The organism is Ferrovibrio terrae (assembly GCF_007197755.1).
Classification (GTDB): Bacteria; Pseudomonadota; Alphaproteobacteria; order Ferrovibrionales; family Ferrovibrionaceae; genus Ferrovibrio; species Ferrovibrio terrae.
On record NZ_CP041636.1, the window covers coordinates 3,703,023 to 3,760,693 of the forward strand.

Genomic DNA, 57,671 nt, shown 5'->3' on the forward strand with positions numbered 1-57,671 from the left:
CAGGAAATCGACCGGATAGGGCAGCACCGGCCATCCCAGTGTCTCGAAGGCATTGACCGCTCGCGGCAGATGCCGGGCCGAGGAGACCAGTATCCAGACCTGACCCTGTCTGGGCTGGGCCAAAGCATGGGACAACCGGGCATTCTCCGCCGTGTTGCGCGACGTCCGCTCGTAGAGCACCCGCTCAGGATCGAGGCCAAGCTTGGCAAAGACGGCGGCGGCAACATCAGCTTCGGTCACCTCGCGATCCAAGTGCGGCACGGCCGCCCCGCCACTGAAAACCAGCTTTGCGGCTGGATACTGCCGGGCCAACGCAACAAAGCCGATCAGCCGGTCGGCATTGCCGTTAAGTTCCGGCCAGCCGCGTACGGCCATGATATCGGGCCGCTCAGCGCCGCCCAGCACAATGATGCCATCGACCTGCGCCGGCAGTTCGGGAACCGGAAAATACTCCTCCAGCGGCCGCATCATCCAGTCATGCAGCGGCAGCAGGCCGATGGCGCCGATAACCAGCAGCATCATCGATCCGAGCACGATTCCGATCCGCCGGGTGAACTGCCACCAGGACAACGGCAGCGCTAACACCAGCAGGAAGAAAATCCAGCTGCTAAGATCGGTCAAAATGGCGAGAAACGGTCCAAGCATGATCAGGGGGGTCTCGGGAGAATCGCGATTCAGGCGAACCGGCGGTGTCACTTTGCGAGGGCTGGTGGTAAATATCAATCGACCATGGTTCGCCCCCTGCAGACAGAGGCCATGACCGCTCTCGCCCCGCTTTCGTTACCGGCCGCTTCCCTCACCTCACGCCTTGCCGCATTGATCGCCGCCAGGCCGATTGGCGTTGAGGATTATCGCGCGGCTGCCCTCTTCACGCTGGATGCACTGGCCAATGCACTGGCCGGCCGCAGGACGACCGCCGGAGAAATCCTGCTCGACTGGGCCGATGCCGAACCGCTGACCACCGGTCGCGAGGCCATGCTGCTCGGCGGGCTGACACATATCCTGGAAGTGGACGACCTGCATCGTGCTTCGGTGGTGCATCCAGGCTGCGTGGTGGTGCCGGCCGCCTATACGCTGGCGCGACGCCGCAACCTGCGCGGCCATGCCTTCCTGGCTGCCGTGCTGCGTGGCTTCGAGGCCTGCTGCCGTGTCGGCATGGCGGTGGGGCCGGCGCATTACCGCATCTGGCATAACACCGCGACCTGTGGCCCCTTCGGGTCCGCCTATGCCGCCGGCGACATTCTCGGCCTCGATCATGCCGCCATGACTGATGCACTTGGGAATGCCGGCACGCAATCTTCAGGTCTGTGGCAGTTCCTTGAGACCGGCGCGATGAGCAAGCATCTGCATGCCGGCCGCGCCGCTGAAGCAGGCTTGCTCGCAGCCGATCTTGCCGCACGCGGTTTTTCTGGCCCGCCGCAGATTCTTGAAGGCGAGAAAGGCTTCTTCAAGGCGACCTGCGCCGACCCGAAGCCGGAACGCCTGCTGGCAGATCCGGATGCACCGTGGCAACTGCGCCTGACCTCGATCAAACCATGGCCGTGCTGCCGTCATACCCATCCGACCATCGATGCCGGCCTTTCACTTGCTGCGAAAATCGGCAACCGGAACATTGAGCGGATCAAGGTCGCCACCTATCAGGCCGCACTGGATGTCTGCGACCGCGTCGCGCCACGCAGCGAATACGAAGCGAAGTTCTCACTGCAGCATACCGCCGCCGCGGCCCTCACGGATGGGCATGTCGATTTCGCCAGCTTCGATCCTGCAGCCCGCGATCGCCTGGCGGCAACGGCGGCGCGCGTCGAGATCATCGCCGCCCCCCCTTATGTGCGGCGCTATCCGGTGGCCTGGGGCGCCGAGGTGACAGTCCAACTGGATGATGGATCGGAATTGAGCGCAAGCCGCGAGCATGCCTATGGCGATCCCGAAAATCCGCTGGATCAAAGCGCCATGCGCGCCAAGGCCACCATGCTGCTGGAATATGCCGGCATTGCAGCGCCGGCCAAATTCATCGATGCCGTGCTGGCGCTGGCCGAGGATGCCGCCCTGCCCGACCTGCCGCCGGTGCAGCCATGATGCGCATCCTGCTTCGCACACTCCTGCTGTCATGCGCGCTGACCACGCTGATCGGCGCTACTGCCTTGGCACAGGGCCAGGCGCCCGGCCGCGAAGGTGCCGCGCGCGCCAACAAGGCCTGCTTCAACCAGAAAGAAGCCGAAGCCGAAGCCGAAGTGCGCACCGGCATCCAGCTGCGTGAAATCCTGCGCCGCTGCGTGCAGATCGACCCCGACGGTCAGGCCTATCTGAATGACTGGTACGCCTTCGACCAGGAAAACGGCGACCGGCTTCGCAATGCCGTTGAGCTGCGCCGCGCCGCGCTCTCGCGGATATTTACCACTCGCAGCCAGGCCCAGCAGTGGGAAACCGATTCCGCGGTCGCAACCACGAAACCGCTCCAGACCAACGAGGCGGTGTGCAAAAGCACTTACGACATCGTCGAGCGGATCAAGAAGGATAAATGGAACGGGTTCAAATACTATGCCCGCCTCCAGGAGCAGATTCTGATCTACGATCTTCCACTTTGCAAAAAGTGAACGGCCAGGGGGCGGCTCGTATCCGATTCCGGCTTTGCCGGGGTGGCGGGTAGCGTCTAGTATCGTCGCGATACTGTGGAGATCATCCTTCAGCCATGAACCCCGACCTGCTGCGCGCCCGCCTGTTGCTGATCGAAGATCACGGGCCAACTGCCGAGACCCTGCAGGCAATCCTGCAGGCGATCGGCTTCAGTCGGATCAGTCATGCCGGCAATACCGACCTGGCCTTCCAGATGCTGGAGCAACAGCCCTTTGACATCGTACTGTGCGACTTCAATCTCGGCGCCACGAACGGCATTACCCTGGTGCGCAACATCCGCAAGCCTGGCGGCATCGGCAATCCGAATGTGCCGCTGGTGATGATCACCGCACATGCCGAAACCGACCGTGTTGCCGAAGCACAGGCCGCCGGCGTCGACGATTTTCTGGTCAAACCCATCGATCCTGAAACGTTGACGCGTTGCCTGGCCACGCTATTTGACCGTTCACGCAGCTTCGTCAAGACCAAGACCTATGCCGGCCCTGATCGCCGACGCCGACACGCCGCCGATAATCCCGAGCGTCGCCAGGCAGATCGCCAAACCGCTTCGTCAGTCCCCCAGAACAAATGGATCGTGCCACCGAAATCCTGAGGTGATCGCCATGTTGCGTCGTTCCGCGTTGCTTGTCGCAATCTTCAGTGTTGCGATCTCATTGGCCCCGGAACGACTGCTGGCGGCCTGCCTTGGGGCCGTGGCGCAGCGCGAACGCGTGATGCCCTCCAGAGTGATGCCGGCAAATTTCCAGCCTGCTGCCGTACCAACCAGCAGCGTGCGGGTTACCTTCGTCGGTCACGCCACTTTCCTGCTCGAAACGCCGCAGGGCGTTGCGGCCGCCACCGATTACAACGATTACATCCGGCCCAGCGTACGGCCTGACATCGTGACAATGAACTATGCGCATACCACGCATTATACCGACCACCCCGAACCTGGCATCCGTCACGTGCTGCGCGGCTGGTCGTACCAGGACAAGCCGGCGCGGCATAACGTGCAGTTCAAGGACATGCGCGTGCGCAATGTGCCGACCAATATCCGCAACTATGGCAATGGCACCGAATTCGACGGCAATTCGATTTTCATCTTCGAGGTGGGAGATCTCTGCCTCGCCCATCTGGGGCACCTGCATCATAAGCTGACGCCGGGCCATCTGGCCGATATCGGCCGGATCGACGTGCTGTTCGTGCCCGTCGATGGCGGCTTCACCCTCAACATCTTCGACATGCAGGAAGTGATTACCCAGCTCGCCGCCCCGCTGGTGGTGCCCATGCATTATTTCAGCGAAAGCACCCTGGAGCGATTCCTCGCCCGGCTGCGGGACAGCCATGAAATCAAGCTGAATGACGGCCCCTCCACACTGATTTCGCGAAATACAATTCCTAAAAAACCATCCGTAATGGTGCTTCCGGGGCCTCATTAACCCTTTGGCGCATATAACCCCACCACTAGTCCTCCAGGACTATGGCGAACCGTGCTTACCTGTCCGACACTACTCTCCATAGGCAGCATCGACCTTCGGATGGATCGCCATGAGTATGTTTCTTCTGGTTCTTGCTTTCTTGCTGATCGGGGTTCCCGGCACCGCCTTCGTCATTTTGCAGCTGATCTCGGCGCATCGGCGGCAGGCGCTGGCCTATCGCTGGAGCGCGTCGGAAATCCAGCGCCGCGGGGCGCGGATCACCGAGATGGAACGCGCCACGGCGAATGACCGGAAATCGATCGGTGAACTGATGATGAAGATTTCGACCCTGCGGATGACTGTCGACAGACTCGAGAAGCTGATCGAACAGTCCGGCAAGCCTGCCACCGCGGCAGCCAAGAAGTAGCCTGCAGCGCTTCTAAAGTATTCGAAATCAAAATTTGGTGTGCATCTGACGCGATTACTTTCGCGTGAGCCACTGTGTCTGCGTTTTTCTTCAAGGTGAATAGCCGGGTGCAATAATGATATCTGAAATACATGAGAGCCAATGGAATATTGCTGACGTCCGATGGTCTAACGAATTATACAGCCGCCGCTGTTTTCCGGGTGGATGTGGCAGAGCAGCAGGGGTGACACATACATGAGTCAGATCACGATCGATCAGCAGTCTCGCCTGCTGGCACATTTGTATTCAGGCACGATCGAATACGGCCGCTGGGCGGATGTGCTTCGCATCCTGACCACGTCATACGATGCCGTGAATTGCTCGCTCGCCACAGTCGACATGCGCACCGGCAAGCCAATCGTGCAGTATACCAGCCAGGCATTCGAGCAAAGCTGGTACGAGGAATATCACAACCACTACGCCAAGGTGAGCCCGCTGCGGCCCGTGCTGCTGAAGCGCGAGAATATCGGCCGCGCGATGACCATCGAACAGGTGATGCCGCCGCAGGAATTTGAAAAAACCGAATTCTACTGCGACTTCTTCAAGCGTTACGGCATCCGCTATGTGATGGGATCGGTGTTCAAACTGGAGCAGGGCCGCGCCGCCTATATCGCGCTGCACCGTTCACCGCGCACTGCGCCATTCGACGACAAGGACATCGATGCGCTGCAATCCTTCCTGCCGCACCTGAACCTCGCTTTCCGCATCCGCTCGCATTGCATGGGGCTGAGCCGCTACGAGGACGTGAGCCAGCAGTATCTCGACTCCAAGGGCAAGGGCTTGCTCTGTCTGGACCGCCACGGCCGCGTGGTGTCAATGAACAAGGAAGCCGAGCGCATACTGCGCCTCAACGACGGCCTGACACTGACGCAGGGCCATCTGCAGGCCGCGGACCTTGGCGACAACCAGCGCCTGCAGCAGTTGCTGTCACGCAGCAGCCAGACCGATATCGTGGCCAATCCCAGCATCGTGGATTCGTCGGCCGGTGGCGCCATCGTGGTTCGTCGTGCCGATGGCCGTCCGCCTTACTCGCTGTGGATTTTCCCCGTCGTGGGCCGCAGCGTGCATTTCGAGGACAACGAGATCGCCGCCGCAGTCGAAGTGTCTGATCCGCTGCAGAGCGCGCTGCCGACGCCGGAAGATGTATTGGCCGGTTATCGCCTGACCAAGGCTGAACTCCGGCTGGCCAGCGCGCTGGTCGAGGGCGGTCAGCTAAAGGACATCGCGCTGCGCTTCTCCGTCAGTGTCAATACCCTGAAAGTCCAACGCCGCTCGCTCTATCGCAAGATCGGCGCAGCCCGTCATTTCGATCTGATGCGCCTCGTGCGGCGCGAGGCATAAACATCATGCGTCCTGCTCTTGCCACCAAACTCGCCGAACCGGCTCTGCCGCAAACCTATGTCACACCGCTCAGCCCGGCCCATCTCGGCCTGGTGCGTGCGACCTTCCAGATCCTGACCGTCGACCGCGACCGGCTGACCGAGATGTTCTACGCCCGCGCCGTGGCGCTGGACCCACATATTCAGCGGCCGCAGCTGATTTCCAACATGGTGACCCAGCGGTTGCAGTTCATGCTGGTGCTCACCGATCTGGTGCAGCAGCTCGATGACCTGCCCCGCCTGGCACAGACCGCCGCCGGCTTTGCGCGCCGACACGGCATCTACGGCGCCAGCGACCCGCGGTTCCGCACCGCCCGCGCCGCCCTGGCCTGGACGGTGGACCGGATCCTGGAGACCGAGCGGAACAGTGCGATCCAGATGGCCTGGAATGCCGCCTTCGACCTGGTGGAGGCGCTGGTGAGCGGAGGCATACCGGCCGAGCGGTAACCTCTCCGCCCCGACCCTCGACGGTGTGCGGCTGGTGCGCTAAAACCCGCCCGCTGGACAGGTGGCCGAGTGGTTTAAGGCAGCGGTCTTGAAAACCGCCGTACCTTTACGGGTACCGTGAGTTCGAATCTCACCCTGTCCGCCAGGGTGTAAATAAAATCAAATACTTAATCATATTTACGACAGAAAACCATCTTTCAGGCCACTTATTGACTGAGGCTCACTGCGAGCGGTGCTCGCACGGCGAAGAACATGCGATCTCATCGATCCACACTGCTCGGGCGGCACAGACGGCTCAAGCTGCACCGGGCGTCCCCGCTCCACCCTAATATCCGGCTTATTCAGTTGGTTTAGCGCGTTCGCCTCCCAGTTTCGGTCAGATCCGTCTTCTCATCCGAAGAGGAAGAAATGTTTCGCGGCGCAGCGCTTTTCTTTGCCTGGTATCACGTGGCATCGGCAGTGATAAATGCCTGAAAGCCCGAAACGATATCAGGCGTCCATTTAGGTCAGTTTGGTGGCGGGCCCCCGGCTGGGGCCCGCCGGTCGGGGGCCGCTCAGTCCAACATAACAAAGCTTGCACTGGTGAATTGACCAACGCCGCCAGCCCCGGCGATAACATCGCCGCCGCTGTCCTGACGCACCCAAATCTCGAAATAGTCAGTTGTCGCAGTCACGGGCACTACCTCTGTGATTGATGCACCCTGTTCTGTTGCCGTGCCCCGCGCAGCTTCGCGCTCGCTTCGATAGATAGAGCCGTTTCTGTAAATCGCGATCCACAGCGGAGTTGCATCGACAATAGTGTCGTAACCGACCTTTGCAGTGATCATCGCCTCGCCGGTCCGGCCAGGCGTCCAGCGATAGTTTGTCGCCGCGTCGAATTTCCCGCCTTTGTCGAAAATCTCGGTGGCCAGCGCGAGCTTGGTCCAGGTGTTGTGCGCGATGGTCTGGTTGGAAGCTAACTCGACGTTTGCACGCGGCACAGGACCCGCATACATGCCGTAATTGTCTTTCGTCGTGCTGTCGTCAGTGACAGGCGTGGTGCAGGCGTTCTTCAGCATCTCGAAGCGGTTGTTTTCCGCTGATGCCCGAAGATGCACGCCGACCGTCGTCCCGCTCTGGGCCTCGATGAAGGCGCGAATCTTGTTGTCCTTGCCGTGGACCTCGATGGCCGTGTTGTCGGTCGCGTTCACGCCTGCGTCGATGAAGTTGGCATTCACGCGCCCGCCCGACGCTGTGCCGACCCGAAGGGAGACGCCGCCAGGCTGCTGATCGTGGATGCCGACAAGCTGCATGATGTTCTGCGTGATGTCGTGGCTGCCGTTTTCCAGCACCACGCCGTCGTCGCCATCGATGACCTCAACCAACTTCCAGAAGCATCTACCAATGCCGCCATTGGTCGGTTTGAAGCGGACGCAGTCTGTCCCTTGAGAGCCGACCGTATGCAGATAGAAGGTACTGTCGACAATAACCGTATTCACATCCAGCGGGACGTCATTGCGCGGCTCGAACAGAACCGCCGACCCGCTTCCGCCATACTGGATCTCGCCAGCAAAGTGGAAGTTGACCCCCATGCAGCTGTCGAAATGGAAGCCCGGATCAGACCCGACGCCAGGCGCGAAATAAACATCGACTCCGCCGAACCAGATGGTCTGGCCCTGCATCGGGGGCCAGTTGATGCCGGTCGTGCAACTGATCGTCGCCGGCATTGAGCCATCGCTGGTGCGGTGGCCGCCGCCGAAAACGAGAAGGTCGTAGCCGTATTCACAGGCGTAATCGATCGCCTCTTGCAGGCCGGCAGTCGTGCTGGCTGAAATGTCGATCTCGGCGCCGGTTTGATCGAAGACCGACCACACGCCGCTATTCGGGCCCCAGCGCATCGTCACGCAGGCTTGCTTGGCGGCCCCAAGATATGCAAGAGCGTCGTTTTCGGCGCCGGCTTGAGACAGCTTTGCAATGATGCGGTTCTTCGCCGGCTTGACGAGTCTGATGGTCCACGCAGTTAAAGTGCCTGACCCATAAAAGATGTCCGATTGAATCACCAGGGCGCCAGTGCTGGCGCTGTAACTCGTAACTACGCCAGTCATGAACTTGCCGGATGGGTCGGCAGTTGCCTCAATCGTCACGGGCTGGCCGGCTGCCCAGTTTAAATCTACCTGGGTGGTCAGGCTCTTTGAGCCGGCACCGATGGCCAGACTAGTCGTGGAAGTGCTGGTGTATTCGGAAGCGCTTGCGTCAGTGGTCAGTGCTTCCAAATCAGTCAGATACGCACGGAAGGCGGCTTTATTGATCGGCATCCCAGTGGGAATGACCTCGGCGACAGTTGCCATTATTTCGGTCTCCTAGAGCGCAGTTGCGCTATCGCCAGTGCTGAAAGCGCTGGAGTTGTTTGAGGGATCAGTTAATTGAATCAGTGAATTTGATTCGTTGCCGGCGGATGGCGGCGCGTAGCTAGGCGGCTTACGTGGGCTTCAAGCCGCCGTCGTGCTGCCTCGTCAACGTCGATGCGCCAGCGTTCACACGCCGCCTGAAATTCCGGCATGTCGAAAAATGAATCCCCAGCCCGTAGTTGCGACACGCATCGCTCAAGTGCTTCAAAGAAGGCAGCGCGGGATTTCTTAAGATCTTCTGTAATGGCATCGCCGGTGGTCATTAAGCGCCCGGCCTCCCATAGTCGCGGCCATCCTTGCCCTTCTTCACTGCGAGCCTAAAATCGGGCCCGGTGCCGGGCTGCTGCGAACTGCTATCGACCTGACAAATCCATAGCGATCCACCGAGCGAAACCGTGTCGCCACGCTCGTAGCGCTCGCCTGGACGATAGAGTCCCTTATCGATGGGGATTGGTAGTTTCAGGTAAACAACTTTGACGTTTGGGCCGCGTGTAAAGCGCAGCGTTAGCCTTCGCTCGCCGTCATAGTCGGCCTGAAGTTCTTCTTCCTCGATGGCTGCAATGCGCTTGTAAAGGGGCGCGATGGAATCAGCAATCAGGTCGACAATGCTCGGCATGATGCCCTTTATAAATGTGCCAATATCGGAGCGTTTCATGGCCGGCCCCCGCCTTTTTCCAGCGCCGCGCGTGTCTCGGACTCAATCCAATCAGCGGTGATGCCTTCATTGATGCCGGCACCTTCCAGCGCGGTGATGCGTGCCTCTAGCTCGTCAGCGCGAACGCGATGGGATTTCAGAGCTTCAAGTGTTTTATCCATGAGTGCGCGGAGCATGCGATCGACTTGGTCGGCGGTAAGATATTTTTCCGGCATGTGCTTAGGCCGTGACCGACGTATAGGCAGCGCCGGTGATGTACTGGACGGCAGCGCTGCGGCGCTTCTTCCAGTTGATCACGCGCTCGGCTTTCAGGCCGATCAGGCCGCGCTGCCACAGGGACACCAGCACGGTCGAGTTGGTCGTCGGCTCGTCCGGCTCGCTGTCCATCTGCAGAGCCGCGACCCCGCTGCTGTCGAGGAACACCTGGCCGTCGTCGGCGATCATGATCTCGCTCGCTTTCGCGAGGATGATCAGGCCGCCGGCCTCGTAGGACTGCGGCGAGGCCGGGTCTTCCGTGGCAACCGCGCTTTCCGAGGTGATGACCGGCAGGCCGAACATGACACCGCCGGCAGCGGAGATACCGGGGAAGTCGTAACTCCCCCCGGTTCGCATCATTGAAAACCGGATCGCTTGTTCCTCGGTCATGATCAGCACAGCGCCAGCCAGTGTCAGATTGGCGGCCAGGAACTGGGCGAAGAGAAATTCCAGATCGGCGCGAGCGTGATTAGCGGTGGTGCCGCTGGCTCGTCGCGGCGTGACGCCGTGGGTGATCGAGGCCGGGGAAACGTTCGACACTTCGGCAACCACCGGATCGACAAACTGCCGATCGACAAACTGCGCCATTGCCGCCAGCAAGTCCGACCGTACGAGAGCTTCCGCCGCCGGGCTGGAGAACAGCGCGAGTTCCTTAGTCAGGGCCACGATTCCGGCAGCTTTGGCCCAACGCAGCGCCACGGTATCGAGATCCATGGCACCGAACGGCGCCGCCCTGCCCTCTCCGACCCAGGCCATCGATACCCCAGCCGACTGCCGCGGCACCGAAATATTGAACGGCACCGTTCGCAGGCCGGGAATGCGGCCAATGATTGTCATCGGCCGCAGTAGCTCGATGAACTCGCCGGACATGGTGTTGTATTCGACCAGGGGCGCAGCCCAGGTCGCATCCGTCGTGGTGCCGGCGGAAATGGCGGACTTGAGCACGTTCCCCACTTCCGGGGTGCTGGCATCCCAGCGCTTGGCGAGAGCGGCGGCTTGCATTAGATCGCCCTTGGCAGCAGCAAGCGCCATGGCGTAGCGGGTGAAGGCCGTACCCTTCGGCAGATAGCTGTAGGTCATGATTTTCCTTTCGGGCGCGCTGAGGCGCCGCCGATGGCCTGCGGCCATCACGGTTGTATGATTTCGAGTTTCTGGGGGTTTGGGGCTTAGGCTTCCGTCGTGGCGCGCATTGCCGCGCCTGCCTGAAGTTGAGCGGTAAGCTCCCCGACAAAGTCAGCCGCGAACTCATCGACCGAGTCATCGGTCAGGCGCGCAATCTTCAGCGCCTCATCGGCCCGCGCGAACGCGGCCTCTAAAACGGCAGCCACGTCGATTTGCACGAAAACCGACGCCGGCTCGATCTCTCGCCTTACCTGTTCGTAGAATTCAGGTGCCGACAAGTTCCGCCACTCTGAATAACTGCGTCGCAGCTCGACCCGCCGCAAACTGGGGGCACCCTCGATTTCGTGACTTACCTGCAGGCGATGATGGCGCCAGGCGGCAACGAGCTGGCCGCCGCGAGCATCTGCCTCACTCGGTGCCGGCCGTGTCGCGCGCATGATGCCGGCAAGCGCCAGGCGGTTTGCATCTGAAACCGACGGGCCGGCTCCGGCAATTGCGGCGGTCAACGCGATGACGGCAACGTTGCGATAGCTGTGGCGCCAGTGTCCGCTATCAGGCGGACCATCCGGTAATTCCAGGCCGGCATCGATCCAATGCCGCAAGCTCTTGGCGGTTACGCCAGCCGCATAGGCAGCCACCGCAAACCGCAGATTGGTGTCTGCCGGTTCGGTCATTTCAGTTCCTGTTGAGGGAGGGTGCTAGAACGCAAAACGCCCGGCACGGGGCCGGGCGCAAAAGCGGTATTATTACGATTTATAGCGCGCCTTGATTTCAGCGTCAAGCCGGAAAATTCCGGCGCTGGAATTTTTACTCTGCAGTGCGCTCCGCTGGCCGCTGTCGATACGCGAGGAATGGATTTTCCTCCTTCGGTGCGGCCGGCAGATTCTGGCGTGACCGGGCACCGAACAGGCCGAACTGTTCCGCCATGCGCCGCGCCTCGGCCAAATGGGCGGCCGGCGGCACTTCGCCTGACTGCCAGCACAAATTGATGCAGCCCTGCAGATTGCAGAAGTTGCCGAAACTTGTGGTGTCGCGCCGGTCGGCAAGCCGGTTGAGGGACACCCTGCCGACTTCATCGATCCAGACGTCTTCGCCGGCAGCGGTCAACCATGCGGGCTTCGCCGGCAGGCCCTGTTGATCGATGAATCCTACCGGCGCAGGCTCGCGGCATGGCCGCAGCGTACCGCGAGCTTTTTTCTCTGCCGAATGCAGTGGTTTACGTCCACCCTTCATGGTCTGCAAATCTCATCTGGTCTGGAAGTTTGAAGTGGATAAGCAACAATTTGACCGACCACACGGCAATTGGGGCATGCGACTCAGACATAATCGCTCCCCCCCCCGGTGGTCTATCGGGATCGATCTCTGTCTGGGGTGATGCGGTTCCCAAAGCCGCCATCGTGCCGAGCTGTCCATGCATCGTGGTGCGGCTTCGACATTGCCTGCCAGTTCTCTGGGTCCCAGAACAATTCTAGGTCGCCCTTGTGTGCCTTCTTGTGGTTCACGACCGTTGCCGCTGTCACCTGCAGCTTTCCGCCTTGGCAGGCGTCGCACTCGCACAGCGGATGATCCGCAAGGAAATGCATGCGGGCAATGCGCCAGCGGCTCGAACTGTACAGCGCTCGGATAGGGTCGCTGGCCCGTTGCTGATCGTGGCGGCGCTTCCGTTCGCGCTCGGCCTCAGCTCGCGGCTTTTGCCAGGGTTGCCGCAGTGTGGGGGGTTTGCTCGGCATGGTGTCTCCAGCGCTAATCGGAGGGAGCCAGCACATTCAGCGCTGCCACAGCAAGCCCAGCCGCATATGGTGCGGTTGCCCAAGGTGCAATGCGGCGGGCAGTCTCGCGCTGGCTGTGTCCGGCGCCTACTAGATACCAGAGGGCAATGCCGGGCTGGCTACTGGCACCGCCGACCGTCTGTAAACATTCCCATACGAAATCCTTGGCGCGCTGGATACGTTCGCTTGTGTTACTGGCCTTGCCGCCAGGCAGCCGGCCTAGATCGGCAGCGCGTAGCGGGTCGAGGTGCGCGAGGTCAAATTCATTGCGAAAACGCTTGGCAATGGCGAGTTGTGCCGCCGTAATCTGGCCTTTGTTAAACATGATATCCAGGTCGCCGATGACAACCTCAGCAGTTCGCGCCTCGTTGCGCGTAGTGCCAGGCACCAGCTCGTAGATGACCGCAGTCGTCGTCGCATGCTTCGCGCGATGCTCCGGCGTCCGCTGCTCTGGCGCGCAGTAAACCGCTGGTTTCGAGCGGCGGCGATGGCTGGGCATGGGGGGATCTCCACCATTTTTAGAGGCAACTTCCACGGACCGGGGGTTGGGTTGCGCGCGTGTGGCGTCAGTTAAAAATCCCAGGATTTTCTATTTCAGCCGTCGCGCTTGCCGTGCGACGTCAATCGAGGCATCGGCATCGCCTGTTGCCGGCGGTTCGGGGTTGCCGATCAAGGCCTCGACTCGCGCTACCTCGACTGCAGCGATGCGCCAGATTTTCGCCCCCAGTTTGAAGGCCTTCAGCTCGCCGCGTGCGATCATGCCGCGCACGTGGCGCGGTGACACACCCCAGCGCTTTGCGAGCTGTTCCGGGCTTAGTGGGGCATCTGTCGAAGTCATGCGAGTCCGGCCTCCTGCATTGCCCGTGCGCGAGCTGCGATGCTTTCGGCGCTGGGGGGCAGCCGTGGGCCTGCTGTGATCGCCGGCGGCTGCAGCAGCCGCTGCAGGCGCTGATATTCTTTGCGTAGCCGCAGCGCTTCCGCGTCGAGCGCGGGCTTCAGCTCGGCGAAAGCCGGGAACCACTGAAACGCACCGGCGACGCGCGCCAAACTGTTTTTCGTGAAAACGCCGGCTGGCTGCTCGATCAGCGCGACATAGGCCGCGACGCGGCGCTCAGCCTCATCTAGCGGCATGCGGCCGGCACACAGCGCCCCGAGTGAGATTAGCCATTTGCGGACGGCTGCCGGCTCCGCTGGTGCCAGGCGTGCAGGGAAGTCAGCCAGGATCGCCCGCGCCTGTGCAAGCATTGCCGGCGATGGCGCGGTGGGTTGCAACCAATTCCCGGCGGTGTCCTCCATGTGCAGAGCCTGGAAGAGTGCCTGCGAACCTTGGATAGCGACCTGATTCATTGGAATTCGCGCTCCATCATTTGGTGGAAGCCACTGCCGCCGCGCTGCCCTGCGGCGCGGTCGTAGCCGCCTTCCATCAGCTTTGTGAAGGACTCCGGCTGCAATAGAAAATCGAAGCTCGCTCGCCAGCCATCCTTGTTGCTGCCCAGCATCCAGCGGTTAGCCCTGACTTTGCCGAGGGCGATCCGCCAACCCTCCAACCCGCCGGCTTCCGCTATTCGCTTCCGCAACTTTGCGCGGCGGCTGTCCGTCAGTTTCTGAACTCGCGCTAAGGACTGTTCATCTGCGAGCTGATTCCATGCGGCAACGGCAGCATCTAAATCTGCGTTACCTTCATTTCCTGTATTTCCTTCTTTCTTCTTTGTCCCGGTGCTGTCCCGGTGCTGTCCCGCTGGCGTCTCGGGTGCTGTCTCGGGTGCTGTCTCGCCTTCCGAACGCGCAGTCTGCATTTCATCGTAATTGCATATGGTTATGATGAGTTGCCCTGTCTCGGTTCGTGTCCTGATAAGTGTCTCGGTTTTTAATCGGCCGATGAATCGCTCAACAACACCCTTTCCCCAGCCGAACCGCTCCGCCATGAACCTTATCGAATGCGAAAGCTCGCCGCGCTGCAGCTCGACAGTCTTGCCAGCAATGCTGATCCGCGTCGGCCTCCAGCGAGCCTCTTCGATCAGCCAAGCCCATGCCTGGGCGCGGCTAAAAGCCTCGCCGCGCCATGCTGGGTGGTCTTGCCAGCCGCGCTGCATCAGGAAGTAGCCCGCCACTGTGGCGCTTACTGCTGACCGCCTGCGCTGGGCTTCAATCGCGGCAGCGCATCCAGCCAGGCGCGCAAATCGTCCGCGAGAACGATGGTGCGGAAGCCGTCTTTGCGGGCGATCAGCGCGCCGCTTTCGATGTGGCGATAGAGTTGACGCCGGCTGCGGCCGGAAAGCTGGGCTGCTTTGTCGAGACTGTACGCGAGTGGCTGATCTAACATTGCGTGTCGCTCCATATTATGTCGCGCCGTGACGCGCTTGATTCATCCATAGACCAAATTCCACAACTAACCACTATCGGCCCCCTAGAATGCAGCCGATCTGTTTCTAGGAATTGATCAAGCGGGGTATGAACAACAATATATTGTAAGGCTTGGGAAATCGGAGTTGTCCGCGTCGTCCAAAAAGCGCAGCAGCAGAGTTATCCCTGGTTATGCAACGAGAAACGCGGCCAGTCTCCCGGCCGCGCTGCTCTCCGCATGGATCAGGCTGCCTCGTCAGACGCGCTCATGCGTGTGACGTTGTCGTGCCAGCTGGCGAACGTGTCGCCGCGGCTGCGGCTGCTTCCGTAAACGAGCTGCGCGATCTCAAGGGCATGGTAGGTCATGCCCTTGCATTCTTCGGGCGAGGGTTCGACTTCTTCGGTGCCGAACAGCGCGCCATAGGCATGGGCGCGCGCCACAACGTCTCGCGGACAGGTGGCCGAGGCATCGACCACGAATTGCTCTAGTCCCAGTTTCACCCGATTAATCGGAGGGTCTTCCTCGCCCTGAAATATCGCCATCCACTCCACGATGGCCGCGCGAAGCATCCAGGCCTCGGTAATGGTCATGTCGGACCAAGATTCGGCAATCATGGCGCGGATTGGCGCCTCAGTTTCCTGATAGGACGCCTTCGTTCCGCAGGCCTTTACGATCTCGCCTGCAGATGCATTCAGGGCGCGAATAGCCCCTAAAAAATGCCGGATTGTCTGTAAGCCGGTCGTCGGCTTATGTTCCTGCTCAGCCATCGTCTTGCGCCTCCAGCGCTTCGGTGGTCAGGCCCTGGTGTGGTGCTCGTAACACCCGCCGGGGCCGTCTTTGCCCGGTGCCGCCGGGCGCGGTCTATCTGCGCTGTCTCGCGCCGATCTGAATAACCTTCCCGCCCTTCGCCTTCGAGGCATCGATGAATTTCGCCCAGGCATCCATCAGCTGCCGCCGGCGGTCAAACAAGTCGGTGCGGCGGTATGCGGCCTCAACCTTGTCGGGGATAGCGTGCGCGAGGGCTTGTTCTGCCACTTCGCGCGCAAAATTCGTCTGCTCGGCTGCCCAGATTCGGAAGCAAGACCGGAAGCCGTGAACCGTCAAATCATCGCGGCCCATTCGCTTCAGCAGCATCAGCATGCTCATATTGGAAAGCGGCGCCTTGGCCGCCCGGCCGCGGAACAGATAGCCCTTGCGATCCGCTTCCGGCGTTTGCCGCAGGATCTCGACCGCGCGGGCGCACAGAGGGACGCGGTGCTCCTTTCCGGCCTTGATCTTTTCGGGCGGTACGATCCAGACGGCGGCCTTAAGGTCGATCTCAGCCCAGACCGCGCCGAGTGCCTCCCCGGTGCGAGCTGCCGTCATAATGGTGAATTCCAGCGCGCGGGCGGCCTCCCCATCCTGTGCCCGCAGCTTCGCCACGAAAGCGCCGATATCAGCATAGGGCAATGCGGCGTGGTGCTGAGTGCGCTTTACGCGGCCTCGGGCGGGCAGCAAGTTCTGCAAGTGGCCTTGCCACCGGGCGGGGTTTTCTCCGCTTCGCAAGCCGCGAGCTGTGGCCCAGTCCAGCACCGCCGCAATGCGGCCACGCAGGCGACTGGCTGTCACGGTCTTTTTGGCCCATAGGGGCTCAAGCGCGTTGATAACCATAGCCGTGTCGATCGACGCGACTTGGACCTTGCCGAACCGGGGATAGGCATACAGCCGCAGGGTCGCATCCCATTGCTTGGCGTGTTTGGCTGACCGCCAGCCGGCGGCATGGGCCGCGACGTACCGGCTGGCCGCCTCTTCAAACGTCATCGCCTTGGCGTTCTGCGCTGCATTGGCGGCCCTCTCAGCGCGGGCGGCGCCGATGGGGTCAATCCCCTGCCGCTTCAGCCGCTGCAGCCGCAGCGCCTCCGCTCGGGCCTCTGCCAGCGAAACCACCGGCCAGGGCCCTAGTCCCATATCGCGGGGCGTGGTGCGGCCTGCCATTCGATATCGGAAGATCCAGGAGCGTGTTTCGGCGTCGGTGACGCGCAAGTAAAGCCCCCAGCCATCGGCATGGAAGCCGGGCGGCTTCTTGCCGATCCCTACTGCGCTCAACCGCTCTTTCTTCCGGGTGCCCATAATTCAGCCCATCTTTTTAATGTGACATACTGTGGCACGGCACGCCGGGAAGTCAACGGAGATTGAGCTAGACCCTCTCCAATTGCGGCGATTCTAGCGGTGTTGCGTCACGGGCTGGCACGTCTAGGCACAGAGTTAGATTGTCACCCTGTCCGCCATTCTGGCAATTGCAAAAAAGCCGCAGAGACTGCGGCCTTTTTCCGTGCAGAGTTCCGAAGCTGTAAACGGGTCAGCCGGCCGCCGGCGCGGCGGCCTGCCCGGTCAGACCGGTCATGTAGGTCGGCGCCATCTTCTCACCGGTACGGCGATCGTGTTCCAGCAGGATATGCAGAACCAGATCGTAGGACTGGTAGCAGTCGTGCAGAATCGCGGCCATTGCCAGCAGCTGGCGCGGGCTGAGGCGCGACAGCCTGGTGAAGTTGCGCACATAGACCGCATCGGCCCAGACCGTCTGGCTGAGACCGGCGTAAATGTCCTGCTGCACCAGCATCGGCACGATGGTGCGGCTGACGGTCGGGAAGAAGCGATGGAAGGCGTAGCCCTGGCTGCGCAGGAACACATCGACGTCGCCGAACAGCGGCTGGTCGACATAGAGCGGCAGGAACTCCACCTCGGTCTGGATCACCAGCGCATCCGCAAGCCGCTTGGTGGCGTTCTGGAACACCATCAGTTCGGCGCCCTGAATGTCGATTTTAACGAAGTCGATGCCTTCGGTTTCCGGAATATCGTCCAGACGCGTGGTCTCGACCTCTATTTTCGACACCACCTGGCCCCAGTTCGGGAAGCCATGAAACAGATTGAGCACTTCGGTATTCGGCGTCAGCAGCGACGTCATGCCGGACGAGGCGCACAAATTCAGGGTATGCCGTTTGCCATCGCCGATCGCGTTCGGCAGATAGGTCTCGTTCGGACCCTTCATTCCGTTCAGCTTGGCCAACGCATCGGTATTCGGCTCGAAGCCGATGATGTCGGCGTGACCGCCACGCAGCAGAGTGTTGTATTGCGGGACGGCGTCGAGCGGGTTCGCCCCGATATCGACGATCTTCACCCTTACCGACGAGCTTGTAAGCGCGTGAAATGAACCGGGAATGGCCATGAGATCCTGCCTTGTCTGACGAACTCGTTGTGCTCAGGCTCGGTTCTAGCGGGCAATGCTTACTGTTTGGTTTCCCGCTGCAGGATATCGCGCACGGCCTCCGAGATGCGCAGCCATTCCAGGGCACCATCGCGGTCGCCACCCTCCGCCAGCATGCTGGCGCGATGCGCGGCAATCCGCAGTGCCCGGCGGCCATGGAAGCGGAACAGCAGCCCCGCCGTCTTGTCGGGCGCCAGTCCTTGGTCGCTGCGGAAGTCTTCGCTCATCGGCGACCTCCAGGGGGCAGGCCTAGGTCTGCCGACACCGCATCAGGAGCGCGCTGCAACAAGATATTCCTCATCCCGCTCAGCCAATCGCCAGAAGCCAGGCTTCGATCTGTTCATCGCCGAACAACTCGACCTGGGCCTGCGTCAGTGCATTGGCTTGGGTCGTGGTCATCGAGGAAATCGACGTCGTGGTCAGGCCAACAATGGCGGTCAACGAAATGGCCGCCAGCTGGGTGGTCGACAACTCGTCGATATCGATTTCCTCGAGGGCGCCAACCTGGGTCAAGGTCAGACCGGTCATCTGCGCCGCGGTCAGAACGCCAACCTGGGCCGCGTCCAATCCGTTGAAGGCGGTTTCCGTCAACGCGCCAATCTGGGACGCTGAGAGGCCGGCCAGCGCCGTGGTGCTGAGCGCCACCGTCTGCGTGCTGTCGAGGGCGCCAAGCTGCGTCGTGGTCAGCGCTTTGACCTGCGCCGAGGTCAGTACGCCCAGCCGATCCGTATCGAGTGCGTTCAGGCTGGTGGTGGTGAGCGCCGCAATCTGCGTGGCCAGCAGGCCGCCCACCGCAGTACTGGTCAGCGCCTCGACCTGGGTGCTTTCCAGGGTGCCGATCTGCGTGGCGGTCAGGCCCCTCGCCTGCGTCAGGCTCAGAACACCGAACTGATCCGCTGTCAGCGCGTCAAGCTGCGTCGTGGTCAGCGCACCGATTTGCTGCGACGTCAGGCCGGCCACGCGCGTGGTGTCCAGCTGAGCCAGATTGGTGGTGCTCAGGGCCGCCGCCTGTGTCGTGCTCAGCGAACCAAGCTGGGTCGAGCTCAGTTCGTTGAAATCCTCCGGATCAAGCTGGTTGATCTGCGTCGTGGTCAGACCGCGCAATTGGATAGCGGTCAAGGCCTGCGCCTGAGTGGTATCGAGGTGCTTGAGGTTGGTACTGCTCAGGGTCTGCAGTTGCGTCGCCGTCAGCGATTTGATCTGTGTCGAGCTCAGCTCCGCAATGTCAGTCTCTTCCAGCCCCTCGATCTGTGTCGTGGTCAGGGCCGCGATCTGACTCCCCAGCAATGCCTGGGTCTGCGTCTCGTCCAGGGCGTTGAAGGCCGTGGTCGTCAACGAGCCGATCTGCGCAGCGGTCAGGCCAGCCAGCGCCGAAGTGCTGAGCGCGGTGATCTGCGTGGACAAGGCACCGAGCTGCGTTGTAGTCAGCCCCTTCACCTGCGTCGCAGTCAGGGCGCCAAATACAGCCGTATCAAGATTTTCAATCTGCGTGGTGGTCAGGCCGCTGAGCTGGGTGGCTGCCAGATTGGCGATCGTCGTGGTGCTGAGTTCCGAGAACTGCTCGGTAGACAGCGAACCGATCTGCGTCGAGGTCAGGCCCTTGATCTGGGTCGAAGTCAGCGCCGCAAAGACCGTCGTATTCAGTTCATCGATTTGGGTCGTCGTTAGCGCGCCGATCTGCGTCGAAACGAGGGCCGCAATGCGGGTTTCATCAAGGTCTGGCAGGAGGGTGGTGCTCAGGCCCTTGATCTGGGTGGTGGTCAGGGTGCCGAACTGCGTCGCTGTCAGTTCATTCAGATCGGCCGCCAACAAGCCGTTCAGCTGCGTGGTGGTCAACGCCCTGAGCTGGGCGCTGCTGAGCGCCTGGAACTGGGTTTCGTCGAGTTGCGACAGGTTTTCGGTCGACAGAGACTTGATCTGCGTCACCGTCACCGCCTTGAGCTGGGTTACGGTCAGATCGGCGACATCTTCGGAACGCAAGCCAGCGATCTGCGTCGTGGTCAGGCCGGCAATCTGAACTGTGGTCAGCGCGCGGGTCTGGGCGGTATCAAGCTCGTTAAGCGCTTCCGTGCTCAACGCCGCGATCTGGGTCGCAGCCAGGCCGGACAGGGTCGTGGTGCTCAGCGCCGTGATCTGCGTGCTGTCGAGCGACCCGAATTGCGTGGTGGTCAGCCCCTTGATCTGTGTGGCCGTCAGCGCGGTGAATGCCGTGGTGCTGAGGGCGCCCAGCTGTGTCGTGGTGAGAGCGCCAAGCTGCAGCGCCGTCAAACCGCCGACCTGTGTGGTGGTCAGTTCGGCAATGGCGGTCTCGTTGATGGCCTTGACCTGCAGGGTGGTCAGACCTGCAAGCTGGGTCGAGGTCAGATCCAGCAGATCGGTGCTTTCAAGTCCGGCAATCTGCGTGGTGGTCAACGCCTTGAGCTGCAATGCACTCAGAGCCTGGAACTGGGTGGTGTCGAGCGCTTCCAGATCTTCCTGCTCCAGCGCCGCAACCTGCGATGCCGTCAAAGCCTTGATCTGCGTCAGGCTCAGTTCACCGATATCGGTGGTGGTCAGTTCCGCAACCTGCGTGGTCGCCAGACCGGCAATCTGTGCGGCGCTCAGCGCCGACGTTTGTGTGGTGTTGAGTTCAGACAGATTGGTCGACGTCAATGCGCGCAACTGCAACGTGGTCAGCGACTTGATCTGCGTTGTCGTGAGATCGGCAACATCGAGTGAATCAAGCGACGCGATCTGCGTCGTGGTCAGGGCTGCAATCTGCGTCCCCGCCAGGGACTTTGCCTGGGTCGAACTCAGTGCGTTCAGCGTCGATGTTGCCAGGGCTTTGATCTGCGCCGCCGTCAGGCCGGCCAGAGCAGCGGTGCTCAGCCCCTCAACCTGCGTATCCTTCAACGCGGCCACTTGCGTGGTCGTCAGCCCCTTGATCTGCGTCGATGTGAATGCGGCAAAAACAGTCGAATCGAGAGTGTCGAGCTGTGTCGAGGTCAGGCCGCCGATCTGCAGAGCGGTCAGGTTGGCAATAGCGGTCGAACTCAGAGCGCTGAACTGGTCATTGTCCAACGAACCGATCTGCGTCGACGTCAAGCCCTTGGTCTGCGTCGACGTCAGGGCCGCGAAGACCTCGCTGGTAATCGCGTCAAGCTGCCCGGTGGTGAGCGCGCCGATCTGGGTCGCGGCCAGGGCCCCAACCTGGGTTTCGGTCAGGTTTTCTATGGCACCATCGGTAAAGGCGCGAATCTGCGTCGTGTTCAGGCTGCCGAACTGCGTGGACGTCAGTTCACCAAGGTCTTCGCTGCTGAGCCCGCTGATCTGCGTCGTCGTCAGGGCCTGCACCTGCGCCGTGGTCAGCGCCTGCGCCTGGGTCTCGGTCAGAGCCGCGAGATTTTCGCTGGTTAGCGACTTGAGCTGCGTCGCGGTCAGCGCCTTGATCTGGGTCGTGCTCAGCTCGGCGATATCTTCCTCAGCCAGAGCATTGATCTGCGTCGTGGTCAGGCCGGCGATCTGCGATGCCGTCAGGGACTGCATCCGCGTGGTGTCGAGACTGTTCAGCGCAGTCGAGGTCAACGCACCGAGCTGAGAACCGGTCAGGCCGGAAATCGCTGTGCCGCTCAGCAGTGCAATCTGGGTATCTTCCAGCGATGCGATCTGGGTGGTGGTCAGCCCCTTCACCTGCGTGACGTTCAACGCACCGAGCAGGGTTTCGTTCGCGCTATCAAGCTGCGTAGTGGTCAGCGCTGCGATTTGAAGTGCCGTAAGACCACCAACCTGTGCTGACGTCAGAGTCTCAAGGACCGCTGCATCAATGCTGCTGATCTGCGCTGTTGACAGGGCGCCGATCTGCGTCGACGTCAGTTCCTCCAGATCGGAGGCCGCGAAATTCGCTATCTGCGTCGTGGTCAACGCCTTGAGCTGTGCCGCCGTGAGCGCCTGAGCCTGCGTCTCGCTCAGCGCGGAGATGCTCTCGCTGGTGAGGCCTTTAAGCTGCGTCGCCGTCAGCGACTTGATCTGCGTCACCGTCAGATCGGCAATTGAATCCACGTCGAGCGCATTGATCTGCGTCGTGGTCAAGGCGGCGATCTGGGTGGCGAGCAATGCTTTGCTCTGCGTCGTATCCAGAGCGATCAGCGCCTCTGTGCTGAGGGCCGCAATCTGCGACGAAACCAGGCCCGTGAGTGCGGTCCCTGTCAGGGCCTTGACCTGGTCTTCCAGCAAGGCGCCGACCTGGGTGGTCGTCAGTCCCCTGATCTGGGTCGAGGTCAGGACGCCCAGCGCTTCCGTGCTGAGTGCGCCAATCAGCGTGCTGCTCAGGCTGCCGATCTGGGCAGACGTCAGACCGCCGATCGCAGTCGTGGTCAGTCCGCTGAACTGGGTTTCATCCAGCGACGCAATCTGCGTCGTGGTCAGGGCCTTCACCTGCGTCGTGCTCAACTCGGCAATGACCGTCGATGTCAGAGCGTCAAGTTGGGTGGTGCCAAGAGCGCTGATCTGGCTGGCAGCCAGCGCTTTTACCTGGGATGTGGTAAGGAAGCCGATAACAGTGTCGCTGAGACCCTTGATCTGCGTGACCGACAGGGCCGCGACCTGACTGGTGCTGAGTTCCGCAACGTCCGCATCAATCAGATCGTTCAGCTGCGTCGTGGTCAGCGCCTGAATCTGCTGATTGCTCAACGCCTGGACCTGCGTGGTTTCGAGAGCCGCCAGGCCATCACTATTCAGCGATTTGATCTGCGTGGCTGTCAGCGCCTTGAGCTGCGTCGTCGTCAGATCGGCAACATCCGTCGTTTCCAGCGACGAAATCTGGGTCGTGGTCAGGGCTGCGATCTGCGTGGCAGCCAGCGCTTTGCTCTGCGTCGTATCCAGAGCAATCAGCGCCGTGGTGCTCAGGGCGGCAATCTGTGTGCCCGCAAGGCCGGTGAGCGCGGAGCTGCTGAACGCGGAAACCTGGGTCGATTCGAGCGCCTTGATCTGCGTCGTGGTAAGCCCCTTGATCTGCGTCGAGGTCAGAGCGCTCACGGTGGCGGTATCAAGAGAATTGAGCTGTGTCGAGGTCAGACCACCGATCTGCGAAGCGGTCAGGCCGCCAATCGTGGTTGTGGTCAGCAGGGCAAACTGTTCGTCGCTAAGCGCACCAAGCTGAGCCGCCGTCAGCCCCTTGATCTGGGTGGCCGTCAGCGCCGAGAAGGCGTCGTCATCCAGTGATGCGATCTGCGTCGTTGTCAGCGCGCCGATCTGCGCGACCGCCAGAGCCTGAACCTGCGTCGTCTCGAGTTCATTCAGAGTCGTGGTGGTCAGGCCCTTGATCTGGGTGGTCGACAGGCCCTTGATCTGCGTCTCACTCAGCTCGCGCAGGTCGTCTGATGTCAGGGTGTTCAATTGCGTCGTGGTCAGAGCCTGCAACTGCAGCGTGGTAAGTGCCTGGGCCTGGGTGGTATCCAGCGCCGACAGATTCGTATCCGTCAGCGCCTTGATCTGCGTAACAGACAGGGCCTTGATCTGTGTCGTGGTCAGATCCGCTACATCCGCAGTATCCAGCGCTGCGATCTGCGTGGTCGTCAGCGCCGCGATCTGCGTGGCGCCAAGCGCCTTGCTTTGTGTCGTATCCAGCGCATTCAGTGCCTCTGTGCTCAGAGCTTTGATCTGGGCAACAGTGAAGCCCGCAAGCGCCGCGGTGCTCAGAACCCCCACCTGGCTGCTGGTCAACGCACCGACCTGCGTGGTCGTGAATCCCCTGATCTGCGTCGCGGAGAGCGCGCCCAGAGCATCGGTGCTCAGGGCATCAATCAACGTTGCGGTCAGGCCGGAAATCTGGGCGGACGTGAGGCCGGAAATGGCCGCAGTGCTGATCGCACCAAACTGCGTGGTCTCCAGAGAACCGATCTGCGTTGAGGTCAGCCCCTTCACCTGGGTGGAGGTCAGTTCAGCGAAAACAGCGTCGCTCAGCCCATCAATCTGGGTCGTGGTGAGGCTGGCGATCTGCGTGGCGGTCAACGCCTGCCGCTGAGCGCTGCTCAGGCCATCAATATTGGTATTGCTGAGGTTCGCAATCTGCGTAGTACTGAGGCCGGCTATCTGCGTCGTATTGAAGTCGGCAAATTCGACGGCAGCAAGATCATTCAGCTGGGTTGTGGTCAGCCCCTGGAGCTGCGCCGTCGACAGCACCTGAATCTGCGTCGAGGTCAACGTCGCCAGATTATCGCTGCTCAGAGCCCGCAACTGCGTGGTGGTGAAGCTCTTCAGCTGTGTGACGGTCAGTTCTGCCACATCCGCGGAGTCCAGCGCCGCCACCTGCGTCGTGGTCAACCCCTTGAGTTGGGTTGCCGTCAGCGCAGCGCTCTGCGTCTCGCTCAGGGCATTCAGCGCTGTCGTGATCAAAGCGCCGATCTGCGAAGAACTCAGCGCCGCAAGCACTGTGCTGCTCAGAGCAGTAATCTGGGTTTCATCAAGCGAGGCGATCTGCGTTGTCGTCAGGCCCTTGGCCTGTGTCGAGGTCAGCAATGCGATCTCGTCGGCATCCAGACTGTCGAGCAACGTAGTGCTCAACGTACTGATCTGCGATGCAGTCAGGCTCTGCAGCCGCGTTGACGTCAGATCAGACAGCGCGGTCGAATTCATTGCCGCTATCTGGGTGGTCGAAAGTGCGGCAAACTGCGTCGAACTCAACTCATCGACATCGGTTTCACTGAGGCCCGCGATCTGCGTCGTGGTCAGCGCCTTGATTTGCGCCGTGCTCAGCGCCTGGAACTGGGTCGTGTCGAGTTGCGAGAGATTTGTGCTGGTCAGCGCCTTGAGCTGCGTGACGCTCAATGCCTTGAGCTGCGTTGTGGTCAGATCCGCTACATCCGCAGTATCCAGCGCCGCAATCTGTGTCGTGGTCAGGGCCGCAATCTGGGTGGCCGTCAACGCCCGGGTCTGCGTGGTGTCCAGTTCATTGATGGCCGAGGTGGTCAGCGCGGCGATCTGGGTGCTAGCGAGTGCTGAAATGGCCGCGGTAGTCAGGGCTGCAACCTGGCTCCCCTCCAGCGACGCGATCTGCGTCGTGGTCATGGCCTTGACCTGAGTGGAACTCAGTCCGGCAAATACATCCTGATCCAGCGCATCGATCTGCGTGGTGGTCAGAACGCCGATCTGCGCAGCCGTCAGGTTGAGAACCTGGGTATTTGTGAGCCCGTCGATCGCCTTGATCTGAGTCGTCGATAAGCCGGCAAACTGGGTGGCGGTCAGCAACCCGATCTGCTCAGAGACCCATCCAGAAATCTGCGTCGTGGTGAGTCCGCCGATCTGGCCAGACGACAAGGCACCGATCTGCGCCGACGACAAATTGTTCAAATCGTCCGTTGCCAGCGACCGCAGCTGGGTTGTCGACAGAGCCGAAAGCTGCGCTACCGTCAGGTCGCCGACGTCAGCACTGTCGAATGCATCGATCTGCGTTGTGGTAAAGCCTTTGACCTGCGTCGTGGTCAGCGCCTGTACCTGCGTGGCGTCCAGGAAATTGAGCGCAGTAGTGCTTACCGCTCCGATCTGAGCCGCTGTCAGTCCCGACAGTGCGACATTCGTCAGAGCGGCAACCTGGGTATCTTCCAGTGATGCGACCTGGGTCGTCGTCAGCCCCTTGACCTGCGTCGAGGTCAGCGTGCCAAACGCCTCCCCTACCAGCACATCCAGCTGCGCCGTCGTCAGCGCGCCGAGCTGTGTCGATGTCATATTGGAAACCTGTGTCGTGGACAGGCTTTCGATCGTCTCTGTGCTCAGCACTTTAATCTGGGAGGACGTCAGCGCCTTGAATTGCGTCGCTGTCAGCGCCGCGCTGTCCAGCGCGGCAATCTGCGTCGTAGTCAGATTGGCAACCTGTGTCGTAGTCAGCGCCGCTGTCTGCGTGGCAGTCAGGACCTTGAGACCATCCGTGCTCAATGCGCGCAGCTGCGTGGTGCTCAGCGCGGCGAGCGCCGATGTGGCCAGCGCTTCGACATTCGTCTCGCTCAACGCACCGATCTGGGTCGTCGTCAGGCCCTTGGCCTGCGTCGCATTCAGGGCCCCAATAGTCTCAACGCTGATCCCGTCGAGCTGTGTCGTGGTCAGGGCGCCGATCTGGGTCGCCGTCAGCTGTCCGAATTGCGTGGTGGTGAACTCATCGAGATCCGCCGCCAGGAGCCCCCTGATCTGGGTCGTCGACAGGGCGCGAAGCTGCGTCGACGTCAGCGCCTGCGCCTGCGTTTCCTCCAGCGCGCTCAGATTGGTGGTGCTGATTCCCGTGAGCTGTGTTGATGCCAGCGCCCCCAGCACCGAGTTGCTGAAAGCCTGGAACTGAGCCTGATCGAGCGCGCCCATCTGGGTCGCCGACATGCCCTTGACCTGAGACGAGCTCAGCACGCTCAGAATATCAGGGACAAGCAGCTTGAACTGCGTCGTGGTGAGCGCGCCGATCTGCGTCGACGCGAAATTCTTGAAATGGCTTGTCGTCAGGTCATTCAACGTGGTCGTGCTGAGCAGACGCAGCTGACCCGTGCCGACCTGGGCCAGCTGGGCTGCGGTGAGTTCGTCAAACTCCTCGACGCGTAACGCGCCAACCTGGGTGGTATTCAGGCTGCGGATCTGCGTACCGCTGAGCGCCTGCATCTGGGTGCTGTCGAATTCCAGGATCTTGGTCGACAGCGCTTGAATCTGGGCCGAACTGAAGACGGCGATCTGAGCGGCATTGAAGACCATCTGGTCTTCATTGAAGTAACCAATCTGCGTCGACAGGAGCTGCGCAACCTGTCCCGTGTTGAGCGCGACGATCTGGGTGGAGTCAAGCGACTGAATATCAGTCGACGTCAGCGCCCTGAGCTGTGCAAGTGTCAGCGCCTTAATGCCGGAGGATGTCAGTTCTGATACACTCATCTCGACTCTCCACGCCCGGACCGCTTCTCGGTCCGCGACCTGTTCAACTCGCGCGCTTTTTTCCCATATAGGCCTGCTCGGTGGCCTTGATCACCTTGGCTGTCCACAAACGCCGATCCTCGGGAACTGGGCGGAATTTGTGACGGGCAGCGATCTTGGCCTGGTAGAAACCGTTGAAATTGTCTTTCGCCAGCATTTCCTGCGCTTCGTGATCTTCTTCGCAGGACAGTTCGTGATAGAGGTCCAGATTAGCAAGATCGGGTACGGGAATTGCCCCCTTCTCGAAGTCCTGCCACATCTGCTGATACAGGCCCTCGAGCGATCGGGCCAGACCGTTCATATCGAACAGCACGCTGGTGTCGCGCACCTTGGCCAGCTTGTCGCGGCACTTTTTCAGTGCGGCGCGATCGTTGCCGAGCGCAATCGCTTTCTTGACATAATCCTCTGGCGACTCACAGATCATTTCCGGCATACCCACGGCCTGCACCAGGCTGCCGCAGACGCGCGACGCGAAACCACGGCCGGAGAATGTCAGTACGGGAACACCCATCCACAGTGCATCGGACGCCGTGGTATGGGCACCATAAGGGAAGGTGTCGAGGAACAGATCGGCCAGCGGATAGCGCGCCAGGTGTCTCGGATTTGGCTGCTTAGCGGCGAAAATGATGCGGTCCGGCGAGATACCCCGCGCCTTCGCGCCTTCACGCAGTGTTTCATGCGTGACGTCGGACGACCCGAGCAGCCACAGAACGCTGTTCGGAACATTGGCGAGAATCTGCATCCAGCGGTCGAAGGTGAGCTTGCGCAGTTTATGCGCGCCGTTGAAGCAGCAGAACACCACGGCATCTTCAGGCAGGCCGGCATCCGCGCGGGTCGGCTGTTCGGTGGCGATCACGCGCTTACGGTCGGTCGGCTGGTAGCACGGCAGGCGCGCCACCTTCTCCGTGTAATACACCTCGAAATCCTTCGGAATCAGCCACTCATCCGCAATGATATACTGATGGTATGGACTCGCCATGCTGCCCGGATAGCCAAGCCAGTTCACGATTACCGGTGCCGGACGATACGACAGCGCCTTGGTACGCGCGTCGCGCGTATAACCGTTCACATCGACCAGGATGTCGATGTTGTCGGCGGCAATGCGCTCTGCCGCTGCACGGTCATCCATGTCGCTGACATCGATCCAGTGCTCAACGGCTGCGTTGATGCGTCGCTTGGTCGGATCGTCAGTCTTGATGCCGCAATAGTATGCGAAGACCTCGACCTTCTCGCGATCATGCAATTCGAACAGCTCTGACATCAGGAAGCCGATCGCATGCTCGCGCAGATCCGAGGAGAGATAACCGATGCGCAGCCGTTTCGACGGCTTGCGCGCCGTCGTCTGCCAAAGATATTCGCCATTAAGGGAAGGATCACCGATACCGCGGTTATACGCCCAGGCACCGCCCAGCTGGAACAGCGGATCATCCGAATAGGCACCCGATGATAACGGGCTGAAGCCCTTCATCAGGTCCATGCGGGTGACGCCCTCCCATGGCTCGACCACCGGCCACTTGTTCAGGATCATGCGCTGCGACAGGAAATGCTGCGCGACATCGTTCTGCTTCGGATCGAGCGTCAGACCCTGCCGCAACACGGCCTCGCATGAGGCGTGCTGCAGATTGCTTTCCAGCACACGGCCGATCTGCTTGTAGGCGGTCTTCTTATGCTCGATCGCCGGCGCGGTCAGTGTGGCCAGTCGCTGAACAATCAGATTCCACTGATTGACGGCCGCATTAGCGTTGCCCATGCGCTCCAGCACATTGCCGAGATTGATATAGGCCGGATAGAAATCTGGATTGGCGGTGACGGTCTCTTCGTAGACCGCCTTCGCAGCGGGAAGATCGCCGCGTGCGCTTAGCAAAGTGCCAAGATTGAAACCTGCCACATACCGGAATGGGTCGGTGGGATTACACTTATCCCACAGCCTGTATAGCAGGATCGCCTTGTCAGCCTCACCACTGGTCTGCAGGCGCGCGGCCTGATCAATCAACTCCGTGATGGGCATCGGACGTTCGGCCAGTGTTGCGACCAAACTTTCGAAATGCGAACTACTCATCTTTACCCCATGCAGCTGCCGCTGACGCCAACGGCTTCCCTTACTAGAGGAGTAAAGGTTACTCCCTTAATAAATCACTACGGGAAGCTGCTCGGGAGGCAGGAGCGACAAAGTCGTATTCCCGCCTCCCGGAGGAGCCTTAGCCAAGGGCCTCGAGCCAGGCCTCGATCTGCTCGTTGCTCAGCACGCCGACCTGGGCCTGCGTGAAGGCATTCGCCTGGGTCGAGGTCAGCTCAGCGATGTTGGTGGTGCTGAGCAACTGGATCGCCGTGGTGTTGATCGCGGCAATCTGCGTCGCATGGAACTCCGCGATATCGGAGGTATCCAGCGCGCCGATCTGCGTCGAGCTCAGACCAGCCACCTGTGCCGTCGACAGCGCCTGAACCTGGGCAGTGCTCAGGACGTTGAAGTTGGTCGTTCCCAGACCAGCAAGCTGCGTCGCAAGCAACTGGCCAACCTGAGTGGTGGTCAGGCCAGAGATGAAGGTCGTGTCGACGTCGCCCAACTGCGTCGTCGTCAGAGCCTTCACCTGCAGGACGGTCAGAGCCGCAGACTGCGTGGTGTCCAGAGCGGCCAGCTGCTCGGTGCCCAGAGCTCGGACCTGAAGCGCGGACAAACCGCTGACCTGGGTCGTGCTCAGTTCACCGATATCCGTCGTCTCCAGGTTGCTGACCTGCGTGGTGGTCAGGCCGCCCAGCTGGGCGTTGGTCAGCGCCTGGGTCTGTGCGGTAGTCAGAGCCGACAGATTGGTGCTGTTCAACTGCTGCAGCTGGGTGGTGGTCAGACCCTTGATCTGCGTGGTGGTCAGATCCCCGATCTCGGTCGTGTCGAACGAGGCGATCTGCGTCGTGGACAGACCCGCGATCTGCGTCGCAGTCAGCGCCTGCTGCTGGGTGGTATCCAGAGCATTCAGGGCGGTGGTGCTCAGAGCCTGCAGCTGCGTCGCCACCAGACCGGTGAGCGCCGTGCTGCCCAGTGCGGCAGCCTGGGTCTCATCCAGCGACTGGATCTGGGTCGTGGTCAGACCCTTCGCCTGCGTACTGGTGAGTGCGCCCAGCGCCGTGGTGCTGAGAGCGTCCAGCTGCTCGGTGCTCAGCGCCCCGACCTGAGCCGAAGTCAGACCGCCGGCGAGTGTGGTGGTGAGTTCGCCCAGCGCCGTGGTGCTGATCGACTTCACCTGGTCCGTGGTCAGCGAGCCGAGCTGCGTCGAGGTCAGCTCAGTCAGATCGGTGGTCTCCAGAGCGCCGATCTGCGTCGTGGTCAGCGCCTTGAGCTGCACCGCCGACAGCGACTGAGCCTGCGCGGTGGTCAGCGCATTCAGGTCGGTGGTCTCAAGCGCACTCACCTGCGTCGTGGTCAGCGCCTTGATCTGCGTCGTCGACAGATCCGCGATGTCAGTCGTCTCAAGCGAGGCGATCTGCGTCGTGGTCAGAGCCGCGATCTGCGTGGCGGCCAGAGCCTGCTGCTGCGCGGTGCTCAGCGCATTCAGGTTCGTGGTCGTCAGCGACTTGATCTGCGTTGCCGTCAGCGCCTTGACCTGAGTGTCCGTCAGATCCCCGATCTCGGTCGTGTCGAGCGAGGCGATCTGCGTCGTGGTCAGGGCTGCGATCTGCGTCGCCGCCAGAGCCTGCTGCTGGGTGGTATCCAGAGCATTCAGGGCGGTGGTGCTCAGAGCCTGCAGCTGCGTCGCCGCCAGACCCTTGATCGCCGTGCTGCTCAGCGCAGCGGCCTGCGTCTCATCCAGCGAGTCGACCTGGGTCGTCGTCAGACCCTTGATCTGCGTGCTGCTGATCGCGCCGATCGCCGTGGTGCTCAGCGCATCCAGCTGCTCGGTGCTCAGCGCACCCAGCTGTGCGGCCGTCAGACCACCAACCGAGGTCGTGGTCAGGTCGGCCAGCGCCGTGGTGCTGATCGACTTCACCTGGTCCGTGGTCAGCGAGCCGAGCTGCGTCGGGGTCAGATCAGCCAGGTCGGTGCTTTCCAGCGCGCCGATCTGCGTCGTGGTCAGCGCCTTGAGCTGCACCGCCGACAAGTTCTGAGCCTGCGTCGAGGTCAGCGCATTCAGGTCGGTGGTCTCAAGCGCACCGACCTGCGTCGTGGTCAGCGCCTTGAGCTGCGTCGCCGACAGATCCGCGATGTCAGTCGTCTCAAGCGAGGCGATCTGCGTCGTGGTCAGAGCCGCGATCTGCGTGGCGGCCAGAGCCTGCTGCTGCGCGGTGCTCAGCGCATTCAGGTTCGTGGTCGTCAGCGACTTGATCTGCGTCGCCGTCAGCGCCTTGAGCTGGGTCTCCGTCAGATCCGCGATGTCAGTCGTCTCAAGCGAGGCGATCTGCGTCGTGGTCAGGGCTGCGATCTGCGTCGCCGCCAGGGCCGTGGACTGAGTGGTGTCCAGAGCATTCAGGGCGGTGGTACTCAGAGCCTGCAGCTGCGTCGCCACCAGACCCTTGATCGCCGTGCTGCTCAGCGCAGCGGCCTGCGTCTCATCCAGCGAGTCGACCTGGGTCGTGGTCAGACCCTTGATCTGTGCACTGCTGAGAGCGCCGATCGCCGTGGTGCTCAGCGCATCCAGCTGCTCGGTGCTCAGCGCACCCAGCACGCTCGCCGTCAGCGCACCGATCTGGCCGGCGCCGAGTTCAGCGATCGCCGTGGTGCTGATCGCCTTCACCTGGTCCGTGGTCAGCGAGCCGAGCTGCGTCGAGGTCAGCTCCGCGATGTCGGTGCTTTCCAGCGCGCCCACCTGCGTCGTGGTCAGACCCTTGAGCTGAGCCGCCGACAGCGACTGAACCTGTGTGGTGACCAGCGCATTCAGGTCGGTGGTCTCAAGCGCACCGACCTGCGTCGAGGTCAGCGCCTTGATCTGCGTCTCCGTCAGGTCCGCGATGTCAGTCGTCTCAAGCGAGGCGATCTGCGTCGTGGTCAGAGCCGCGATCTGCGTGGCGGCCAGAGCCTGCTGCTGCGTATCAGCAAGTGCATTCAGGTTCGTGGTCGACAGGGCCTGGATCTGCGCCGCACTCAGCGCCTTCACCTGGGCCACGGCGAGCTCTTCGATATCAGTGGTTTCCAGCGCACCGATCTGCGTCGTGGTCAGACCAGCAATCTGGGTTGCCGCCAGAGACTGCGTCTGCGTGGTGTCCAGAGCATTCAGGGCGGTGGTGGTGATCGCACCAACCTGCGCCGCAGACAGACCCTTGATCGCGGTGCTGCTCAGCGCAGCAACCTGGGTCTCATCCAGCGAGCCGACCTGGGTCGTCGTCAGACCCTTGATCTGCGTGCTGGTGAGCGCGCCAACGGCCGTGGTGCTCAGCACATCCAGCTGCTCGGTGCTCAGCGCACCCAGCTGCGAGGCCGTCAGGCCGCCCGCCGCGGTGGTGGTCAGGTCGGCCAGCGCCGTGGTGCTGATCGACTTCACCTGGTCCGTGGTCAGCGAGCCGATCTGCGATGCAGTGAGCTCAGCCAGGTCGGTGCTTTCCAGCGCGCCGATCTGCGTCGTGGTCAGCGCCTTGAGCTGCACCGCCGACAGCGACTGAGCCTGCGCGGTGGTCAGCGCATTCAGGTCGGTGGTCTCAAGCGCACTCACCTGCGTCGTGGTCAGCGCCTTGATCTGCGTCGTCGACAGATCCGCGATGTCAGTCGTCTCAAGCGAGGCGATCTGCGTCGTGGTCAGAGCCGCGATCTGTGTGGCAAGCAGAGCCTGCTGCTGCGCGGTGCTCAGCGCATTCAGGTTCGTGGTCGTCAGCGACTTGATCTGCGTTGCCGTCAGCGCCTTGACCTGGGTCTCCGTCAGATCCCCGATCTCGGTCGTGTCGAGCGAGGCGATCTGCGTCGTGGTCAGGGCTGCGATCTGCGTCGCCGCCAGAGCCTGCTGCTGGGTGGTATCCAGAGCATTCAGGGCGGTGGTGCTCAGAGCCTGCAGCTGCGTCGCCACCAGACCCTTGATCGCCGTGCTGCTCAGCGCGGCGGCCTGCGTCTCATCCAGCGAGTCGACCTGGGTCGTCGTCAGACCCTTGATCTGCGTGCTGCTGATCGCGCCGATCGCCGTGGTGCTCAGCGCATCCAGCTGCTCGGTGCTCAGCGCACCCAGCACGCTCGCCGTCAGCGCACCGATCTGGCCGGCGCCGAGTTCAGCGATCGCCGTGGTGCTGATCGACTTGACCTGCGTCGAGGTCAGCGAGCCGAGCTGCGTCGAGCTCAGTTCACTGACATCGGTGCTTTCCAGCGCGCCGATCTGCGTCGTGGTCAGCGCCTTGAGCTGAGCCGCCGACAGCGACTGAACCTGTGTGGTGACCAGCGCATTCAGGTCGGTGGTCTCAAGCGCACCGACCTGCGTCGTGGTCAGCGCCTTGACCTGCGTCTCCGTCAGGTCCGCGATGTCAGTCGTCTCAAGCGAGGCGATCTGCGTCGTGGTCAGAGCCGCGATCTGCGTGGCGGCCAGAGCCTGCTGCTGCGTATCAGCAAGTGCATTCAGGTTCGTGGTCGACAGGGCCTGGATCTGCGCCGCACTCAGCGCCTTCACCTGGGCCACGGCGAGCTCTTCGATATCAGTGGTTTCCAGCGCACCGATCTGCGTCGTGGTCAGACCAGCAATCTGGGTTGCCGCCAGAGACTGCGTCTGCGTGGTGTCCAGAGCATTCAGGGCGGTGGTGGTGATCGCACCAACCTGCGCCGCAGACAGACCCTTGATCGCGGTGCTGCTCAGCGCAGCAACCTGGGTCTCATCCAGCGAGCCGACCTGGGTCGTCGTCAGACCCTTGATCTGCGTGCTGGTGAGCGCGCCAACGGCCGTGGTGCTCAGCACATCCAGCTGCTCGGTGCTCAGCGCACCCAGCTGCGAGGCCGTCAGGCCGCCCGCCGCGGTGGTGGTCAGGTCGGCCAGCGCCGTGGTGCTGATCGACTTCACCTGGTCCGTGGTCAGCGAGCCGATCTGCGATGCAGTGAGCTCAGCCAGGTCGGTGCTTTCCAGCGCGCCGATCTGCGTCGTGGTCAGCGCCTTGAGCTGCACCGCCGACAGCGACTGAGCCTGCGCGGTGGTCAGCGCATTCAGGTCGGTGGTCTCAAGCGCACTCACCTGCGTCGTGGTCAGAGCCTTGATCTGCGTCGTCGACAGATCCGCGATGTCAGTCGTCTCAAGCGAGGCGATCTGCGTCGTGGTCAGAGCCGCGATCTGCGTGGCAAGCAGAGCCTGCTGCTGCGCGGTGCTCAGCGCATTCAGGTTCGTGGTCGTCAGCGACTTGATCTGCGTCGCCGTCAGCGCCTTGACCTGGGTCTCCGTCAGATCCCCGATCTCGGTCGTGTCGAGCGAGGCGATCTGCGTCGTGGTCAGGGCTGCGATCTGCGTCGCCGCCAGGGCCTGCTGCTGGGTGGTGTCCAGAGCATTCAGGGCGGTGGTGCTCAGAGCCTGCAGCTGCGTCGCCACCAGACCCTTGATCGCCGTGCTGCTCAGCGCGGCGGCCTGCGTCTCATCCAGCGAGTCGACCTGGGTCGTCGTCAGACCCTTGATCTGCGTGCTGCTGATCGCGCCGATCGCCGTGGTGCTCAGCGCATCCAGCTGCTCGGTGCTCAGCGCACCCAGCACGCTCGCCGTCAGCGCACCGATCTGGCCGGCGCCGAGTTCAGCGATCGCCGTGGTGCTGATCGACTTGACCTGCGTCGAGGTCAGCGAGCCGAGCTGCGTCGAGCTCAGTTCACTGACATCGGTGCTTTCCAGCGCACCGATCTGCGTCGTGGTCAGCGCCTTGAGCTGAGCCGCCGACAGCGACTGAACCTGTGTGGTGACCAGCGCATTCAGGTCGGTGGTCTCAAGCGCACCAATCTGCGTCGTGGTCAGCGCCTTGACCTGCGTCTCCGTCAGGTCCGCGATGTCAGTCGTGTCCAGGGCCTGGATCTGCTCGGTGGTCAGAGCCGCGATCTGCGTGGCGGCCAGAGCCTGCTGCTGCGCGGTGCTCAGCGCAACCAGGTTTGTGGTCGTCAGCGACTTGATCTGGGTTGTGGTCAGCGCCTTGACCTGGGTCTCCGTCAGATCTCCGATCTCGGTCGTGTCGAGCGAGGCGATCTGCGTCGTGGTCAGGGCTGCGATCTGCGTCGCCGCCAGGGCCTGCTGCTGCGTGGTATCCAGAGCATTCAGGGCGGTGGTGCTCAGAGCCTGCAGCTGCGTCGCCGCCAGACCCTTGATCGCCGTGCTGCTCAGCGCAGCGGCCTGCGTCTCATCCAGCGAGTCGACCTGGGTCGTCGTCAGCCCCTTGATCTGCGTGCTGCTGATCGCGCCGATCGCCGTGGTGCTCAGCGCATCCAGCTGCTCGGTGCTCAGCGCACCCAGCACGCTCGCCGTCAGCGCACCGATCTGGCCGGCGCCGAGTTCAGCGATCGCCGTGGTGCTGATCGACTTGACCTGTGTCGAGGTCAGCGAGCCGAGCTGCGTCGAACTCAGTTCACTGACATCGGTGCTTTCCAGCGCGCCGATCTGCGTCGTGGTCAGTGCCTTGAGCTGAGCCGCCGACAGGGCCTGGGTCTGCGCGGTGGTCAGCGCATTCAGGTCGGTGGTCTCAAGCGCACCAATCTGCGTCGTGGTCAGCGCCTTGATCTGCGTCGTCGACAGGTCAGCGATGTCAGTCGTTTCAAGCGAGGCGATCTGCGTCGTGGTCAGAGCCGCGATCTGTGTGGCAAGCAGAGCCTGCTGCTGCGTGGTATCCAGCGCATTCAGGTTCGTGGTCGTCAGCGACTTGATCTGCGTCGCCGTCAGCGCCTTGATCTGCGTCTCCGTCAGATCCGCGATGTCAGTCGTCTCAAGCGAGGCAATCTGCGTCGTGGTCAGACCGGCGATCTGCGTCGCCGCCAGAGCCTTCGACTGGGTGGTGTCCAGAGCATTCAGCGCCGTGGTGGTGAGCGCGCCAATCTGCGTCGCCGCCAGGCCCTTGATCGCCGTGGTGCTCAGCGCAGCAACCTGCGTCTCGTCCAGCGAGCCGACCTGGGTCGTGGTCAGATTCTTGATCTGCGCGCTATTGAGCGCACCAATCGCCGTGGAGCTCAGCACATCCAGCTGCTCGGTGCTCAGCGCACCCAGCTGCGAGGCCGTCAGGCCAGAGGCCTGCGTCGATGTCAGTTCGACCAGCGCCGTGGTGCTGAGCGACTTGAACTGCGTCGAGCTCAGCGAGCCGAGCTGCGTCGAGCTCAGTTCGAGCAGGTCGGTGGTTTCCAGAGCGCCGATCTGCGTCGTGGTCAGCGCCTTGAGCTGCACCGCCGACAGAACTTCGATCTGCGTCTGGACGAGCGCATTCAGGTCTTCCGTGTCAAGCACGCCGATCTGCGTCGCGGTCAGCGCCTTGATCTGAGTCGTGGTGAAATCAGCGATGTCCGAGCTGTCCAGCGACTTGATCTGCGTCGTGGTCAGGGCCGAAACCTGAGTCGCCGTCAGCGCCTTCTGCTGCGTGGTGTCCAGCGCAACCAGGTTCGTGGTCGACAGCGACTTGATCTGGGTTCCCGTCAGGGCCGAAATCTGAGTCGTGGTGAAGTCGGCAACATCGAGGCTGTCCAGCGCACCGATCTGCGTCGTGGTCAGAGCGGCAACCTGCGTGGCAACCAGAGCCCGGGTCTGATCAGTGTCGAGGGCGTTCAGCGCCGTGGTGCTCAGCGCCGCAACCTGCGACGTGAACAGCGCGCCGATGGCGGTGGTGGTCAGCGCAGTGGCCTGGGTTTCGTCAAGCTGGCCGACCTGGGTGGACGTGAAGCCCTTCGCCTGGGTCGCGCTCAGAGAATTGATGAAGGTCGTGGACAGCGCCTGGGTCTGCGTCGTGCTCAGGCTCTGGACCGAGGTCGAGCTCAGACCGCCGATCTGCGCGGTGGTCAGCTGCTCGAGGTTCGAAGTGCTGATGGCCCGGATCTGGGTGGCGTTCAGCGCACCGAGCTGGGTCGAGGTGAACTCGCCAATGTCGGCATTCTCCAGCGCGCCGATCTGCGTCGTGGTCAGCGCGCGAATCTGCGTGGTGTTCAGCGCGACAATCTGCGTGGTGTCGAGCGCCGAAACATTGGTTGTGCTCAAAGCACCCAACTGGGCGGCGGAGAGCACCGCGATCTGGGCTGCATCGAAGACCAGCTGCTCGGAAGTGAAGTAGCCGAACTGGGTGGCGGTGAGCGCTTTGACCTGCGAGGTGAGCAGCGCATCGACCTGCGTCGTGCTGAGCGATTCGATGCCAGTCTGCGAGAGCGCCGCGACCTGGGTCGACTTGAGCGACTGGATGTCTGTCGTGCTCAGGGCCTGAATGGCCGTCGAAGACAGGTTGGCAATCTGAGCAGTCGAAAGGAAGCTAATACCGGACATGAGAAATCTCCCCCAAAAAGCGCCTTGCGCTAGCCGTTAGTCGTGTATGCGATGCGACGGGTCAGGCGTGCCTCACGCCCCACTCGCCAGTGGAATAGGCTTGCGTACACGACATCGCCATTCCGGTGAGCCTGACACCAGAAGAGCGCAAAAATGCTGGAAACAGCGGAAATGCTAGAGAAACGAGCGACTACAGCCCGGATAAAATCCGGTCCAATTAGCTCGTTCAGCAGGACGATTTGCCATCTAGGGGCGAATCTACGGCCTGGGGCCGCTTCGCGGTAGGTACCCATGGCTAGCGCTCACTTTCTGTAGCGTTTCGCAATAACTTTCTGTACGCGTGGCCTAGGGGTAATTCAAATGCGTGGTTAACGCAAGAGGATTCTTGCACGCGATAGTTTCATAGAGCTGTAATACGAGCCTCAGCAGCGGAATTCCGAAAAGACCCGTTTTTTCAACAGACCTGCGGGGCGAGACGAATCGGCCGCCGGGCCTGAAATGAAATTTACATTTAAAATCAATTACTTAAATATAGTCCAAAGAGGCGAATCCGGTCACAGATTTGTCTCGCGGCGAGACACAGGCACAACCAACGCGCGACCCTCCCGGTCTCGACGATAGGAATATTAACCTGCAATTATTTGTGAGAATTCGTCAGACGATCGAGCGGAAATAGGCGATCGTTTCCTTCAAACCGTCTTCCAGCTTCACTTTTGGCTCCCATCCGAGGGCCTGCTTGGCCTTCGTGATGTCCGGCTGGCGCTGTTTCGGATCATCCGACGGCAGCGGTTCAAAGATCAGCTTCGATGAAGAGCCCGTCAGCTTCAGCACCAGTTCCGCCAGCTCGAGCATCGTGAACTCGACCGGATTGCCGAGATTGATCGGGCCGGTCACTTCCGGGCCAGTGGCCATCAGGCGCACGAACCCGTCAATCAGATCGCTGACGTAGCAGAACGAGCGCGTCTGCGTGCCTTTCCCGTAAATGGTGATGTCCCTGCCCTTCAGCGCCTGCACGATGAAGTTCGACACCACGCGGCCATCGTTGGGATGCATGCGCGGGCCGTAAGTGTTGAAGATACGGCCAACCTTGATCTTCAGCTTATGCTGGCGATGGTAATCGAAGAACAGCGTTTCGGCGCAGCGCTTGCCTTCGTCGTAGCACGAGCGCAGGCCAATCGGGTTCACATGGCCCCAGTACTCTTCGGTCTGCGGGTGAATCTGCGGGTCGCCATACACTTCCGAGGTCGACGCTTGGAAAATCGTGGCGCGCACGCGTTTGGCAAGACCAAGCATGTTGATCGCACCATGCACACTTGTCTTGGTGGTCTGCACCGGGTCGTGCTGATAGTGGACCGGCGATGCGGGGCAAGCCAGGTTGTAGATCTGGTCGACTTCCACATAGAGCGGGAAGGTCACGTCATGCCGCATGATCTCGAAACGCGGATGCTCCAGGAGCGCCTCGACGTTGGCGCGGCGCCCCGTGAAGTAGTTATCGACGCAGAGGACATCCATCCCCTCGCCGATCAGCCGCTCGCACAGATGTGAGCCAAGAAAGCCCGCACCGCCCGTGATGAGCACCCGTCCTGAATCACGCATCCCGTCCCCCTGGAATCACACCGCCGCAGCGCCGATTCGCAAAGTTACCGGCGCCCTTAACTCTGCACAAGCGCTGAATGATTTTTGACGGCGGCAGGCCGAACCGAATCGCACACCCGGCTTAGTCGGCGGCCTGCATCCGCGTGTCGGACCGCATGAGGTTGCGGCCATCCTGCTTGGCGCGATAAAGCGCGACATCGGCGCGCCCGATGAAGGTCTCGGCATCGTCGTCGCTGCGCAGAACGGCAATGCCCACGCTGACGGTGACGGGGATGGCACTGCCGTTGAAAGTAAATGCGGCATTCTCGACGGTCTGGCGGATCGTCTCGCCCAGCCTTTCGGCATTGAACAGGTCACAGTTGCGCAACACGACGAGGAATTCATCTCCGCCCCAGCGGCAGATCAGATCCGACGAGCGCAGGCTTGCGCGGATGGCATTGGCGATGCCGATCAGCACGCGATCGCCTGCGAGATGCCCCGCCTGATCGTTGATCGGCTTGAAGTGGTCGGCATCCACCATCACCACCGACAGCGGCTGGTTCAGCCGGCGCGCATCACGTAACGCCTGATCGATCAGGATGTCGTAGGCGTGACGGCTCGCCAGGCCGGTCAGTTTGTCGGTCGTCGCCATCGCCTCCAGCCTGCGCTGGAAACGGCTGATAGTAAGCCACGTCGCCAGCAGAACAAGCGCAGTGATGACGATACAGATCAGCAGGTTGATGTAGAGCGCACGCCTGATCTGCGCGACATCGCTATCGGCTTCCTTCTCGACCAGTAGATACCAGCCAAGTTCAGGAATAAAACGCACGTTGAGGAAACGTGTGCTGCCACGATAATCGTACTCGAAAGTACGCGTCTGCCGTGGCGACCATTGCGGATACATTTCACCCAGATTGCCGCGCTGCATGACTTCGCTCTCGGGCACCGAATTGTCGGCACCAACGAGAACAATGCGCCCTTGGCCGTCGGCAAAATAAACCGTGCGACCGAAACGGCTTTGATAATCGTCGATCAGGGTGCGCACGGCATTCACCGTCAGGCCGATACCGGATGCGCCGAGGAAGTTGCCGGAATAATCCATGACGCGGTAGTTGATAAAGATCGTCATCGTATCCTGATTGGCAAGATCAGGATCGACATTGATCTCGTATGGCAGGATCATGTCGCGTACGCGGTAATACCACTCATCGCGAGGTTCGTTTTGATCGACGCGTTTGAGAATGCCATCGGCATGATAGTAAACGCGCGTGCGATCCGAGACGAAGAAGCTGGTGATCGCGCTGTAGCGTTCCTTGATCGCATGCAGGTACTGCGTGATGCGCTCGGGATCTTCCTCACCGTCAAGAACCCAGTCGCGCAAAAACGTATCCGTCGCCATCACCGACGAAATGACGATCGGCTGGATCAGGTCTTTCTGGATTTCGGAATAGATGTTGTCAGAGGTGAGCGGCAGTTCGGTTTCGATCACCGCGTCGCGCAGCGACTGCCGTGACACGAAGTAGCTCGCCAGCGATGTCGCCAGAAAGCCTACCAGCAGCAGCAACGTCACCGTTGCCACCAGCACCCGCTTGCCACCCAGGACGAGCCTCATCAAAACACCAGCTTCAGACTGAACCCCGGCGACAGGCATACCCGTCGCGCGGGTGCCCCGTACAGAGGCCGGGCCGGGAAAATTTGACGCCTATAACAGCGCCTGGATTGACTCCGGGATCGATGCTTTAGAAGAAGCTTAGTACGAACCGCAAACAGACGGTCGCAAGGAACAACCCAAAGAGGATCTCGAGCTTCCGCTTGGGCAGGGAATGCGCCAGCCGCGCCCCAACTGGGGCAGTCCAGATGCTGGTCGGCACGAAGAGCAGGAAACCGATCAGTGACACGTAGCCCAGCGCAAGTGGCGGTTGAAGAGCGGCAACGTCAGGGAATTCCGCGGCTTTCGGCCATCCGGCGTAGATATAGCCGATTGCGCCAGGGATCGAGATCAGCACGCCCAGCCCCGACGAGGTCGCCACTGCCTGATGGATCGGCCGGCCGTAGAAGGTCATGAACAGGCTGGAAAGCTGGCCTCCGCCGATGCCCATCAGCGCCGAGAGCACGCCAATCACGAGGCCATACAGCCGCATGATCAGGTTGCCTGGCATGTCATCGGCCAGTTTCCAGCTGTCCTTGCCCAGCAGCAAGCGGAAGGCCGACAGGCCGGCAACGATGACGAACACGGCCTTGAACACGTCGGCCGGCGCGTAACGCGCGATCACACCGCCGGCGAGGACACCGATCACCACCGGAACCGCCCAGATTTTCACGATCGACATATCGACCATGCCCTTGGCGCGGTGCGCATTGAAGGATCGGATCGAGGTGGGAATGATCACGGCCAGCGACGTGCCGACGCAGAACGGCATCCGCGCCTCTTCCGGCACACCAAGCAGCGTGAACAGCTCGTATAGCACCGGCACGATAACAGCGCCGCCACCAACGCCAAAAACACCGGCCAGGATGCCGGTCACAGCGCCGGCTGCGAGCAGCGCGACGGCCAGCATGGCCAACTCGGGATAGGGAATGCCCAGGATCATGAGAAAACTCGACTACGAAAAACGGAGCCGGATTGTCTGCCCAAGCAAGTGGATGAGCAACAGCGGATCACCAGAAAATCCGCACGAAATATACGATTTGCCGGTCCGATTGGTCACATTGGTTCGGCGTTTGCCGGATCAGGGCGCTTCCTTCTGCAGATCGCCATAGGCGACGCAGATCATAAACTGCTCAATCTCATCTGGCCGATTTACCGAGACCGGCACCACTATCGACTCCACCGCCAGATAGCCGCGGTCGACATAGGCCATCGTGCCATGCACGCGCAAAGGCCGGCGATGCTGTAGCACCCACTGATGCGCCAGGTGATGACCGTATTGCGTGGCCTCGGAATAAATCTCGTCAAACCACTTGCCGGTCGTATCGCGACCGGCATGAGCGACAACCTCGGTTCCGATCAGGCGATTGCGATAGCGCTGGCGTGACTCGTCCATCTCGATGATCAACATATATGGCAGAAATTCGACTAGGGTCTCCGGCGCGAAGGCCTGGCGCGACGGAATGGTCAGGCCCGGCGGTATGCGGGCCCGCCAGGTTTCAGCGAAAGCACGCGGCCGCGCCGACCAGAATTTCAGTTCGGGATCGCTGGCGAAAGGCTTGTCGCTATTTCGCCGACGCGAATCCTGTGCCGGTGCCATTGAAGGCCGATCCCATCGTCTGTTTGCGGTTTCAGCATGGCACAGCGCCAGACGGCGAAAAGCATTAAAATTCAGCCATGCGTTGCCGCAGGCTGCTGAAATGATCGGATTGTGCTTGAGGGGAGGAAAAGGTGATGATGCGCCGGCGGGCCACTGCATCCCGCTTTACGGACGGCGATCATCGTTGGTCTCAACGACCAGAACTGAAGATAATCATGAATTCCCTTAATTCAAGGTTACCAAGCGAATAGCAGAAAGATTTCACAATATTGCCGCATTCGGGCATCGCTGACGCTACAGGTGGTATGCAGCTGTCTGTTTGTCCACAGACAGTCTCACTTCGGCAGCCCGAAGACCTCGCGCATTTCAGCCACGCCGCGCAACGTATGCCGGCCGAGTGAGACCAGTCCGGTGTCGCTGCCGGCAAGGCGGGCGAAGCTTTCCGACACCACCAGATTGCAGTCGAGTGCCCCGCACAGGTTCTCCAGCCGCGCAGCTTCATTCACCGTCGGGCCGATCAGGGTGAAATCGAGGCGCGCACCGGTGCCGACATTGCCATACATCACCAGACCTTCATGCAGCGCTATATCAAGCGCGAGGACTGGCAAACTGGCCGCTGCGCGCTCGGCATTCAGCGCAGCCACCGCATCGAGTGCGGCCTTCGCAGCCTTCAGCGCCGCCCTGCCGACCTCCCTGCCCGCCCGCCGACCATCGAGTTGGAAACTCGCCAGCAGGCCGTCACCGAGGAATTTCAGCACCTGCCCGCCGCCGTCCTCGATGGCGGGACCGAGACAGTCGAAATAGGCGTTCAGCGTTTCAACCAGAGGCTCGATGGCCAGCCGATCGGCCAGCGCCGTGAAACCGCGCAGGTCAGCATAAAGGATCACGGCTTCGATGCGCTCGGCCTGGCCGCGGCGGATCACACCGTTCAGCACCCGATGCGCTGCATCGCCGCCGATATAAGCAGCTGTCAGGTCGCGGCTCATCTGCGTCAGCATCGCGGCCTTCACCGCCAGCGCCAGCAGCCGCACCAACCGGCGCAGGCGCATCAGCTGATCATCGGTGAAACCGCCGGCCTGCGCGGTGGTGAAGGAACTGATCATGCCAATGCCGGCATAGCGGTCAGTGATATGGCGGCTGTCTTCGAAGGTCCAGCCGAAGCTGTGCGCCATGGCAAACCAGTCGCTCAGGCCCTGTTCGGTGAATTCGCGCAATACCTGAAAATCATGCACCGCCTTGTCGCCGACCAGCAGGCGGCGCATCTCGGGCACGTTGTTGCTCAGCATATGCCGCAGCGGGCTGGCAACCCAGGCTTCCGGCTCGTCGTTGGGATCGCGATGCGGCATGGCATCGTTACCGACCAGCCCACCATCGCGCGTCCAGGTATAGCCGCGCGCGCGCAGCAGCGGATGCAGGGTAGCCATACCGACAAAAACCCGCTGCAGCGGAATCCCCGCTTCAACTGACCTGGCGCAGAAGTCGGTGATCAGGGCTTCGGGTGAGGCATCATCCAGCCCGGCGTTGATCAGCCACATGGCAACCGGCACATCGCTGGCCGGCATGGTATCGGTATTGGGAATCATCATGTCCCCAGCCTATACGACTGCGCCGCCGATTTCCTGTGACAGCAACTGGTTTTTTTACGCGGCAGCGGATCGCTCCGGTGGGCTGGCAGTCTCGTCGGAGCGCGGATCGAGGTCGGCCCGCACCGGTGCCGTGCTCGGCATTGGCACGAAATCGGTTTTCTGCTCCTGGGGTGGTGCCGCGCGCTGGCGCATGCGATGCAGGGTAAAGACCGTCATCGCGGCATGCACGAATGCGGTGAAACCGAACAGGCCGAGCGGTCCAAACCGGTCCATGGCAATGCCGCCGATCATCGGGCCGACCACCGATCCGGCACCATTGATCAGCAGCAGGCCGCCGGCGATGGCGACGAAGTCGACATCCTTCGCCATGTCATTGGCATGGGCGGCACTGAGCGCGTAGAGCGGAAACGAGAAAACGCCGAACAGGAAAGCTGCGCCAATCATCAGCGGCGGCATCGCGAAGCCGGTGAAGATCAGCAGCAGAGCCGCACTGCAGGCCAACCCGCAGGCGATCAGGATGGTCTTGCGGCGATCCATCCGGTCCGACAGGCGGCCGAAAGGCCATTGCGACAGCGCGCCGCCGATCACAGTGGCGCTCATGAACCAGGCGATCTGCGGCACTGTCAGCCCCATCTGCGAGGCGAAAGCCGGCGCCATGCCCCAGAAGGCCCCGTTGGCCAGCCCCACCGTGAGCACACCGGCCACACCGACCGGCGACACGCGGTACAGGCTCCGCAAAGAAAGCCGCGCCGAAGAGATCGGCGCCGGCTGCGGCGAGCGGGTCAGCGCAACCGGCACGGCCGCGAGCGACACGAGGATGGAAGCCAGGCTGAAGAGATGAAAGCGCAGCGGATCGTCGGCCAGCATCAGCATCTGGCCGAGCGTGATGACGGAGAAGTTCACCGTCGTGTAGGTGGTGAAGATCATGCCGCGATTTTCCGGCGAGGCGCGTTCGTTCAGCCAGCTTTCAATAATCAGGTACAGGCCGGCCATACACAGGCCTGTCATGCCACGCAGCAGCCACCAGCCTGGCGCACCGACGAGGATGGCGTGCAGCAGCGGCACGACCGATGCCACCGCCACCATCGCAGTGAACAGGCGGATGTGACCGACGCGGCGGATCAGTTTCGGCGTCAGCACGCAACCGGCAACGAAGCCGACGTAATAGGCCGACCCCATCACGCCAATCGACAGAGCGCCGAAATTTTCCAGGTTGGCGCGCACCGGCAGCAGGGTGCCCTGCAGCCCGTTGCCGGTCAGCAGCAGCGCAACACTCAACAGGAGCGCGCCGACCGGCGCGAGCGTGGCGACCATCAGACCTAATCCCAAAATCCGGCCCAGCCGGCAGGATCAGACCGCCGCAGAGCACCAAGACAGAATTTTCAACCTCATACAGATCGTTGCCCAGGAATGCGGCAAGGCGATGGCGAGGCCTGACGCAACACCCGTGAGAGTGGATATACCGCATTTCCGTAACGGCAGCACCGCCTTGCGATTGCAAAGCTTAAATCCCCGTAATCAGTGCAGAAACCAATCGCTAACCATAACTCCTCCGAAGCCGAGCATCTACTTACGGTATTTTAATGACGGGCCTGACGAAACCACGCGGTATGACTCCCCGCGTTACCCACCAAAGGTCCGCTCCCCTCATGTACATGTCGAAAATCAAAGCCAAATCGCCCACCACCGGTCGCCTGCTGCGGATCGGACTGGGGGTCTTTCTGCTGGCTCTGTTCGGCTATGCCATGATTCCTGGCGTCTTCTTCTCGCAGGCCTCGGTCGGCCGCGTGAATGCCGACCTGGTGACACTGCGCGCACCCATCGACGGCCAGATCAGTTTCGGTGAAGCCAAGATCGGCGCCCGCGTGACGCGTGGCCAGACTCTGGCCGTGCTGCGCGATCCGCCCGAGCGTGACGTGCGTCTTGCCAATCTGCAAGCACAGGGCGCCGCGCTGACCGAACGTATCGGTGGGCTTGAGCAGCAGATCGCCGCGCTCGAACCTATCCTGCAGCGCCTGGGTGGCGACAGCCGTAATTTCCGCACTGCTGTGATCAACAGCCTGATCGCGCAGGTCGCCGAAGCCGAGGCGCGCGTACGCCAGGCCGAAGCCAACGCGCGCCTGCTCGATGTACAATTCAAACGGATCGAACCCCTGGCCGAAAAAGGCTACGCCAGTCGCGCCGATTTCGACCGCCGCCGTGCTGAAGCCGATGTCGCACAGGCCGACCTTGCGGCGCAGCGCAAAACGCTCGATCGCCTGCGCCAGGAGCGCGAGGCCGCCGACCGTGGCATTTACCTGACCGACTCATACAACAACGCGCCTTACTCGCAGCAGCGCCGCGACGAAGTCGAGTTGCAGCGCCTGGGCCTCGCCAACCGCAAAACCGAGCTGGACGCAGAACGCGCCCAGGTCGAACGCCAGATCGAAGCGGAGCAGCGCCGTCGCCAGCAGGCAGGTGAAGCCTCGATTACCGCGCCGGTCGATGGAGTACTGTGGCGCCAGCTGGAAAGCGAAGGCGCGACCATCAATAGCAGCGCGCCGCTGCTGCAGATCGCCGATTGCTCGCGCATCTTCTTCGAAGTGCTGCGCGACCGCCGCACCGATGAGACGCTGTCAATCGGCGACAGCGCCAATGTGGAATTCGAACGCAACGGCCAGATGGTCAGCCACAAGGCGCGTCTCGTCGGCATGCGCGGCGATCAGGATGGCGACCGCCGTGAATTCGCCATCAGCAGCACTGGCACCGCCGATCAGTTGCGCTGGATCTTCGCCGTTGATTTCGCCTCCGGCGCGCGCGCCGGCAATCCGCAGACCGTGGTGATGCAGCCCGAAGCCTGCCCGATCGGTCGGGTCGGCCGACTGCATCTTTCCGATGGCTTCACAGACCGCATGATCCGCAAGGCCGGCAGCCTGCTCGGCAGCCTCTGAACATGAACAATCTGCTCGCCGCCGTTCCAGGCATCGCACTCCTGACCGGCGCAATCCTGCTGCTGCCGTTGTTCAAGCCGCATAACCTGCTGGTCCGCCGCGGCCTGATCCTGGTCGTGCTGGTGCTGAGTGTGCGGTATCTGTGGTGGCGCATCAGCGAAACACTGCCACCGCTGGCACAGCCGGCCGACTTCGTGTTCGGCCTGCTGTTCCTGCTGCTCGAACTGATGCTGGCCTTCAGCACCTGTATCTGCCTGATCACCTTCTGGCGGCATCGCGACAATACGGCGATGGCCGAGCAGAATGAGCGCAAGAGCCATCACAGCGTCGATATGCCCGCCGTCGATGTCTTCATCCCCACCTACAATGAATCCTGGGAGGTGCTGGAGCGCAGCATCCTGGGTGCCAGGGCGCTGGATTACCCAAATTTCAAGGTCTGGGTACTGGACGATACGCGCCGGGACTGGTTGCGGGATAAATGCGCCGCCATGGATGTGCGCTACCTGCGCCGCGACGATAACAAGGGCGCCAAGGCCGGCAACCTGAACAACGCGCTGGCGGTTTCAAAAATCGAAACCAACGCACCCTATATCATGGTGCTGGACGCCGATTTCGTGCCCAAGCGTAAATTCTTGCGCCGCGTCGTTGGATTCTTCGACGATGCACAGGTGGCGCTGGTACAGACGCCGCAGTTCTTCTTCAATCCAAACATGCTGCAGCATAATTTCATGCTGTCGGAATCCTGGGTCGATGAACAGCGCTTCTTCTTCGATACGCTGCAGCCCGCGAAAGACGCGTGGGACGTGTCGTATTGCTGCGGTACATCTTTCGTCGCCCGCCGCGCCGCCATCGAGGATATCGGCGGCTACCCGACTGAAACCATCACCGAAGACATCCTGCTCAGCTTCAAGCTGATCGATGCCGGCTATGTCACGCGGTATCTCAACGAGAAGCTGTCCAACGGTCTCGCACCGGAAACCATTGCCGAATACATCAAGCAGCGCAGCCGCTGGGGCATCGGCGCCATCCAGTCGCTGTTCGTCAAGGTCGGGCCTTTCGGGCGCAACAACCTCAGCCTGATGCACCGCTTTCTGTTCCTCGAGACCGCCAACTACTGGCTCAGCCTGCCGACCTTCTGCCTGTTTGGCCTGATCGCGCCACTGCTCTACTGGTATGCCGGCATCTCGATCCTGCATGCCGACGCGGCCGACTACGCCTTCCACTTCATGCCGGCCTTCTTCTCATCCACGGCGCTGTTCGTCTGGGTTTCCAGCGGCCGCATCGTGCCGATCCTGACCGATCTGACGGAATTCGTCTGCGCGTCGCGCGTCGCGCCATCGGTATGGTCGGCGCTGCTGTTCCGCAAGGTGCAGACCTTCCGCGTCACCAATAAAGGCCTGCAGACCGATCGCGTTCAGATCAACTGGACCGTGATGCTGGAAGCCGGTGCGCTGTTCGCCCTCACCGCCTTTGCCGTGTTTGCCTTCCGCACCAGCCTGGTCGAAGGCCGCTTGCCCGATGGCGGCGACCCAACTCTCTATACTTTCTGGAGCTGCTGGAACCTGCTGATCCTGTCGCTGGTGATGCTGCTGGCTGTCGAACGCCCGCGCCAGCGCCGCGAGGAACGCTTCGACCTCAACGAGCCGGCCAACATGTACTGGAAGGGGCAGCGCTACTCGACCTGGCTGCTCGACATGTCGGTGTCGGGCGCCCGCATCGATCTGCCGCCGGCCCTGGCGGTCCAGCTGCGCGATGCGGAAGTCATGATCGACATTAACGAGGTCGGCCCGGTCAAGGCGCATGTCACCTCGGCCGGTGGCGGCCTGCTGCATCTGCGTTTCGATGCCGCTGGTGCGCGTGACGCCATCATCACCAAACTCTATACCGGCAGCTACGACAGCGTCGCGCAGCAGGCCAGTATTGGCACGGCGCTCGGCGGCATGTTCAAGCGCGCCTTCGGCTGGCAATGAGTTGCGATCCTGCCCCTGGCACCCTATATGCCGGAAGCAGGGAGGCCGCTATGGATCGCAAGCAGCACTGGGACACCGTCTACACGACCAAGGCAGCCACCGAAGTCAGTTGGTTTCAGGACAATCCTGCTTTGTCCCTCGACCTGATCGACCAGAGCGGCATGCCAAAGACAGCGGCGCTTGTCGATATCGGCGGCGGAGCATCCCGGCTCGTGGATACCCTACTGGCGCAGAATTATAGCGATGTGACGGTACTGGATATTGCGGAGCCGGCATTGGCCGCCAGCAAAGCGCGCCTCGGCGACCAAGCGCAGCGCGTGCACTGGATCGCAGCCGATATCACTCACTGGCAACCTGCCCGCCACTACGCCATGTGGCACGACCGCGCCGTTTTTCATTTCCTGACCGATGCTGCCGATCGCGACGCTTACAGGCGCGCATTGCTGGCCGGCACCGCAAGCGGCAGCCAGATCGTTATCGCCAGCTTTGCGCCAGATGGTCCGGAACGCTGCAGCGGCCTGCCGGTCATGCGCTATGCGCCCGAGAGCCTGCTAACAGAACTTGGTGCGGAATTCGCCCTGCGGGATGCACGCCGCGAAGAGCACCACACGCCCGGCGGCAGCATCCAGCGCTTCCAGTACAGCTGTCTGTTGCGCCGCTGAGTGACCCTCAGTCGGCCTCAAGGAAGGCCGCCAGCGCCTCCGGCGTCACGTCAGCTTCGGCAGCCAGCCGTCGCGCAAGCTCGGCCGCGGCGCCGCGTAGTTTGCCGGGCGGCCGGTCGAGCCAGTAGGACACCGAGTTGCGCGCGATACGTGGATCGACCTGCACGACGCGGCCGGCATCGAGATCGCGCTGCGCCAGCGGCGGCCGCGCCAGCGCGATACCCAGCCCGCAGGCCGCCGCATCCAGCACCAGGCTGTAATCCTCGAAGCGGCGATCATGTGCCGCCGGGCGATAATCCAGTCCCTGCTCGGCGAACCAGGCCCGCCAGCCGGTGGCGCTGGAATCATGGATCAGCGGATAGTTCAGCAGGCGCTTGGGGTCGCCGCTGCCGATCTCCTTGGCCAGTTCGGGCGAGGCGACCGGAAAACACCATTCCTCGAACAACTGCAGCGACACCCGCCCCGGCACCTCGCCACGCCCGCAGCGCAGGGCAAGGTCGATGCCTTCTTCCTCCAGATCGATCTGGCGGTGATCGACGCTGAACAGGATGCGCAGCGCGGCATCGCCACCGCTTTCCAGTTTCGCCAGCCGCGGCATCAGCCACCGGCTGCTGACCGAGGGCAGCGCGCTCAGGCGCACCACCGAAGTGCCGCGCGGCTCGGTCCAGCGATCCGAATAAGCGCCGATCAGCGCAAAGGCCTCACGCGTGGAGACATAGAGCCGGTCGCCGTCGGGGGTCAGCTTTACACCGCGCGCCGCGCGCAGGAACAGTTTCAGACCAAGCCAGCGCTCCAGCTTGGCGACCTGCCGGCTGATCGCACCATGGGTCAGGTTCAGTACCTCGGCGGCGGCGGAAAAACTGCCCAGCCGGGCGGCGGCCTCGAAGGCGCGCAGTGTGTCGAGGGGCGGAAGCTGGCTGGGCAAGCTGTGATCCATACGCACAGCTGACCCATTATCTGTTCGATTGTCAATCAGCTTATCCCGCTCCATCCTCCAGCTCATTGATATTCAAGGAGCTTTCGCCATGACCACCGCTTGCCCAGCCCTGCCGGCCCCATCCGGTACGACCCCATCCCGGCTCGACGTCACCACCCTGACCCTGGTGGCGATCACCGTGCTGGGCTGGGCATCCGCCTTCCCGGCCATTCGCCTCGGCCTCACCGGCTTTGGCGCGCTGGAGCTGGGCGCGTTGCGCTTCGGCATCGCCGCCGTGCCGGCCGCGATCTTCCTCGCCGTCACCCGGCCCGCCTTGCCGGGCTGGCGCGATGCCTGGCGTTTTGCCTTCGGTGGCGTAGTCTTCGTCGCGCTCTATACGGCGCTGCTCAACCTGGGCCAGCGCACGGTGCCCGCGGCGGCTGCCAGCTTCATCATCAACGTCAATCCGATCCTGACCGCGCTGCTGGCCATGGCCTTCCTGAATGAACGGTTTGGTCTTTACGCCTGGCTCGGCACCGCGCTGTCTTTCCTCGGTGTCGGATTCATCGCTGTTGGCAAGCTCACCGGCTTCGACTTCGACAGCGGGATTCTTCTGGTGCTGGGCGCCACTTTCTGCACCGCGATCAACAGCATCGTGCAGAAGCCGCTGTTTGCCCGCCACAAGCCGCTGACGGTGGCCGCCTGGAATATCGTGATCGGTGCGCTGATGCTGTCGCCCATGCTGTATGACGGCGTGGTTCAGATGCAGGTGGCATCGCCTGATGCGATCTTCGCCGCCATCTATCTCGCCGCCATCCCCAGCTTCGTGGTCTACGGCACCTGGGCGATGGTGCTGGCCCGTATGCCAGCCTCGCGCGCCACCAACATGCTTTACGCCGTGCCGCCGGTGGCGACGCTGATCGGCTGGCTCTGGCTCAACGAGGTGCCGACGACGCTCGGCCTGATCGGCGGCGCGCTCGCGCTTGGCGGCGTGGTGCTGGTGAATGTGAAGAAGTGACGGCCGGCAGGCCGTCACCACTCACCGGTCGCTATGATGCGTCTTGGCCTGGATGCCGGCATCGCGGATCTGGCTCAAAGTCTGGCGCGGCGTCAGTGCTTCGGGATCGAGCTTGATCTCGATGATCGCCGGCTTGCCGCTTTTCTGCGCACGTTCGAAAGCTGCCGCAAAGTCTTCCGTGCGCTCCACCGTCTCGCCATGGCCGCCGAAGGCACGCGCATAAGCCGCGAAATCGGGATTACGCAATTCCGTGCCACTGATCCGCGCCGGATACTCGCGCTCCTGATGCATGCGGATGGTGCCATACATGCCATTGTTCACGACGATGGCAATGATGTTGGCGCCATATTGCAAGGCTGTTGCGAATTCCTGGCCGGTCATCAGGAAGCAGCCATCGCCAGCAAATGCGACGACCGTGCGCTGCGGATTGACCAGCTTGGCCGCGACTGCCGCCGGCAGACCGTAGCCCATCGAGCCCGAGGTCGGCGCGAGCTGGTCGCTGTGGCGACGATAGCGATGAAAGCGGTGGATCCAGGTGGCGTAGTTGCCGGCGCCATTGCAGAAGACCGCATCGGCAGGCAGCGTTTCGTCAAGCCACTTCATGATCTGCGACATCTGCACGTCGCCCGGCGAGGTCACCGGTGCCTGCCAGGCTTCATAGTCGACGCGCGACTGTTTCGTGGCTGCCGCCCAGGCCTTGCCGTCCAGCGGCCCCATCTTGGTCAGCGCTGCGGCGAAGGCGGCGTTGCTGGCATGGATCGGCAGATCGGCGGAATAGACGCGGTTGAGTTCTTCGGCGCCGGCATGCACATGCACGATCTTCTGGCTCGGCACCGGAATGCCCAGCATGGTGTAGCCGCCGGTCGTCATCTCGCCGAGCTTGGAACCCATCACCAGCAGCAGGTCTGCCTCTTTCACGCGTGCCTGCAGCTTGGGATTGATGCCGATGCCGACATCGCCGACATAGTTCGGCCAGTCGTTGTCGATATAATCCTGGCGGCGGAACACCGCGCCGACGGAAATGTCCGACGCGCCGGCCCATTCCTGCACCTGCTCGCGCACGCGTTCGCTCCAGCCACTGCCGCCCACGACCATGAAAGGCTTCTTCGCATCCTGCAGCATGGCCTTGAGCTGCGCCATCTGCTCCATCGAGGGATGCGCCTCGGCCGGAATGATCGCGCGACCATCGGCACACTCGACCACATCAGTCAGCATGTCTTCCGGCAGCGCCAGCACCACAGGCCCGCGCCGGCCCGACATCGCCACCGAAAACGCCCGGCTGATGAATTCAGGGATGCGCGCGGCGTCGTCGATCTGCGCCACCCACTTGGCCATCTGGCCGAACATGCGGCGGTAGTCGACTTCCTGGAAGGCCTCGCGCTCGATCATGTCACGACCGACCTGGCCGATGAACAGGATCATCGGCGTGGAATCCTGGTACGCGACATGCACACCAGCCGAAGCATTGGTCGCGCCCGGACCGCGCGTCACCATGCAGATGCCCGGCTTGCCGGTGGTCTTGCCATAGGCATCCGCCATCATGGCGGCGCCGCCTTCCTGTCGGCAGATCACGAACTTCATGTGGTTGGTGTGATCGTGCATCGCATCCAGCACGGCGAGGAAACTCTCGCCCGGCACGCCGAAGGCCATGTCAACGCCATGCAGGCGCAACTGCTCGACCAGGATCTGACCACCACTGCGTTTCATAACCGGAACTCTCTGCTGGATGATTAGCGCTTGAACTTGAAGAAGCTCGCCGGGGTCATCAGCTGGGTCTGCTGGCCGGTCAGATACCCGGCTTCGGCACTGGCCTTCAGGAAGGCCTGCCAGTCCGGGTCGGCCTGCATCCCGGCGCGCTTGGTCTCGCGATCGGCGGCGCTCTCATAGGCCCAGATATGGATATAGGTGTTGATCGGTCCGGTCTCGGTGACCAGGAAGGCAACGGGCTGGCCGAGATGGCGGGTCTGCGGCGTGAAACCCAGCTTCTCGTAGAGTTCAAGCTGCAGCTTGATGGTGCCGGGGCGGCAGGAATAGGTGCGGACGTCGAACAGCATTTCCGAGGTTCCTCTGTATGAGGCAAAGGACACTAGGCAAGCCGGCGCGGCCTCGCAAGCCTGCCGCCCGGCTTGTCCTGCCGAATGACGAGCCCCAGCACCAGGCGCGGCGTTTTGCACTGCACCGCCTTGTTTGGCCGACGGAATCCCGTCATAAGCAGGGAAAGCCTGAACGGGAGGAAAGCATGCAGATTGCCGCGCGGATGTCGCGTCTGGGTTCGGAAAGCGCGTTCGAGGTTCTGGCGCGCGCCAAGGCGCTGGAGGCCCAGGGCAAGAGCATCATCAACCTTGGCATTGGCCAGCCCGATTTCCCCACACCGCCGCATGTGGTCGAAGCCGCGATCAAGGCACTGCGCGACGGCCATCACGGCTATACGCCGGCCAACGGCATTCTCCCGTTGCGCGAAGCTGTCTGCGCCGAGATCGCTGGCCGCTACAAGGTGAATGTCTCACCCGATCGCATCGTGATTGTGCCGGGCGGCAAGGTGACGATGGCTACCGCCATCGAAATGTTCGGCGAGCCCGGCGCCGAGATCATGTATCCCGATCCCGGTTTCCCGATTTACGAATCTCTCGTCAATTACACTGGCGCGAAACTCGCCGGCTATCCGCTGCTGGAAAAAAACGGCTTCGCCTTCCGCGCGGAGGACCTGCTGGCGCGCATCACGCCACAGACGCGGTTGCTGATCGTCAACTCGCCGGCCAACCCGACCGGCGGCGTCGCGCCGGCCTCTGAAGTGAAGAAACTGGTCGAAGGGCTGCAGCGCTTCCCGCATGTCACCATCATGGCCGACGAGATCTATTCGCGGCTGGTGCTGGATGGCGACGGCACGTATGCAAGCTTCATCCCCTATCTCGACCAGTTGGCCGACCGGCTGATCATCCTGGAGGGCTGGTCGAAGACCTATGCCATGACCGGCTGGCGTCTGGGCTGGGGCCTGTGGCCGTCGCGGCTGGCCGAGCTGGCCACCAAGCTGGCGATCAACACCCATTCCTGCGTCAACGCCCCGACGCAGTTCGCCGGCATCGCGGCGCTGACCGGTCCGCAGGACGCCGTCGAGGAAATGCGCCTGGCCTTCCGCCGACGCCGCGACCTCTGCGTCGCCGGGCTGAACAAGATTCCGGGCATGTCCTGCATCAAACCCGAGGGCGCCTTCTATGCCTTCCCCAACATCACCGGGACCGGACTGAATGCCCGGCAGATGCAGGACGGCCTGCTGGAGCAGGCCGGCGTCGCCACCATCGCCGGCACCAGCTTTGGCAGCCATGGCGAGGGGTATATCCGGCTGTCTTTCGCTGCCTCGGATCAGGCCATCTCCGAAGCCCTGGAGCGCATCGCGACGTTTCTCAGTCAGGTCAAGCCGAAACAATGGGCATAAAATTGCCTGCTTTTTGTCCAAAGAGTATAAAAAATGATCAAACAGCCCCTGCACACTTATCCACACCCCCGTCTGTAGCGGGAATCCTGCACGTTAAGGCCGGGTTAATGCTGGCACAGAGCGTGCATATCTGAACCCGTCATTCAATTCAGACAAAGTGTTGTCGCACCCATGAAAAAGATCGAAGCCATCATCAAGCCTTTCAAGCTCGACGAAGTGAAGGAAGCGCTCCACGAGATCGGCCTGCAGGGCCTCACTGTCACCGAAGCCAAGGGTTTTGGTCGCCAGAAGGGCCATACCGAGCTCTATCGCGGCGCCGAGTATGTTGTCGACTTTCTCCCCAAGGTGAAGATCGAGGTCGTGCTCGACGACGCCATGGTCGAGAAGGCCGTCGAAGCCATCACGCAGGCGGCCCGCACCGGCCGTATCGGTGACGGCAAGATCTTCATCTCGACCGTTGAAGAAGTGATTCGCATCCGCACCGGTGAAAAGGGCGCGGAAGCGGTCTAACGGCGGAGCAGGAATTCTCCGCCTCCTCACCCTCATCGAGTACCGCCCTCTCCCGGGCCCGATCTCTGTGAGTCGTTACCAACCAGGGAAGAACTAGCAGGAAACAACAGCCATGGCTGAAGCCAAATCCATCATCAAGCAGCTCAAGGAAAAGGAAGCCAAATACGTTGACTTCCGCTTCACCGATCCGCGCGGCAAGTGGCAGCATGTCGCCTTCGACATCACCATGATTGATGAGCCGACCCTGAAGGAAGGCATCATGTTCGACGGTTCGTCGATCGCCGGCTGGAAGGCGATCAACGAGTCCGACATGCTGCTGAAGCCGGACCTCGACAGCCTGACCTGGGACCCGTTCTCGGCGCAGACCACCGCGATCCTGTTCTGCGACGTGCTGGAGCCGCATGAAGGCACCCCTTATAACCGCTGCCCGCGTTCGATCGCCAAGGCTGCCGAAGCCTTCGTGAAGGCCAGCAAGGTGGGCGACACTGCCTACTTCGGTCCGGAAGCCGAGTTCTTCGTCTTCGACGACGTGCGCTTCAAGACCTCGATGAACGAAACCTTCGTCTATATGGACGACATCGAAGGCGACTACAATTCAGGCAAGGTTTACGAAGGTGGCAATATGGGCCACCGCGCGCCGATCAAGGGCGGCTACTTCCCGGTCGCCCCGCTCGATCAGGGCGGAGACCTGCGTTCGGAAATGCTCTCCACCATCGCCGCCATGGGCGTGACGGTCGAGAAGCACCACCACGAGGTGGCGAACAGCCAGCACGAACTTGGCGTCAAGTTCGCGACCCTGCTGAAGTCCGCCGACAGCATGCAGATCTATAAGTACTGCGTGCACAACGTGGCCCATGCCTGGGGCAAGACCGCGACCTTCATGCCGAAGCCCATCAAGGGCGATAACGGCTCGGGCATGCATGTGCACCAGTCGATCTGGAAGGGCGGCAAGCCGATGTTCGCCGGCAACAAGTATGCCGGCCTGAGCGAGATGGCGCTGTACTACATCGGCGGCATCATCAAGCACGCCAAGGCGCTGAATGCCTTCACCAACCCGCTGACCAACAGCTACAAGCGCCTGATCCCCGGCTTCGAAGCCCCGGTGCTGCTCGCCTACTCGGCGCGCAACCGTTCGGCTTCCTGCCGCATCCCGTTCGGCGCCGGTGAGAAAGCCAAGCGCGTTGAGGTCCGCTTCCCCGATCCGGGCGCGAACCCCTACCTCGCTTACTCGGCCATGCTGATGGCCGGTCTCGATGGCATCAAGAACAAGATCCATCCCGGCCCGGCCATGGACAAGAACCTGTATGACCTGCCGGCTGAAGAGCTGAAGAAGGTTCCGCAGGTTTGCGGTTCCTTGCGTGAAGCGCTCGAAGCCCTGGACAAGGACCGTGCCTTCCTGAAGGCCGGTGGTGTGTTCAACGACGACTTCATCGACTCCTACATGGAACTGAAGTGGGACGAGGTGTACGCCTTCGAGCACACCCCGCATCCGATTGAGTTCTCGATGTACTACTCGGTCTAAGACCGAAGACGTACTTCCCTGGGCCGCGGCTTCACAGCCGGGTGTCCAACAAGCCCCGCCGGTTCCTGCCGGCGGGGCTTTCTTTTGCCTGCCGCGCATAACGGATGGGAGTATATTCGCCTCACCCTAAAGGGGAGGATGCCATGACCAAGCAAAAAACCATCGCCACCGCCGCTCTCGCCGCCCTGTTCAGCCTCGGCCTTGCCGGCGCAGCCTTTGCACAGGCCACTCCAGCCGCGCCGCCTGCCAATGCTCAGAAAGGCCAGGCGATGAAGGATGACAAGGCAGCGAAAGACAAAGCCGCCAAGGACAAGAAAGCCCAGGGTCAGAAGAAGGGCATGGATAACGGCAAGAAAATCGGGATGGACAAGAAAAAACCCAGCTAGCCCTGTTACCCCGTTTCTGTTTTTTCACCTTCCGCCGGTACGCCCCACCCCCTATCATTGGCTTGGGTTGGGTGCGGCAGGTGATGGTGTGATATGCGGGCGGGGTTCAAGGCTGTGGCTATTCTGGCGCTGCTGCTGACCGGCGGCTGCGCGAAAGATTTCAACACCACGAATACAGCGCGCTACCACGATGCCGGCACGCGCGCCGAAGCAGTGCGTGACTTCCCGCAGGCAGAAGAGTATTACGGCCGCGCACTGGTCTGGGCCGGCACCGAACACGTGCCCGCCTCGCTGCTCTCGCTCACCATGTACAATCTTGGCCGCATGAAGGGCCATGCCTGCAAGTTCGACGAAGCGCGCGAACTGCTGCTCACGTCGCTGGCACTGGAAGAGTCCACCTCCGGCCCGTCCAGCGCGCAGGTCTCGCGCCGGCTTTTTGAACTGGGGCGGCTCTACTACGATCGCCGCCTCTATGCCGAGTCGGTGCCTTACTATGCCCAGGGCGTCGCCATGGTGCGCCGCCTGAAGCT

The 57,671-nt window shown here is 61.9% G+C and carries 45 protein-coding genes and 1 tRNA gene (2 of these 46 cut by a window edge); 17 read left to right on the top strand and 29 right to left on the bottom strand.

Features of this window, described 5'->3' with window-relative positions; genetic code table 11:
- Positions 1–645, bottom strand: the 5' portion of a protein-coding gene (locus FNB15_RS18175) for a YdcF family protein (RefSeq protein WP_144258073.1). The gene continues 156 nt to the left of window position 1, outside the view; 645 of the gene's 801 nt are visible here — the first part of the coding sequence; its start codon is at positions 643–645; its stop codon lies beyond the left edge, outside the window.
- 111 nt (positions 646–756) lie between these two features.
- Here FNB15_RS18175 and FNB15_RS18180 point away from each other — a divergent pair, with 111 nt between their 5' ends.
- The 8 genes from FNB15_RS18180 to FNB15_RS18215 all read left to right on the top strand — a co-directional run bounded on the left by FNB15_RS18180 (position 757) and on the right by FNB15_RS18215 (position 6,468).
- The gene (locus FNB15_RS18180) at positions 757–2,076 is read left to right on the top strand and encodes an MmgE/PrpD family protein (protein WP_144258074.1); all 1,320 of its coding nucleotides are present in this window, start codon (positions 757–759) and stop codon (positions 2,074–2,076) included.
- Positions 2,073–2,594 (top strand): hypothetical protein, encoded by a 522-nt coding sequence (locus FNB15_RS18185; RefSeq protein WP_144258075.1) that lies wholly within the window; start codon positions 2,073–2,075, stop codon positions 2,592–2,594. Before FNB15_RS18180 ends, FNB15_RS18185 begins: the two co-directional genes overlap by 4 nt.
- A 95-nt stretch (positions 2,595–2,689) precedes the next feature.
- Positions 2,690–3,226, top strand: a complete 537-nt coding sequence (locus FNB15_RS18190) for a response regulator (protein ID WP_144258076.1) — start codon at positions 2,690–2,692, stop codon at positions 3,224–3,226.
- 10 nt (positions 3,227–3,236) lie between these two features.
- A complete protein-coding gene (locus FNB15_RS18195) occupies positions 3,237–4,052 on the top strand; it encodes an MBL fold metallo-hydrolase (RefSeq protein ID WP_185973603.1) in 816 nt (271 codons plus the stop codon).
- A gap of 109 nt (positions 4,053–4,161) precedes the next feature.
- Positions 4,162–4,458, top strand: a complete 297-nt coding sequence (locus tag FNB15_RS18200) for a hypothetical protein (RefSeq protein WP_144258078.1) — start codon at positions 4,162–4,164, stop codon at positions 4,456–4,458.
- A gap of 234 nt (positions 4,459–4,692) precedes the next feature.
- Positions 4,693–5,838, top strand: a complete 1,146-nt coding sequence (locus tag FNB15_RS18205; protein WP_185973604.1) for a helix-turn-helix transcriptional regulator — start codon at positions 4,693–4,695, stop codon at positions 5,836–5,838.
- 5 nt (positions 5,839–5,843) lie between these two features.
- Entirely contained in the window at positions 5,844–6,323 is a 480-nt protein-coding gene (locus tag FNB15_RS18210; RefSeq protein WP_144258080.1) for a globin domain-containing protein, read from the top strand.
- A gap of 55 nt (positions 6,324–6,378) precedes the next feature.
- Positions 6,379–6,468 (top strand) — tRNA-Ser (locus tag FNB15_RS18215).
- Positions 6,469–6,877: 409 nt separating this feature from the next.
- On the opposite strand, the gene FNB15_RS18220 is transcribed toward FNB15_RS18215, so the two are convergent.
- The 25 genes from FNB15_RS18220 to FNB15_RS18340 form a co-directional block, all read right to left on the bottom strand.
- Entirely contained in the window at positions 6,878–8,650 is a 1,773-nt protein-coding gene (locus FNB15_RS18220; RefSeq protein WP_144258081.1) for a hypothetical protein, read from the bottom strand.
- Between the two features lie 80 nt (positions 8,651–8,730).
- Entirely contained in the window at positions 8,731–8,973 is a 243-nt protein-coding gene (locus FNB15_RS18225) for a hypothetical protein (RefSeq protein WP_144258082.1), read from the bottom strand.
- Positions 8,973–9,365 (bottom strand): hypothetical protein, encoded by a 393-nt coding sequence (locus tag FNB15_RS18230; protein WP_144258083.1) that lies wholly within the window; start codon positions 9,363–9,365, stop codon positions 8,973–8,975. Before FNB15_RS18230 ends, FNB15_RS18225 begins: the two co-directional genes overlap by 1 nt.
- Positions 9,362–9,580, bottom strand: a complete 219-nt coding sequence (locus FNB15_RS18235; RefSeq protein WP_144258084.1) for a hypothetical protein — start codon at positions 9,578–9,580, stop codon at positions 9,362–9,364. The genes FNB15_RS18230 and FNB15_RS18235 overlap by 4 nt, the downstream gene beginning before the upstream one ends.
- A 4-nt stretch (positions 9,581–9,584) precedes the next feature.
- Positions 9,585–10,748, bottom strand: a complete 1,164-nt coding sequence (locus tag FNB15_RS18240) for a phage major capsid protein (protein WP_144258085.1) — start codon at positions 10,746–10,748, stop codon at positions 9,585–9,587.
- 38 nt (positions 10,749–10,786) lie between these two features.
- Positions 10,787–11,416: a hypothetical protein gene (locus tag FNB15_RS18245; protein ID WP_144258086.1), complete on the bottom strand. Its 630-nt coding sequence runs from the start codon at positions 11,414–11,416 to the stop codon at positions 10,787–10,789.
- Positions 11,417–11,549: 133 nt separating this feature from the next.
- A complete protein-coding gene (locus tag FNB15_RS18250) occupies positions 11,550–11,975 on the bottom strand; it encodes a hypothetical protein (protein ID WP_144258087.1) in 426 nt (141 codons plus the stop codon).
- Positions 11,976–12,485: 510 nt separating this feature from the next.
- A complete protein-coding gene (locus FNB15_RS18255; RefSeq protein WP_144258088.1) occupies positions 12,486–13,010 on the bottom strand; it encodes a hypothetical protein in 525 nt (174 codons plus the stop codon).
- 90 nt (positions 13,011–13,100) lie between these two features.
- Positions 13,101–13,349 (bottom strand): helix-turn-helix domain-containing protein, encoded by a 249-nt coding sequence (locus tag FNB15_RS18260; protein WP_144258089.1) that lies wholly within the window; start codon positions 13,347–13,349, stop codon positions 13,101–13,103.
- On the bottom strand, positions 13,346–13,858 hold the full coding sequence (locus FNB15_RS18265; RefSeq protein WP_144258090.1) for a hypothetical protein: 513 nt from the start codon (positions 13,856–13,858) through the stop codon (positions 13,346–13,348). The genes FNB15_RS18260 and FNB15_RS18265 overlap by 4 nt, the downstream gene beginning before the upstream one ends.
- Complete coding sequence (locus FNB15_RS18270) at positions 13,855–14,622, bottom strand: hypothetical protein (RefSeq protein WP_144258091.1); 768 nt, start codon at positions 14,620–14,622, stop codon at positions 13,855–13,857. Before FNB15_RS18270 ends, FNB15_RS18265 begins: the two co-directional genes overlap by 4 nt.
- Positions 14,623–14,630: 8 nt before the next feature.
- Complete coding sequence (locus FNB15_RS18275) at positions 14,631–14,834, bottom strand: helix-turn-helix domain-containing protein (protein ID WP_144258092.1); 204 nt, start codon at positions 14,832–14,834, stop codon at positions 14,631–14,633.
- 263 nt (positions 14,835–15,097) lie between these two features.
- Positions 15,098–15,622, bottom strand: a complete 525-nt coding sequence (locus FNB15_RS18280; RefSeq protein WP_144258093.1) for a hypothetical protein — start codon at positions 15,620–15,622, stop codon at positions 15,098–15,100.
- A 94-nt stretch (positions 15,623–15,716) separates the two neighbouring features.
- Positions 15,717–16,964 carry a tyrosine-type recombinase/integrase gene (locus FNB15_RS18285; RefSeq protein ID WP_144258094.1) on the bottom strand — a complete coding sequence of 416 codons (1,248 nt, stop codon included), beginning with the start codon at positions 16,962–16,964 and terminating at the stop codon, positions 15,717–15,719.
- Positions 16,965–17,193: 229 nt separating this feature from the next.
- Complete coding sequence (locus tag FNB15_RS18290; RefSeq protein ID WP_144258095.1) at positions 17,194–18,060, bottom strand: FkbM family methyltransferase; 867 nt, start codon at positions 18,058–18,060, stop codon at positions 17,194–17,196.
- A gap of 59 nt (positions 18,061–18,119) precedes the next feature.
- Complete coding sequence (locus FNB15_RS18295) at positions 18,120–18,326, bottom strand: hypothetical protein (RefSeq protein ID WP_144258096.1); 207 nt, start codon at positions 18,324–18,326, stop codon at positions 18,120–18,122.
- 79 nt (positions 18,327–18,405) lie between these two features.
- On the bottom strand, positions 18,406–26,976 hold the full coding sequence (locus FNB15_RS21405) for a beta strand repeat-containing protein (RefSeq protein WP_144258097.1): 8,571 nt from the start codon (positions 26,974–26,976) through the stop codon (positions 18,406–18,408).
- A 43-nt stretch (positions 26,977–27,019) separates the two neighbouring features.
- Positions 27,020–29,074, bottom strand: coding sequence for an O-linked N-acetylglucosamine transferase, SPINDLY family protein (locus FNB15_RS18305; protein WP_144258098.1), 2,055 nt, complete (start codon positions 29,072–29,074; stop codon positions 27,020–27,022).
- Positions 29,075–29,213: 139 nt separating this feature from the next.
- On the bottom strand, positions 29,214–37,385 hold the full coding sequence (locus FNB15_RS21410) for a beta strand repeat-containing protein (RefSeq protein ID WP_144258099.1): 8,172 nt from the start codon (positions 37,383–37,385) through the stop codon (positions 29,214–29,216).
- A gap of 654 nt (positions 37,386–38,039) precedes the next feature.
- The gene (locus FNB15_RS18315; RefSeq protein WP_144258100.1) at positions 38,040–38,981 is read right to left on the bottom strand and encodes a UDP-glucuronic acid decarboxylase family protein; all 942 of its coding nucleotides are present in this window, start codon (positions 38,979–38,981) and stop codon (positions 38,040–38,042) included.
- A 121-nt stretch (positions 38,982–39,102) separates the two neighbouring features.
- Positions 39,103–40,572 carry a sensor domain-containing diguanylate cyclase gene (locus FNB15_RS18320; RefSeq protein WP_144258101.1) on the bottom strand — a complete coding sequence of 490 codons (1,470 nt, stop codon included), beginning with the start codon at positions 40,570–40,572 and terminating at the stop codon, positions 39,103–39,105.
- Between the two features lie 127 nt (positions 40,573–40,699).
- Positions 40,700–41,551 (bottom strand): sulfite exporter TauE/SafE family protein, encoded by an 852-nt coding sequence (locus FNB15_RS18325; RefSeq protein ID WP_144258102.1) that lies wholly within the window; start codon positions 41,549–41,551, stop codon positions 40,700–40,702.
- Between the two features lie 138 nt (positions 41,552–41,689).
- Positions 41,690–42,367, bottom strand: a complete 678-nt coding sequence (locus FNB15_RS18330; RefSeq protein WP_144258103.1) for a PAS domain-containing protein — start codon at positions 42,365–42,367, stop codon at positions 41,690–41,692.
- 176 nt (positions 42,368–42,543) lie between these two features.
- A complete protein-coding gene (locus tag FNB15_RS18335) occupies positions 42,544–43,794 on the bottom strand; it encodes an adenylate/guanylate cyclase domain-containing protein (protein ID WP_144258104.1) in 1,251 nt (416 codons plus the stop codon).
- Positions 43,795–43,848: 54 nt separating this feature from the next.
- Positions 43,849–45,108 (bottom strand): MFS transporter, encoded by a 1,260-nt coding sequence (locus FNB15_RS18340; protein ID WP_144258105.1) that lies wholly within the window; start codon positions 45,106–45,108, stop codon positions 43,849–43,851.
- A 341-nt stretch (positions 45,109–45,449) separates the two neighbouring features.
- On the opposite strand from FNB15_RS18340, the gene FNB15_RS18345 reads away from it, so the two are divergent.
- The 3 genes from FNB15_RS18345 to FNB15_RS18355 are packed head-to-tail and all read left to right on the top strand — an operon-like array spanning position 45,450 to position 49,356.
- Positions 45,450–46,724: an HlyD family efflux transporter periplasmic adaptor subunit gene (locus tag FNB15_RS18345; RefSeq protein WP_144258106.1), complete on the top strand. Its 1,275-nt coding sequence runs from the start codon at positions 45,450–45,452 to the stop codon at positions 46,722–46,724.
- Positions 46,725–46,726: 2 nt separating this feature from the next.
- The gene (locus FNB15_RS18350) at positions 46,727–48,694 is read left to right on the top strand and encodes a glycosyltransferase family 2 protein (protein WP_144258107.1); all 1,968 of its coding nucleotides are present in this window, start codon (positions 46,727–46,729) and stop codon (positions 48,692–48,694) included.
- Positions 48,695–48,744: 50 nt separating this feature from the next.
- Positions 48,745–49,356: a class I SAM-dependent methyltransferase gene (locus tag FNB15_RS18355; protein ID WP_144258108.1), complete on the top strand. Its 612-nt coding sequence runs from the start codon at positions 48,745–48,747 to the stop codon at positions 49,354–49,356.
- A gap of 7 nt (positions 49,357–49,363) precedes the next feature.
- Here FNB15_RS18355 and FNB15_RS18360 read toward each other — a convergent pair whose 3' ends face one another.
- Positions 49,364–50,281, bottom strand: coding sequence for a LysR substrate-binding domain-containing protein (locus FNB15_RS18360; RefSeq protein WP_221932676.1), 918 nt, complete (start codon positions 50,279–50,281; stop codon positions 49,364–49,366).
- A 100-nt stretch (positions 50,282–50,381) separates the two neighbouring features.
- On the opposite strand from FNB15_RS18360, the gene FNB15_RS18365 reads away from it, so the two are divergent.
- Entirely contained in the window at positions 50,382–51,290 is a 909-nt protein-coding gene (locus FNB15_RS18365) for a DMT family transporter (protein ID WP_144258110.1), read from the top strand.
- Positions 51,291–51,311: 21 nt separating this feature from the next.
- Here the strand turns inward: FNB15_RS18365 and FNB15_RS18370 are convergent, their stop codons facing one another.
- A complete protein-coding gene (locus tag FNB15_RS18370) occupies positions 51,312–52,997 on the bottom strand; it encodes a thiamine pyrophosphate-binding protein (protein WP_144258111.1) in 1,686 nt (561 codons plus the stop codon).
- A 23-nt stretch (positions 52,998–53,020) separates the two neighbouring features.
- Positions 53,021–53,344, bottom strand: a complete 324-nt coding sequence (locus tag FNB15_RS18375; RefSeq protein ID WP_144258112.1) for an NIPSNAP family protein — start codon at positions 53,342–53,344, stop codon at positions 53,021–53,023.
- A gap of 185 nt (positions 53,345–53,529) precedes the next feature.
- On the opposite strand from FNB15_RS18375, the gene FNB15_RS18380 reads away from it, so the two are divergent.
- The 5 genes from FNB15_RS18380 to FNB15_RS18400 form a co-directional block, all read left to right on the top strand.
- Entirely contained in the window at positions 53,530–54,723 is a 1,194-nt protein-coding gene (locus tag FNB15_RS18380) for a pyridoxal phosphate-dependent aminotransferase (protein ID WP_144258113.1), read from the top strand.
- Positions 54,724–54,894: 171 nt separating this feature from the next.
- Entirely contained in the window at positions 54,895–55,233 is a 339-nt protein-coding gene (locus FNB15_RS18385) for a P-II family nitrogen regulator (protein ID WP_144258114.1), read from the top strand.
- Between the two features lie 112 nt (positions 55,234–55,345).
- A complete protein-coding gene (gene glnA / locus FNB15_RS18390; RefSeq protein ID WP_144258115.1) occupies positions 55,346–56,755 on the top strand; it encodes a type I glutamate--ammonia ligase in 1,410 nt (469 codons plus the stop codon).
- A 143-nt stretch (positions 56,756–56,898) separates the two neighbouring features.
- On the top strand, positions 56,899–57,141 hold the full coding sequence (locus tag FNB15_RS18395) for a hypothetical protein (protein ID WP_144258116.1): 243 nt from the start codon (positions 56,899–56,901) through the stop codon (positions 57,139–57,141).
- 114 nt (positions 57,142–57,255) lie between these two features.
- A protein-coding gene (locus tag FNB15_RS18400) for a tetratricopeptide repeat protein (protein ID WP_185973605.1) crosses the window boundary here: on the top strand, positions 57,256–57,671 show its 5' portion. 214 nt of this gene lie beyond the right edge of the window; the window shows 416 of its 630 coding nt (coding positions 1–416); the start codon lies at positions 57,256–57,258; its stop codon lies off the right edge, out of view.

Coding starts and splice junctions, on each gene's coding strand:
- FNB15_RS18180 (WP_144258074.1), top strand. CDS start 757: ATGACCGCTCTCGCCCCGCTTTCGTTACCGGCCGCTTCCCTCACCTCA.
- FNB15_RS18185 (WP_144258075.1), top strand. CDS start 2,073: ATGATGCGCATCCTGCTTCGCACACTCCTGCTGTCATGCGCGCTGACC.
- FNB15_RS18190 (WP_144258076.1), top strand. CDS start 2,690: ATGAACCCCGACCTGCTGCGCGCCCGCCTGTTGCTGATCGAAGATCAC.
- FNB15_RS18195 (WP_185973603.1), top strand. CDS start 3,237: ATGTTGCGTCGTTCCGCGTTGCTTGTCGCAATCTTCAGTGTTGCGATC.
- FNB15_RS18200 (WP_144258078.1), top strand. CDS start 4,162: ATGAGTATGTTTCTTCTGGTTCTTGCTTTCTTGCTGATCGGGGTTCCC.
- FNB15_RS18205 (WP_185973604.1), top strand. CDS start 4,693: ATGAGTCAGATCACGATCGATCAGCAGTCTCGCCTGCTGGCACATTTG.
- FNB15_RS18210 (WP_144258080.1), top strand. CDS start 5,844: ATGCGTCCTGCTCTTGCCACCAAACTCGCCGAACCGGCTCTGCCGCAA.
- FNB15_RS18220 (WP_144258081.1), bottom strand. CDS start 8,650: ATGGCAACTGTCGCCGAGGTCATTCCCACTGGGATGCCGATCAATAAA.
- FNB15_RS18225 (WP_144258082.1), bottom strand. CDS start 8,973: ATGACCACCGGCGATGCCATTACAGAAGATCTTAAGAAATCCCGCGCT.
- FNB15_RS18230 (WP_144258083.1), bottom strand. CDS start 9,365: ATGAAACGCTCCGATATTGGCACATTTATAAAGGGCATCATGCCGAGC.
- FNB15_RS18235 (WP_144258084.1), bottom strand. CDS start 9,580: ATGCCGGAAAAATATCTTACCGCCGACCAAGTCGATCGCATGCTCCGC.
- FNB15_RS18240 (WP_144258085.1), bottom strand. CDS start 10,748: ATGGCCGCAGGCCATCGGCGGCGCCTCAGCGCGCCCGAAAGGAAAATC.
- FNB15_RS18245 (WP_144258086.1), bottom strand. CDS start 11,416: ATGACCGAACCGGCAGACACCAATCTGCGGTTTGCGGTGGCTGCCTAT.
- FNB15_RS18250 (WP_144258087.1), bottom strand. CDS start 11,975: ATGAAGGGTGGACGTAAACCACTGCATTCGGCAGAGAAAAAAGCTCGC.
- FNB15_RS18255 (WP_144258088.1), bottom strand. CDS start 13,010: ATGCCCAGCCATCGCCGCCGCTCGAAACCAGCGGTTTACTGCGCGCCA.
- FNB15_RS18260 (WP_144258089.1), bottom strand. CDS start 13,349: ATGACTTCGACAGATGCCCCACTAAGCCCGGAACAGCTCGCAAAGCGC.
- FNB15_RS18265 (WP_144258090.1), bottom strand. CDS start 13,858: ATGAATCAGGTCGCTATCCAAGGTTCGCAGGCACTCTTCCAGGCTCTG.
- FNB15_RS18275 (WP_144258092.1), bottom strand. CDS start 14,834: ATGTTAGATCAGCCACTCGCGTACAGTCTCGACAAAGCAGCCCAGCTT.
- FNB15_RS18280 (WP_144258093.1), bottom strand. CDS start 15,622: ATGGCTGAGCAGGAACATAAGCCGACGACCGGCTTACAGACAATCCGG.
- FNB15_RS18285 (WP_144258094.1), bottom strand. CDS start 16,964: ATGGGCACCCGGAAGAAAGAGCGGTTGAGCGCAGTAGGGATCGGCAAG.
- FNB15_RS18290 (WP_144258095.1), bottom strand. CDS start 18,060: ATGGCCATTCCCGGTTCATTTCACGCGCTTACAAGCTCGTCGGTAAGG.
- FNB15_RS18295 (WP_144258096.1), bottom strand. CDS start 18,326: ATGAGCGAAGACTTCCGCAGCGACCAAGGACTGGCGCCCGACAAGACG.
- FNB15_RS21405 (WP_144258097.1), bottom strand. CDS start 26,976: ATGAGTGTATCAGAACTGACATCCTCCGGCATTAAGGCGCTGACACTT.
- FNB15_RS18305 (WP_144258098.1), bottom strand. CDS start 29,074: ATGAGTAGTTCGCATTTCGAAAGTTTGGTCGCAACACTGGCCGAACGT.
- FNB15_RS21410 (WP_144258099.1), bottom strand. CDS start 37,385: ATGTCCGGTATTAGCTTCCTTTCGACTGCTCAGATTGCCAACCTGTCT.
- FNB15_RS18315 (WP_144258100.1), bottom strand. CDS start 38,981: ATGCGTGATTCAGGACGGGTGCTCATCACGGGCGGTGCGGGCTTTCTT.
- FNB15_RS18320 (WP_144258101.1), bottom strand. CDS start 40,572: ATGAGGCTCGTCCTGGGTGGCAAGCGGGTGCTGGTGGCAACGGTGACG.
- FNB15_RS18325 (WP_144258102.1), bottom strand. CDS start 41,551: ATGATCCTGGGCATTCCCTATCCCGAGTTGGCCATGCTGGCCGTCGCG.
- FNB15_RS18330 (WP_144258103.1), bottom strand. CDS start 42,367: ATGCAGTGGCCCGCCGGCGCATCATCACCTTTTCCTCCCCTCAAGCAC.
- FNB15_RS18335 (WP_144258104.1), bottom strand. CDS start 43,794: ATGATGATTCCCAATACCGATACCATGCCGGCCAGCGATGTGCCGGTT.
- FNB15_RS18340 (WP_144258105.1), bottom strand. CDS start 45,108: ATGGTCGCCACGCTCGCGCCGGTCGGCGCGCTCCTGTTGAGTGTTGCG.
- FNB15_RS18345 (WP_144258106.1), top strand. CDS start 45,450: ATGTCGAAAATCAAAGCCAAATCGCCCACCACCGGTCGCCTGCTGCGG.
- FNB15_RS18350 (WP_144258107.1), top strand. CDS start 46,727: ATGAACAATCTGCTCGCCGCCGTTCCAGGCATCGCACTCCTGACCGGC.
- FNB15_RS18355 (WP_144258108.1), top strand. CDS start 48,745: ATGGATCGCAAGCAGCACTGGGACACCGTCTACACGACCAAGGCAGCC.
- FNB15_RS18365 (WP_144258110.1), top strand. CDS start 50,382: ATGACCACCGCTTGCCCAGCCCTGCCGGCCCCATCCGGTACGACCCCA.
- FNB15_RS18370 (WP_144258111.1), bottom strand. CDS start 52,997: ATGAAACGCAGTGGTGGTCAGATCCTGGTCGAGCAGTTGCGCCTGCAT.
- FNB15_RS18375 (WP_144258112.1), bottom strand. CDS start 53,344: ATGCTGTTCGACGTCCGCACCTATTCCTGCCGCCCCGGCACCATCAAG.
- FNB15_RS18380 (WP_144258113.1), top strand. CDS start 53,530: ATGCAGATTGCCGCGCGGATGTCGCGTCTGGGTTCGGAAAGCGCGTTC.
- FNB15_RS18385 (WP_144258114.1), top strand. CDS start 54,895: ATGAAAAAGATCGAAGCCATCATCAAGCCTTTCAAGCTCGACGAAGTG.
- glnA (WP_144258115.1), top strand. CDS start 55,346: ATGGCTGAAGCCAAATCCATCATCAAGCAGCTCAAGGAAAAGGAAGCC.
- FNB15_RS18395 (WP_144258116.1), top strand. CDS start 56,899: ATGACCAAGCAAAAAACCATCGCCACCGCCGCTCTCGCCGCCCTGTTC.